The sequence below is a fragment of the Olsenella profusa DSM 13989 genome (assembly GCF_030811115.1).
Taxonomy (GTDB): Bacteria; Actinomycetota; Coriobacteriia; order Coriobacteriales; family Atopobiaceae; genus Olsenella_F; species Olsenella_F profusa.
Genome location: NZ_JAUSQK010000001.1, coordinates 1,202,804 through 1,260,278 on the forward strand (window position 1 = coordinate 1,202,804; position 57,475 = coordinate 1,260,278).

Consider the following 57,475-nt stretch of genomic DNA (forward strand, 5'->3'; position numbering starts at 1 on the left):
GATGGACGGGTCGTTGAGGACCGCCTGCGCGATACCGAGCCGCTGCCTCATTCCCCCAGAGAACGTGCGGATCCTCGCGTCGCGCACCGTACCGAGCCCGACCAGGTCGAGGAGGGACGCGCTCCTGTCCCGTGCCGCCCTCTTGTCGACGCCCTTGAGCGCCGCGAGGTAGCGCATGAAGTCCATCGCGGTGAACTCGGGGTAGTACCCGAAGTCCTGGGGCAGGTATCCCAGCATCGAGCGGTACGTTGTCCCGAGCTCCCGGACGTCCTTCCCGTCGAGCAGCAGCCTTCCCGAGGTGGGGCGCAGGATGTCGCACACCATCCGCATGAGCGTCGTCTTGCCCGCCCCGTTCACCCCGAGCAGCCCATACACCCCCGGCATCAGGCGCGCGCACACGCCGTCCACTGCCACCTTGTCCCCGAAGGACTTGGTGAGCCTGTCAATCGTCAGCTCCATCGTCTGCTCCTTGTCATCGAGTCTGGGGGATCGTCCGTCAGAGGGCGGGGGTGCCGGTCCGGTTGGGCAGGGGTGCCATGCCGTACGCGCATGCCCGCACCCAGGAGATGGCCTCCGCGAGGGACCACGCCGCGCCGATCCCGGACGCGACGCCCCAGACCCACATGGACGCCGCGTCGTAGGCCGCCGGAACGGCGGCGTACACGGCGCACGATGCCGCAGCCACGAGGGTGACCCAGGCGACGCCCGCCAGCGCCGCGTCGGTCCGACTGGATCTCATGCCGAGGGCGAGGGCGCCCGCGCACGAGAGGAGGTAGGGTGCCGCCGCCCGCACGGCAGTGATGACCGGGTCGGTCCCCGCCAGGGCGGGCGCGACCACCAGGATGCCCGTCAGGGAGAGGGCGCTTGCCATGCCGAGGACGAGCAGGCGGGCCAGCGCGACGCTCCCCGCGCCGAAGGGGCAGGAGCGTTCGAGCTCCGCCATGCCCTGCGCCCTGCTGGCGAGGAGCCAGGGCAGGCCGATGGCGGCACTCGTGGCAGCGAGCAGGCTCGTGGCCGCGGCCACGGTTCTGCCTCCCGCCCCGGAGGTGCAGACGGCGGCCATGAGGACCACCACCACGGTTTGGGCCGCCCAGGCCCGCCACCCTACGAACCGTACCTGCGCCCCCACGAAGGAGGCGAGCGCGTCGAGGCGGTCGGCCCTCCTGCAGCTGCGAGCCTCGCGCATCATCGCGCCCACGACCGCCTCGCGCCCCTCGTTGCCTGCTGGCAGACGCTCGGAGTGGTACGCCCGTCTGACCAGGCTCTCCAGGTCCCTCGTGTGCCTCATGTCCGCATCGTCTCCTCGTTCGTGGGAACGGTGGCTGCCGCGTCGTCCCCGTAGCCAGGTCCCAGGGCCTCCCCGAGTTGGGCGAGCGCCGCGTTGATCCTCCTGCGCGCGGCGAATCGCGAGATCCCGAGGACCCGTGCGACGTCCTTCACCATCAGGTCCTGCCCGTAGCGCAGCTCGACGGCTTCGCGGAGGTCCTCGGGCAGCTTCCCGAGTGCGGTGCGCACATCGAGGTGCACATCCGCCGCGGCGAAACGCCCCTCGGCGCCCCCATCCTCGATGATGGCGCCATCCAGCTCGCCGGGCTGGAACCTCCCGGACCTCGCTCGGTCGGCGCAGAGGTTCCGCGCGACGGTCAGGAGGAAGGCTATCGGCTTTCCCTCGTCCGCGTACCTCGAGCGGCTGCGCACGAGCCGGAGGAACGTCTCCTGGGCAACGTCCTGCGCATCCTGCGGCGAGTCCGTGTGGCGGCGGCAGTATGCGAGCACGCCGTCGTAGCACTCGTCGACGATGCGGCGGATGCCCGCCTCGTCGAGGGTATGGTCCTTGGCCAAGATTCGCACCTCCTACCTACTACAACGTATGGGGGCCTGGGTATGTGCGCCCGGCCACCATTTTCTTCCTGTTCTTGCCGGGCGGGAGGTTACGGTAGGGGCGTGTGGGTCATGTAAGTCAGTTGCCGAGCACCTTTTTGGGCCGATACTCGGGGGGTGCCGCCCAAAGTGCACACGCAATGCCTTTCGTGCCGCGTTTGCTCAGTTGACGGTTTTGAAAATGCGTTGCGTGCGCACTTTGAAGGGCACCCTCCGAGCACAAGGATGCCAACGCCGCACATGGCAGCACGATGGGACAGAGCCCCCCTCGAGGCATATAGGAACGTCACCCCTGGCAGAGCCCCCCTGATGGCCTCCAGGTTACGAATCCCGATGCCCTTCCTGTCATAGGTGACGAGCTCATCGGCTCACATCCTGCCCAGCTTGCGCGAGAGTGATGGCCTGTGGATGCCCAGCCGCTCCGTCAACTCCTTCTTCGTGACATCGAGCCGCATCGCCAAGATGGCCCGGAAGTATAGGTTGGGTGACGACGTGCTCATGGCTGGTGGTGGCGTCAAGAATGGTACGCTGTGGGAGGTCCTGGAGGACGAGCTGATGTGCGACATCCATGAGGCCAATCTCTCCCCAGTTCAACGGGGCCATGGGAGCGGCGCTCACCGAGAGGTCACGCACGGAGAGGGAGCAGCGGAAGGAGCGCCGGCGGTCGGGCGGAGGGCGACCGGAAGCCCAGACCCCTCAGTGTCCGCGATGCCTTCGCTTGCGCTTCTCGGCGCGCTTCTCGAAGCGCTCCTGCCTCTCGGCCTCGCGCCTTTCCCTGGCGGACGCCCTGCGCGCGGCCTTCGAGGTCTCCATCTGCTCCGAGAGCGCCTGCTGGGCCTTCGTGGATGGCCCCCTGCCCTTAAGGGCACGGGATGCCTCGCGCTGGCGGCGCTTGGGACTGCCAGGCTTCCTGGGCGCCTCGGCTTCGATGCCGTCGGTGAAGGCGAGGCGGCCCCAGCCGTCCGTGACGAGCCGGAGCACCTCCTCGTTGGACGGCTCCGCCCCGAACACCACGCGGCATGCGGATAGCCTCCCGCCCTCCACGCGCTCGAACATTCCCACCCAGAACTGGCCATCGTGGAAGACGGTCAGGGTCATGGACGCACCGACCTGTGCCATACGCTCCTCCTTTTTCCATGTGCGGGCCAAAAGGAGAAGGGACGACCTAGGAGGAAGGCTACTGGGTCCGCATGGCGGCGGATCGCTCCACGAGTACCCGACGGGAGCTCTGTTTTCATCTCCTGCCCCGTCCGACAGCGGGCTGGCTATCGGGCGGACATGCTGCGGCCCAGTCTATCCCATGCGGAGGGCGGTGTCATCCCTGAGGGATATGGCCTGTCCCTCCCCAGACGACGGCCGGTCGGGCCATTCGCGCCTGCGTGTGCCTCGAGATGAAGGCCATGCGCATGATGGACGAGACGTAGGGCGTATGTTTGAATCCATTGCACCCTTCGCGCAGGAGGTGCCACCGAGCGCCCGGCTAACGTGGTTCGGCATTGCGATGCCGCGGGAGTGGGGCGCCCTCACTCAAAGGTGGCGGCACGCCTTCCCATGACCCTCTCGGCGAGGCGCATTCCCAGGATGGCTACCGGAATGGCCAGGAGCACCATGACGCACAGCATCGGAACGTTCCGGATGACCTGTTCCACCAAGACCGCGTAGTCAGCGGACATCTCCTCGGTCGCGTCCTGCAGCGTGGCCGCCGTCGCCGTCCACCAATGCGCCGCATAGCCGTAGTAGGACAGCGCCAGCGGGATGAAGCTCAGCCTGACGCCCCGAAGCGAGCCGTAGCCCCTGACACCTCGTATGATCTCTGACAGGATGGTCAGCACAATCAGGATGATGATGAATGCCGCGTTGCCCTCGTCCATGACAAGGGCGCAGACAAGCGTGAGACCATTCAGGATCGTGGCCGCACCAAACGTGCGGATCTCCGATGCCACGACAAGGTAGGGAAAAGCGAACAGAATCGGCGCTATAGTGCCAAAGTACGCATAGCATGCGGGATGAAGCAAGCTGCTCGTGGCTCCGATCACAAAGACCATGATGTAGGCAACGACTGCCACTCCGATGTGTAGTATCCGCTTTCCCATGGTTGACCTCCCGTCTCTTGCGTCCCAAGGACACTTGACGATATGCCGTGATGGCCCGCGGTTGGGCGTGCGTCAGATTCCCAGCACCCTTTGCCTTCCTAGGAACGGCTTGCACCGTTCCATGAAGGCCATCATGCCCTTCGTCTCAGCCTGTGCCACATCGTCGGCGAAGTGCTCGTACCGGGTTCCGCCGCTATCCTGCAGGATCAGGCGGAATGCCGCGGCATGCTCGAAGACGAAGTGGATGAGCTCCCCGACCGAGTCGAGCGATTGCTGTAGGGAACGCATGATGCCCCCGCGGGACGCGATGTCCATGTACCGCTCGGCCATGCTGCCATAGAGCTCGTCAAAGCCGCTCACGCATGGCTTGACAAGTTGGTCGAACAGCTCCTCCTTGCTCCTGAAGTGCGCGTGGAACGCTCCGTTGGTCACGCCGGCCTCCCTGCAGATCCCGCGGATGGAGGTGCCTCGGAAGCCCATCCTCCCAAACTGGTCGAGCGCGGACTCCACGATGCGCTTGTGTGTCTTGTCAAAGTCGCGGGCCATGTGCGTGACTGCGCCTCCCCATGAAGCGGAACACCGTAATATTACTAAATAGTTCACTTAAGTCAACTTTTTGATGGGCATAATTGCCTCGTGGAATCTGTGGGACAGAGCCGTGGAGAGGTATTGCATGATGCTTTCCTAGGGGACGAGCGCAAGATGCACGATGGGGATGGGGCTACAGGATCTTCCGCCCTGCCCAGTCGAGGCAGGAGTTCCAGGCCGCCATTCCTTCGGGACGCGCCGGGTCGCGATCGAAGTCGTGCCCTCCCTCGTCGACGAAGAAGGTCTCGGCCGTGGGGGCCTGCGCCGCCAGCGCCGTGGCATTCTGGAAGGGCACATCCTCGTCGTCCCTGCTTGCGGCGATGAAGAGGGGAGGGAGATCCTGCTGGGCCTCGGCATCGAGGGAGAAGGCATCGAGGTTGGATGGGGTGACCGCAAGGAGCGATCCCCAGTTGCCGGTCTGACGCGCGTAGACGTAGAGGCCAAGGCGACGTTCGAGCGGAGCGGAGCTGAGCGGTTCCGTGCCCGCGAGCCTTCGGGCGGTTCGTGGTGCTACGAGGGCATAGGTGCGGCGGTAGTGGAGGGAGGGCTGGAAGAGGGCGGCGCGCATCTTTGCCAGGTTGCAGTAGCCGTAGAAGTCGATCACGCCTGCGGGGGCCTCGCCCGACTGGCCCAACTGGTGAGCGAGCATGAGGGCAAGGTAGGCGCCGGCAGAGCGGCCGCAGAGAAAGGTTCGCCCTGCCGGGAGGAGGTCGCTTGAGCTGCGAAAGACCTCCTCGACGGCATTGAGTATCGCGCCGATCTGAGCCTGGGGAGCCAGGGGATAGTCTGCCGTCACCAGGGTGAGGCCCCGCCCCAGGATGATATCGACATAGCGGCGGGGCAGGTCGTCTCGGCCGCCATAGAGAAGTCCCCCTCCGTGGAGGTAGAAGAGGGCAGCATGTCGGTCGCAGCCCGGCTGCGGCCGCTCGATCGTGATGCCGACGGGGAGTGTGGCGCCTTTCGGAAGGGTGACGTGGGTCGTCCTCGCGCTTGCACTCATTGCGGGATGTCCTCTCCCATAAGGGTCAGGAGTCGTCGGGCAATCACGAGCTGTGCCAGGGTATCCGAGTCATGGATGTCGATCCCATAGGATTCGCGGGCGCGGTTCACACGATAGCTCACGGTCTTGTGGTGCACATAGAGCTGGTCTGCCGTCTGCTGGAAGTTGAGGTTGTTGTCCGTCAGGGCCATGAGGGTGCCGAAGACGAGTGGGTTCTCGCTGCGGAGCCTCCGCAGATGGGGGTCCATGAACTGCACGAGCTTGTCATGGTCCTCGATGTTCAGTAAGATGCGGTAGATGCCCAGATCCTCGTAGCACAGGAGATGGTTGTGCCCGCGGTCGGGATCGAAGAGGCGATAGACGCCCATGACCTGGTCGTTGGCACGCTGGATGTCGTAGCGGCCGACGATGCCGGAAAGCGTTGCCAGGTAGGTGAAGTCGGGCAGGTCGGGGTTCGCGCACATGTCCTTGAGGATGCCCCTGACGGTCGACATCTTGAGTCCCTGCGCCTCGGAGGTGAGATTGCGCAGGAAGATGATGCGGTTGTTGCTCTCGTAGTAGACGACGCTGTAGTGCTGATGCTTGAGGCGCTGCCGGAGGGCATGGGGGAGCTCCGTCATCCGGGCGCCCTCCTTCGCATCGAGAATCTGGAAGCGCACAAGCAGCACCTGGTAGTAGGGCTTGCTCTCGATCGAGAGTTCCTTCAGGGACTCGTCGGTGGCGGCCTTCGTCGTGCAGCGACCCAGGAGCAGGTCATGCACGAGCGTGTTGTTGCGGCGGAAGAGCCGCTCCTCGATGGCGGACTCCTTGAGGAGCTCCATCTGCAGGAGGCTCGTGAAGCTCTCGATGGTCATCACGTCGAGCTGCGAGAGGGTCCTGCCACCCGTATGGATCAGGAAATAGGCAGGCATGCCCTCGGTCGTCGGAATCATGACGGCCAGAGCCTCCCGTCCCTGTTCCGTTGCCGTGTCAAAGGAGGCATGGTAGTAATGAAAGGTCTGGTAGTGGCCGCGGTGGAGTTCCTTGAGGCTCAGGTTCTCGAGGCTGACCGCCCGGGGCGAGGTCGAGATGCAGGTGCCTGAGGAACGTCCGTAGTAGGAGCAGTCCATGCCGATCGACTTCTTGGCCTGGTCCAGGATCACATGGATGCTCGGCTGCTCAAGCGCCAGCTTCATGGTCCGCTGGTGGATGCTGAAGAAGCGGTTCAGGAGCATCAGGTTGGTGTCGAGGGCAGAGCCCATCACATCGGCAAGGATGCTCTCGTATTTCGTCTCCGTGGCAAGCTGGATGAGGGGGATGTCTGCCCGGTCGCAGCAGGCCACCACGTCCCCAGGTGCCTCGGCGTAGAGGCGTCCTGGCTTGAAGGCGATGCCTGCGGGCTCCACGGCCACAAGCCTCTGGAGAAAGCGCGTGCGCTCCTCGAGGGAGAGTGGCTCCAGGGCGAAGAAGCTGGTCACGAGAAAGATGCCCCTGCGGCCCCAGCGCTCGATGTCGGCCGCCTCCATTACCATCGCATTGCTGATGGTGCGGCCAAGCCCCCCTTCACCGGCAATGACCTCAGCACCTTCGAAGCTCGCCAGGTCGAGCACAGAGCGAGCGGTGAGCGTCTCTTCCTTGATCTGTATGCGGGGCCTTGTCATCGTTATCTCCTTGGAAGACAAAGATATCGCATGCAGAGCCGGAGATGTTTATCTCTGATAGATAAGTCTGGTAAGAGGTGCTATCTATCCAGCGGTATAGATCATCGCCAGGGGGGGAGCCACGCTAGATTGGCAGCCTATAATGGGTTCGTAGTCTCGGACCTTGGGAGGGTTGGCATGCGTGTCGCACTGCTGGAGCCGCTTGGCGTATCTGAGGAGACGGTCTCAAAGCTCAGTGCCCCCATCCGTGGGCGGGGCCATGAGTTTGTGTATTTCGACCAGAGGACGACCGATGTGGGGGAACTCGCGAAGAGGAGCGCAGGCGCCGATGTCGTGATGATTGCGAACAACCCCTACCCCGCTTCCGTCGTAGGGGGTGCCGACGCCCTCAAGATGATTGCCGTGGCCTTCACGGGCATCGACCACGTCGGTCTCGACGCCTGCAGGCAGCGGGGTGTGGTGGTTTGCAACTGCGCGGGCTACTCCGATGTGAGCGTGGCCGAGTTGACCTTGGGTCTCACGATCGACGTCCTGCGTCTCGTGGCTGAGGGAGACGCGGCCGTACGCTCTGGGAAGACCTCGTCGGGACTCACGGGTCGCGAGATTGCCGGCAAGGTCGTCGGCATCGTCGGCACCGGCCATATCGGCACCCAGGCGGGCCGACTCTTTGCCGCCTTCGGTGCCCATGTCCTAGGCTATGCGCGCCACGAGAATCCGGAAGCGACGAGGGCGGGCATCGAGTATGTGAGCGATCTTGACGAGCTGCTCGCGGCAAGTGACATCGTGAGCCTGCATCTGCCGAGCAATGCCTCGACGCACAGGATGTTTACGACAGGGAAGTTCGCCCTGATGCCGGAAGGCTCGGTCTTCATAAACTGTGCCCGTGGCGCCATCGTGGACAACGACGCCCTGGCCGCTGCCCTGAACAGGGGGCATCTGGCTGGTGCAGGCGTGGACGTCTTCGATATGGAGCCGCCCCTGCCGGAGGACTATGCGCTCCTCCATGCCAAGCATGCGGTGCTGACCCCGCATGTGGCCTTCCTCACCGAGGAGGCGATGGAGCGCCGCGCTCGGATCGAGTTCGACAACGTGATCGCCTGGCTCGATGGAAAGCCGGAGAATGTCTGCGAACTCTAGAGGCTGAAGGACTGCAGGCACGAGGAGGCGCGCCTTGCTGCAAGAAGCGGGAGCGGCGTGCTACGGCTACCAGACTTCCCTGTGGATGCGGCCACGGGGAAGCTCATCTAGGGCGTGGGACGCGGGCTCCTTGGCGGAATGGCCGAGGACCAGCAGCGCCTCGAGCTCCATCTGGTTGGGGAAGCCGAGGCGTTCCCTGAGGAATGCCATGGTCGAGACACCCTCCTTCTCGGAAGGGCGCAGGCGCACCTGCAGCCAGCAGCTGCCAAGGCCCAAGCTAAAGGCCATGAGATGCATGTTCTCGAGGGCGACCGAACTGTCCTCGATGCAGGTATCTGACTTCGTGGTGTCGCCGAGGACGGCGATTGCGGCGGTCGCGGTCTCTAGCATCGCAGGTCCACCCCTGCGACAGCCGATCAGGCCATGGATATGGTCAGGGTCTTGGATTGTGATGAAGTGCCAGGGGCGGATGCCCTTGCCGGTGGGAGCCAACATGCCGGCCTCCACAATCTGTCTGATCTCATCGTCACTCACAGGCTCGCCGGTGAACTGGCGGACGCTTCTGCGTGCCAGGAAGGTGTCCATGAGGCTCATGGTGGATCCTTTCCGTTGGGGGGTGGCTCGATGTTGTGTTCTGTATAGCGCAATCTGTTGGGCGGCGCACTGTCTGGCAGGATAGATTCTGGTAAAAGCTGAAGGGTCTGTCACTGCAGGCGCCGCGCTCCTGATGCCGTTCGGGCCCTGCGGGTTGAGCATGTTCCCGCGGACGGTCGGCCCTTCGACGCTCGCCGGCGGGAAGCTGCCGCTCAGCGGGTTGGCTCCCTGCGAGGCTGTGTGCAGGACCGTGATCTTACTAAGTCTACCTGCACATCTACAGCACAGGAAAGCGAAGAGCCCTTTTTTGTCCCCCGAGGATAAGCTGGTGGTGTGACCTCCGAATGATACTTGCCGCGTCAAGGGGAATCGGTAAGGCACGCCTCCGCTCCCTATTGAGATGTTCCAAATCCAGATACGTCTCGTATCGCTGTCCAGTCTCGTATCGCTGTCCAAGGGAGTGCACTGATGAGCGTTTCCGTACAGGATGTCTCCAAGACTATCGATTGGCTCGCACAGTATGGCTACCAGGGCGAGGATCAGGGTATGGTGCGTCTGCTTTACACGCCCGAGTGGCGTGCCGCGCAGAGTGCGCTCAAGGAGAGGTTCGAGCAGGCGGGCATGGCCGTAAGGTTCGATGCGGTGGGCAATCTCAAGGGCACCTTCGCCGGGTCCGATTCGGACGCCGGCATCGTTGCTTCGGGCTCCCATGTGGATACGGTCGTGAACGGGGGCAAGCTCGATGGTGCCCTCGGTATCGAGGCCGCCCTCCTTGCGACGATGGACCTCGTCGCGACCCATGGCCAGCCGAAGAAGGGGCTTGCCGTCATCAGCATGGCGGAAGAGGAGGGGAGCCGCTTTCCCTATGTCTTCTGGGGTAGTAAGAACCTCTTCGACCTCGAGGACAATGCCCAGATGACAGACATTATGGATAAGGATGGTGTGAGGTTCGTCGATGCGATGCATGAGTGTGGATTCGACTTCAACCGTGGACATGACCCCTTGATGGACGGAGTTACGAACTGGCTCGAGCTCCATATCGAACAGGGCAACACCCTCGAGATGGAAGGAAGGCAGGTAGGCATCGTCCACGGCATCGTGGGCCAACGCCGCTATGACATCCATCTCAAAGGCGAGGCGAACCATGCCGGCACGACGATGATGCGCTATCGCCATGATGTGGTGCAGGCCTATGCGAAGGTCGTCTCCCAGTCTATCGAGAAGGCAAGGGCCGCAGGGGATCCACTCGTCCTCACCTTCGGCAAGGTCGAGGTCAGGCCCAATGTCGTGAATGTCGTGCCGGGCGAGATGACCTTCACGATGGACTGTCGCCATACGGACAAGGACTTCCTGGTGAGCTTCTCGGATGGTATCGTCTCCGACATGCGCGCCATCTGTGCCGACATGGGAATCGAGATCGAGGTCGACAACTGGATGGACGAAGACCCGGTGCCTATGGATGATGGGATGATCTCTGTCATCCAGAGAGTCTGTCAGGAGCGGGGTCTCAATGCCCTCGACATGCATTCCGGCGCCGGTCATGATTCTCAGATTATCGCGAGGTACATTCCGTCCGGAATGATCTTCGTTCCCTCCATCAGGGGTGTCAGCCACAATCCGGCAGAAGCCACGAAGATGGAGGACATCAAGGAGGGCATCGATGCCCTCGAGGCCACTCTCTACGCGCTTGCGTACTGATGGCCTTTGGCTGGCGGCAAGGAGGCGAGGCTGCTATGACATTCGAGGATCAGATCATCACGGCAGCTGTGGTGCAGAAGCTCGAGGGGCGGGGCTACAACGACGATATCCTGCCCAAGCAGACATCGGAGCGCACGATGGGTGCCAGGAACTTCTTCACGCTGTGGATGGGGTCGGTGCATAACGTTCCAAACTACAATGCGGTGGCCGGCTTCCTCTTCCCCGTGGCGGGTGGCCTCGTGCTCGGCCTGCCTCCGATGGGCGTGATGCTCGCAGTCGCCTTGGCCGGCGCCATAGTCACGGCATTCATGGTGTCCAATGGCGTGGCAGGGTCGAAGTATGGCATCCCCTTCGCGATTTGTCTGCGTTCGACCTATGGCAACCTGGGTGCCAAGCTGCCCGGGTTCCTGCGCGGCTGCGTTGCCGCCATCGGCTGGTTTGCCGTACAGACCTATCTGGGCTCCAAGGCGCTCTACATCATCCTCGTGAGGCTCTTCCCCGCCTTTGCCGATATTGCACCCGGTGTCGATATTCTGGGCATCAGTGTACCAGGGCTCGTTGCGTTCATGGTGTTCTGGCTTGCGAACGTCGCAATTGGCATCGGTGGGGGTAGCGTTCTCAATAAGTTCACCGCCATCTTGAGTCCCCTCATCTATGTACTCGTGATTGGCATGACCGTCTGGGCTGTCGGAGCCGCCGGTGGTATGGAAGGCATCCTTTCCTATCAGGTCGTGACCACAGGTGCCGTGAACCCCGTCTTTGCCTACTTCGTTATATTCAGCTCGGTATTGGCTGTCTGGGCAGCACCTGGAGCGAGTGTCTCGGACTTCACTCGTGATGCGACATCGACCAGGGCGCAGGCGAAGGGACAGGCGTTTGGCCTTGTCGTAGGCTATGTGGTCTTTGCCATCTGCTCTGTCATCATCATGGTTGGCGGTTCCATCCATGATGGCGTCCAGTATCTCGACATTCTTGAGCTCATCGGCAACTGGAGCTCGAGCCCGGCTGTCATCTTTGCAATGCTGTGCTTTCTGCTCTCCACCATCTCGACCAACGCAACGGGCAACGTCATTCCGGCTGCCTTGCAGCTCTCGGCCCTCCTTCCTGACAGGATTGACTACCGCAGGGGCATCCTCATCGCCAGTCTCGTGAGCGTCGCGATTCTGCCTTGGAAGCTCATGGAGGGCGGCGGCATTGCGACCTTCCTCAATACGATTGGTGCCGTGCTCGGCCCTGTGGCGGGCTGTATGATGGCAAACTTCTATCTTGTGAGAAGGCAGCGGCTCGATCTCAACCAACTCTATATGAATCCAGCTGCCGACAACACAGGCAACCCATACTTCGGCCTCAAGAAATCGGCCTATGCCGCGACGCTCATGGCTCTCATCCTCTGCCTTCTCGGTCATTTCATACCGGCGCTCTCGTCTCTCTCGAACATTTCCTGGTTCGTCGGCTTCCTCTCGGCAGCCATCCTCTATGTCCTGCTTGAGCGGCTGGAAAGAAAGGTTTGAGTCCTGTCTCGCTTCTACCTGTCTTGGGTGCGATCCGGACGCATCCAGGCTGAACCGACTTGCGGCGCCATGGCTCCGTCTGCAAGCGTTCGTGTACGTGCCGAATAACCCCTCTGATTGAAAGGACTCCTCATGACTAATGATTGTGTTATCAGGCATGGTACGGTCATCCTCGAGGGCGGTGAGGTCATCTGCGACGTCGCCGTGAAGGATGGGAAGATCTCCCAGATTGGCCAAGACCTTGCGGGTGCCGAGACCATCGACGCCAGTGGGCTGGTCGTCTCGCCGGGCATGGTCGACGGGCACGCCCATATCACGAGCATGGGTGGTGGCTACCGCGATGAGTGGGAGGGCTATGAGACGGGCACGGCGGCCTGTGCCAAGGGAGGCATCACCACAATCGTCGAGATGCCGCTAAACCAGATCCCCTCCACGACCGACGGGTCATCGCTTCAGGCCAAGTATGACTCCGGCAAGAATCAACTCCGCGTGGACGACGCTTCGCTCGGAGGCTTGGTTCCCTTCAACCTCGGCGGTGGCATCCAAGAGCTTGATGAGGGCGGCGTCTGCGGATACAAGTGCTTCCTTGCCACCTGTGGCGACCGTAGCATCGAGGGTGACTTCCAGAATGTCGACGACTACTCCCTCTACGAGGGCATGCGGCAGATTGCGAAGACTGGCAAGGTGCTGAGCATACACTGCGAGAATGCTGCGGTCACCGATACCCTGGGGGAGAGGGCAGTCGCAGCAGGCGCCCACACGCTCAAGGAGTTCGTGGAATCCCGTCCAGTCCTCACTGAGGTGGAGGCGGTGCGCCGTGCCATCTTCTTTGCCAAGGTGACGGGATGCCGCATCAACATCTGCCACTGCACCTGCTTCGAGGCGGTCGAGGAGGTTATTCGTGCCCGCGAAGAGGGGGTCGATGTGACCTGCGAAACCTGCCCGCACTATCTCTACTTCACGACTGACGAGCTCGATGCGATCGGTGCCACGACCAAATGTACGCCACCGATTCGTGACAAGGCCGAGCAGGAGGGGCTTTGGAGGCACTTGTTCGATGGTGGACTCTCGATGGTCGTCTCCGACCACTCGCCTTGCACGCCTGACCTTAAGGACAAGGCGAACCCCTTCGATGCCTGGGGTGGTGTCTCGAGCATCCAGACCTGCATGGACGTCATGTTCGACGAGGGCGTCCAGAAGCGTGGCATGAGCCTCGAACGCTTTGCTCAAGTCATGGCGGCGGACGCGGCCGACCGCTTCGGGCTCACGCAAAAGGGGCGCATCACGGTGGGCAAGGATGCCGACCTTTGCCTCATCAAGCCGAACTCTCCCCATACCCTGAAGGCCGAGGACCTGGAGTATCGCAACAAGATCAGCCCTTGGATCGGTCGTACGATCGGCTGCCAGGTAGTTCGCACCATTCTACGCGGCACGACCACCTATAGCCTCGAGGGGGGCGTGACCTCCTCCCACGACGGAACATTCATCCTCGTGTAGTCTGACAGACGGTCTGAGAACCTGTTCCACCAAGGCCGGGGCTCTTGGGGCCCCGGCCTTGCAAGGCCAAGGAGAGTTTCGATATGTCATCATCCGCAAAGCCTGCTGCCTCTAGCTGGAAGCGCCTTGTTATCGTCCTGGCGCTGGGTTGGGTCGTCATCTGGATATCCCGGATGATGTTCACGCCAATCTACCCGGTTCTGAGCGACTTCTTCGGCGGTGTCAGCAACACGCAGCTCGGTGCCATTTCGAGCCTCTATTTCTTGGGCTACGTGGTGATGCAGATACCCTCGGGCATCCTGGTCGACCATTTTGGCATGAGACAGGTCATCGTGCCCGGCTTCATCGTCTTCATGGCGGGCGTTGCCGTCATGGCGACAGCGACCACGCTCCCTGTGCTCTATGTAGGGTCCATCATCTCGGGTGCAGGTTGTGGCACCTTCTACGGCATTGCCTATACGATCACGAACGTCTTCGTCCCGAAGGACAAGAAGAGCCTTGCCACCGCAATCGTGAACAGTGGCACCGCTATCGGCTCAGGCGTAGGACTTGTCTCGGCGAGCCTCCTTGTGGGGACGCACATCGTCTCCTGGCAGGCGCTAGTCGCCTTCACGGGGTTCCTTGCCCTCATCATGGCCCTCGTCTTTGCACGGGCTCTGCCGGGGCGCATCTGCGAGATCGATGCGGAAGAGGAGGAACTCGCCGAAGGGGAGGAGACAGGACGCGTCGGGGGCCTGAGGAGACTCTTCCGTCCCCAGATGGTCGCCGCCTACATCGTCTACTTCTCGGCGCTCTATGCGTACTATCTGATCAGCACCTGGCTCCCGAACTTCCTCGAGACCGAGCGAGGCTTTGCCAACTCCTTCACGGGCATCGTGAGCTCGCTCGTCTTCTTTGCGAGCATACCGGGAGCACTCGTCCTCAGCCGGCTTGCCGATAGGATACCACAGAGTAAGGTCGCGCTCATCGTCCTTCTCCAGGCCGCTGCCGCCATCACCCTCTTCCTGATGGTGCAGCCCTTCCCGAGGCCCCTGATAGTCGCCTCCATCGTGCTCTATGGGCTTCTGGGTAAGCTCACGGTCGAGCCTATCATCATCAGCTGGCTCGGGGACTTCGCCCCGAAGGGTAGCGTCACGACGACCTTTGGCGTCTTCAATTTCTCCGGCATGAGCGCTTCGGTCTTTGCGCCGGCAGTGACCGGATCTCTGACCGACTCCTTCGGCTCGAGCGTCTATGGCTACTACCTCGCTATCGTTATCGTGGTCGTCTTCACGGCTTCCTTCCTGGCGATCGGCCGTCACGGTACGGGAGCGGTCTCTACGATCCGCCGATGATGTGTCCCCAGCCGAGGGCACGACAGGAGTAGGGGTCTCGCGAATCCCCTCTGCAGCGACAGAGTGCCTGCGGCAGCTCCGGCGTGCCTGTCAGACAAGGATAGCTTGGGGCGGAAAAGAATCCATAATCTTATCCATAGGAGATAAGTCACCCAGCTAGGTAGACACGTACTATGGACTTGCCACGAAGGATAGGGGACATTCATTCTGCGAAACGCCTGGATAGGGTATCCAGGCATCCGAGCCGAGGAGAATCTCATGAGCTACATCAATAACGTTACTGGCTACCGCAAGGATATTCTCGAGACCCGTTCCGAGGTGCACAAGGGCGCCTGGGCCCTCATCGAGCCTGACGGCATCGTCAAGAACGTGATCCCGGGCTTTGTGGACTGTGACACCACCATCCTCGGGTCCCCCCGTCTCGGGGCGTCGTTCGTCGACTACGTCGTGACCGTCCACGCCGGCGGTGGCTGTGAGGCCGGCTTTGGCACCGAGGGCGTCGAGGTGTTCCTCTATGTCTTCAACGGACATATGGAGATTGGCAACGAAGAGAGGCGAGAGACCGTCACCGATGGCGGTTACATCTTCTGCCCCGCCGGCACCAGGCTCACCTTCAAGAACGTTGGCGACGAGGACGCCTTCTGCTTTCTCTACAAGCGCGTCTACGAGCCGCTTGAGGGCCATGAGGCCCACACGGTCCTCGCGAACATCAACGATGTGGACTGGGCCGATTACGAGGGCATGACGGACGTCCGCTGCAAGGACTTCCTGCCCTCCGCAAATGACCTCGGCTTCGACATGAACATGCACATCCTCTCCTTCAAGCCGGGTGCCTGCCATGGCTACATCGAGACTCACTACCAGGAGCACGGCGCCTACGTCTACTCCGGCGAGGGCATGTACGTCCTAGGCGACAAGTGGGTGCCCATCAAGAAGGGCGACTACCTCTACATGGATTCCTATGTGCCCCAGGCCTGCTACGCCATGGGCCGTGGAGAGGAGTTCGCCTACATCTACTCCAAGGACTGCAACCGCGACCCTGAGCTCTGAGGTCGCTCCGATTGAGTGGGGATTGCCCATGCTGAGTACCGTCATCAAGAGGAACAGCTACCAGGACTCCATCAACCTGATGCTGCTCACCAATGCGCTCAATGCGCTGCCCGGTGTCACGAAGAGTCAGATCATGATGGGCACCGATGCCAACAAGGACATCCTCGAGGGTGCGGGCCTCCTGACCGACGAGGCGGCGGCAGCCTCACCCTCCGACATGGTCATCGTCGTCGACTCCGAGCGCGAGGAGACGGTGGGTGAGGTCCTGGCCGAGACCGAGCGCTTCCTCTCTGACCTTTCCGTGAGGGGGGATGCCTCCCAGCTCGCCGAGGTGGAGAGCTGGGACGAGGCCCTTGGGGCCATGCCCGACGCAAACCTCGCCCTCTTCTCCACGCCGGGCGAGTACACCGCGCCCGAGATCGGGCATGCCCTCGACCTCGGTCTCAACGTCTTCTCGTTCACGGACAACATCAGCCTCGCCGACGAGGCGAGCCTGAAGCGGAAGGCACATGAGAAGGGCCTCATGCTCATGGGTCCCGATTGCGGCACCGGCATCATCAGCTCGACTCCCATCGCCTTCACGAACGTGGTCAGGCCCGGCCGCATCGGCATCGTGGGCGCCTCCGGCACGGGCATCCAGGAGGTCACCTGCATCATCGACCGCCTGGGCGAAGGCGTGACCCATGCCATCGGCACGGGCGGGCGCGACCTTTCCGGCGCCGTGGGCGCCATCACCGTCATGGATGGCATCTCTGCCCTCGAGCATGATAGGGAGGTCAAGGTCATCTGCGTCATCTCCAAGCCACCCGCGCGGGAGGTCCGTGACAGGGTGGTTGACCTCCTTGAGCGCTGCACCAAGCCAGTCGTGGCCATATTTCTGGGTGAGAGGCCGGAGCACCATCTCGGCAGGGTCTATCTGGCCCACACCCTCGAGGAGACAGCCAGGATCGCGGTCGACCTCGCAGAGGGAAGGCCGGTCAAGAGGAACTACCTCGAGCCGCTCGGCTTTACGTGCAAGGACCCACTCCCCGAGGGCAGGACCGTGGTCGGCCTCTATTCGGGCGGCACCCTGGCGAATGAGGCAGGCATGCTCGTCTCCGAGGCGCTGGACCTCGGTGGCGTCGTGAAGGAGGACGGCTACATCCTCCATGCGAGTGGCTACGACGTGATCGACCTCGGCGACGACGTCTATACCCAGGGTCGTCCGCACCCCATGATCGACCCCGATGTCCGCATCGACCACATCCGGAAGTACGCCCGCAGTCCGCGTGCCGGCGTCATCCTCTTCGACGTGATGCTTGGCTATGGCTGCCATCCTGACATGGCGGGGGCCCTGGCTCCCGTGATTCGCGAAGAGCTCTCCGTCGCCCGCAAGGAAGGCCGCGAACTTCACTTCGTGGGCTCGGTCACCGGTACCGAGGCAGATCCGCAGGACTACCAGAAATCCTTTGCGGAACTCCGTGCCGTGGGTGTCCATATGGAGACCTCCAACGCCCGTGCCGTCCGCTATGCCCTGGAGCTCAAGGGCGTCCACCTCATCGAGGCGGACCGCACTTCCGTCCCCTATGAGCCGAGCTGCAAGGATCCAGTTCCCGAGCCCTCCGAGTCCGTACGCGAGCTTCTCGATGCCAAGCCTCGCATCATCAATGTGGGTGTCGAGTCCTTCAATGACTCCCTGCGTGCCTGCGGTGCGAGGTCCGTCCAGTACAGCTGGAAGCCTATGGCTGGCGGCGACAGGCACCTGATCCATCTCCTTCAGGGGCTCAGCGAACACGAGGAGGAGATCGACGAGGCAAACGACGTCGTGATTGGCCGCTTGCGTGACTCGCAGCCCTTCCTCGTGGATGTGGTGCCTGCCAAGGGCGAGATTCCCGAGCTTGCGGGCAGGGTCATCCTTCATGCGGGTCCCCCGATCGAGTACACCCACATGTCCGACCCCATGCAGGGTTCCTGCGTTGGCGCCGTCCTCTTCGAGGGCTGGGCAGACAGCGAGGAAGATGCCCGAAGGCTCCTCGAATCCGGGGAGGTTGCCTTCAAGCCCTGCCACTCCGCGCACGCCGTCGGTCCCATGGGTGGCATCACGACGGGTGGCATGGCGGTGCTCAAGGTCGTGAACAAGGTCGACGGCACCGTGGGCTTCTGCACCATGAACGAGGGAATCGGCAAGGTCCTGCGCTTTGGTGCCTACGACCAGGAGGTCATCGACCGTCTGCACTGGATGGCGGACGTCCTTGCCCCCGTGCTCTCGGCGGCGATCTGCTCGGTTCCAGGCGGCCTCAACATCAATCCTATGATCGCCAAGGCCATCACGATGGGAGACGAGTTTCACCAGCGCAACATCGCCGCGTCCCTTGTCTTCCTCAAGACTGTCGCACCGCTCATCACCGTGCTTGATTGGGACCAGGGAGAGAAGCAGGACGTCATCCAGTTCCTTGCCGACACCGACCAGTTCTTCCTGAACATCATGATGGCGGCGGGCAAGTCGATGGTGGACTACGCCCGCAAGTACGAGCATGGCTGCGTCGTCACGACGATGGCGAGAAACGGCGAGAGCTTTGGCATCAGGATTGCCGGCATGGGGGACGAGTGGTTCTGTGCGCCCGTCAACACGCCCCAGGGCCTCTACTTCACCGGCTACTCTGCCGAAGATGCGAATCCCGACATCGGCGACTCCGCCATCACTGAGACCGTCGGTGTGGGTGCGATGGCGATGATCGCCGCCCCGGGCGTCACCCGCTTCGTCGGTGCCGGTGGCTTCGAGGACGCCATCCGCTATTCCAAGGAGGGCGAGAGGATCTGCATCGCCCACAATCCCAATTGGACGATTCCTACCTGGGACTTCAAGGGCACGAACCTCGGCATCGACATCCGCAAGGTCGTGGCGACCGGCATCACGCCGACCATCAATACCGGCATTGCGAACAAGAGGGCCGGCCTTGGCCAGATCGGTGCCGGTACGGTCCTTGCCCCCATGGGCTGCTTCACCAAGGCGCTCGAGGCCTATGCGGCAAAGCATGGCATCGAGTAGGCAGGGGACAGCCATGGGGACACAGGCGCGAATCTCCTCCTCCCTTGTCCCCCTAGGGGGGGATTCGCTTGCCGGCGTGGTCGTGCAGGCCTTTGCCCATGGAATGGACGTCCAGCCCGATCAGGGTCGGCTCTTCTACGTCGGCGGGCATGACAGGCCCCTCTCCTGCATTGGCCTCCAGCTCCCCCAAGGACAGACCGGCCTGCTTCTTGACCGGGCCCGTATCGGTGATGAGGTGCGCATAACCTCGCGGGGACTCTTCCTGACACGTGGCAGCCGTCCGCTCCTGCGCCTTGTCTGGACGGAGCTGGAGACGGTCCGCCTCTCCCTCACGTCCCAACTCTCCCCGGAGGGGCGCAGGCGCGTGGCTTCGGCCGTCGCGCACGCTGATCCCCCACTTTCCCCAGGGCTCGCCATCGACACAAGCCTGCTTGCTGCCCTGCGGGGTCTGGCAGTGGGGGAGGCCGCCAGGGAGGATGCCATCTTCTGGCTTCTTGGCCGGGGGCTGGGCCTCACCCCCTCGGGAGATGACATCCTCTCCGGTTTTGGCCTGGGCCTTCGTGCCCGGGGGGACGAAGGGGACCTTGCCGCCTTTGCAGGTGCGCTCCAGCGCATGCTCCTCATCCGGCACACCACGCCCGTAAGCGAGGCCTACCTGGCGGCGATGCTCGAAGGTACCTGCAACGAGGGATTTCTCGAGCTTCTTGAGGCGGCACAGGAAGGGAGGCCGCTCGAGGGTGCCCTTGCGGGGGCCAGGTCCTACGGCCATACCTCGGGGGACGATATGCTTCTTGGTCTCTATGCCGCATTCGCACGTCGGGCCCCCTCCCCCTCCTTGTGGGGATGGGGCAACAGCCTCTGGCGTCACACCGTCATCGGCAAGAACGGAGGAGCCCATGCCTACGACGCACCCCGAGCGCATCGTGATCGCCCTCGGCGGCAATGCCATCCTGACGGATGACCCCTCGGCAGAGGCGCAGATCAGGGCGCTTCAGAGGACCTGCGCCCACATCGTCCCCCTGGTTCGGGAGGGCAAGGAGATAGTCATCACACACGGCAATGGCCCCCAGGTGGGAAACCTGCTCCTGCAGCAGGAGACGGGCTCCTCTGCCAGGAGCCCCGCCATGCCGCTCGACACCTGTGTCGCAATGACGCAGGGATCGATCGGCTACTGGACCGTGCTGGCACTCAAGACCGAGCTCAAGCGGGCGGGCCTCGACCACAGGGTCGACGTGCTCATGACAACGACGTCGGTTGCGGCGGACGATCCGGCCTTCAGGCACCCGACCAAGCCGATAGGTCCCTTCCTCACCGAGGAGGACGCAAAGGCACAGGCGGCGATTGATGGCTGCACCTACATAGAGGACGCAGGCCGTGGCTGGCGTAAGGTCGTGCCCTCGCCCCAACCGCTCGACGTGCCCGGCTCCGCCTGCGTCCCGGCGCTTGTCAAGCGTGGCGACATCGTGGTCTGCGTCGGAGGCGGCGGCATCCCGGTCGTCGAGACCGAAGACGGCTTCCGCGGCGTCGAGGGTGTCATCGACAAGGATCTCACGGCAGAGAAGCTCGCTGAGATCGTGGATGCAGACAATCTCGTGATCTGCACGGGCGTGGACAATGTCTGCATCGACTTCAACAGGCCGACCCAGCGTGCCTTGGGCGAGGTCTCCGTTCCGGAGCTTGAGCGCTACATCGATGAGGGCCAGTTCCCACAGGGGAGCATGCTTCCCAAGGTCGAGGCCTGCATCCGCTTCGTCGAGTCCGGTGCGGGTCGCGCGGCCACGATCACCTCGCTCGGTCGCCTGCGTGACCTGAGTCAGGGCGCCGGCACCCGTATCGTACGATAGTCACCATCTTGAGAGAAAGGACCTGACATGCTCGTTGCACGTGAGGAGCTCAAGCGGCTCATGAAGGGGAAGTTCATGGTGGCAGGCCTCCATGAGGGGCATGCTGACGAGATGGCAGAGGTGCTCACCTGGTCGAGCGAACGGGGTCTTCACAGCCACGGAGAGGTGCGTGTCGAGTACTACGCCGAGCGCATCTCCAAGGGTGGTATCACGATAGACCCAAGATGGGACTGGGAGCAGACGGGTCCCTGCTCGGGCATCCTCGATGCGGACAATGGCTGCGGCTATCCCTTTGCGATCCTAGGCCTCAAGAAGGCCATGGAGCTCGCACGGGAGCATGGCCTCGGCGTCGTGGGCGTGAAGAACATCTCCCACTCGGGAGCCTTGGGATACTACACCGAGATGGCAGCGAAGAGCGACCTCTGCTGTCTCACGATGTGTCAGTCCGACCCGATGGTCATTCCGTATGGTGGCGCGGAACCCTTCTATGGCACGAATCCGATCGCCTTCGGCGCTCCGACGGCAGACGAGCGCTTCGTGAACTTCGACATGGCGACGACGGTGCAGGCATGGGGGAAGATCCTCGATGCCAAGAGCGCCGGTCGCCCCATCCCCGATGACTGGGCCGTCGATGCGGATGGCAAGCCGACGACCGACCCCCACAAGGTCAATGCCCTGCGTGCCATTGCGGGTCCCAAGGGCTACGGCCTGATGATGGTCGTCGACATCCTCTCCGGCATCCTTCTGGGCATGCCCTCCGGCAAGAACGTCTCCTCGATGTACCACGACCTGTCTGAGGGCAGGAACCTGGGCCATCTCCACATCGTGATCGACCCGTCCCGCTTCTGCGGCCTGGACGAGTTCAAGCGCCATATGTCCCAGACTCTGGATGAGCTGGCTGCCGTGAGGCCGGGCCCGGGCTTCGACAAGGTCTACTATCCTGGCGAGCGGGCGCTCATCCGCAAGGCCAAGTGCGATGCAGTGGGTGGCATCGAGGTCGTGGACGACATCTATGACTACCTCATCTCCGACAAGCTCTACATCCACAGCTGGGACCACAGGAACCGTTTCGCCGAGTAGGGCACAGGCAGGCAGGAGGATTCCGAGACGTGTGCCACGGGCACCGGCACTCACGGGAATGCCTGTTTTCAGGTGGTCATGGGTGCCAAGGTGTCCAGGGTGTTCGAGGCGCTGATGCCCCTGCTCGACCCCTCCTGACGCACGGCACGGAGAAGGACGGCTCCGGTGCCCCCACGGTACGGGACTACCGCGGCTGGGGCGACAGGATCCTCTCGACCGTCGCCAGGATGTTCACGCCCCTCATGCCCGCCATCGCGGCGGCTGGCCTCGTCAAGGGCGTCCTCACGGCCGTCTCGCTGATCTTCAAGCAGCGGGGCATCGACATCACCACCAACGACACCTATGTGCTGCTGTATGCCGCCGGCCAGGTCATCTTCTACTTCCTGCCCATCTTCCTGGGCTATACGGCGGCCAAGGCGCTCAGGTGCAACGAGATCATCGCCATGGTCCTCGGGGCCTTCCTCCGCTATCCGCAGGTCGACAAGCCCATCCAGGATGTGGGAACGGCGACGACGATCTATGGCATCCCCGGCGTCAAGGCGACGTGGACGATCGGCGAGTCCACCAAGGTCTTCAGCTACACCGAATCCGTCATTCCCATCCTGCTCGCCTTTGCGGGCGCCGCCAACTTCGCGCAGGGCGGTGCAGCCCCCGGTGTGTGGCTCAAGACCAAGAGCGAGGAGATGAGGGGCGTCTCCCTGTCCGTCATGATCTCCGCCGTGCTCGTGGGCATCACCGAGCCTGCCATCTACGGCTGCAACCTGCGCTTCAAGTGGCCCATGGCCTGCGCCATCATAGCTGGTGCCGTGGGTGGGGCCATCATGGGCTTCGGCAACGTCTTTGGCGACGCCTTCGCCACCAACGGTGTGCTGACCATCTTCACGTACGCCTCCTTTGGTATCGCACAGTTCGTGTTCTACCTGGTCGGATGCGCCGTTGCGTTCTTTGGCGCCGCAGCCCTCACGGCCGTCGTGGGCTTTGAGGAGCTCACCGACGAGGGGATGGAGGTCTAGGCATGGACGGTATGGGCGCGAGCTTTCCCCAAGGCTCCCTGTGGGGCGCATCGTCCTCTGCCTTTCAGGTGGAGGGGGTATGGGACGAGGATGGCAAGGGCATGACCGTCGCCGACGTCGACTCCTTCAAGCGCTCCGACCGGCAGGCCGACACCAGGATCGCCAGCGACCCCTATCATCGTTGGCGCGAGGACATCGAGCTCATGACGCAGCTGGGGCTCAAGGCGTACCGCTTCTCCATCGCGTGGGCGCGCATCGTGCCCACGGGTGACGGAGCGGTGAACCCCGCGGGCCTTGCCGTCTATGACCAGGTCATAGACTGCCTCCTTGGGCATGGGATACAGCCGTTCATGACGCTGTACCACTTCGATTTGCCCTACGCCCTGGTCGAGAAGTACGACGGCTGGGCCGACCGCCGCTGCGCCCTTGCCTTCGAGCGGTATGCGCGCATCTGCTTCGAGCACTTTGGCGACCGGGTGAGGTATTGGCAGACCATCAACGAGCAGAATCTCATGGTGCGCGTCGACGCGCGGATGAACATCGACAGCCCCGATCCCCTTGAGGCGGCTCGCCTGCGTGCCCAGATGGACTATCACATGTTCCTGGCGCACACCCTGGTGTACCGTGCCTGCCATGAGCTGGTTCCGGGGGGCCAGGTGGGCCCTGCCATCTCGTCCACATGCACGTATCCCCTGACCAACCGCCCCGAGGACGTATGGGCGGCGCGCATGAACGATCATCTCAAGAGCGTCTATGCGCCCAACATGTACCAGTCTGGCCACTACGATGGCCTCTACCTGCGCTATTTGAGGGAACGTGGCATTGTGCCGCGCACCTTCAGGGGGACGGCCAGACGCTTGCCGAGGGTGGCATGGACTATCTGGCCGTCAACTACTACCGCACGCTGTGCGCGAGCCACCTTCCTGCTGATGGTGACCATCCGGCCGGCTCCAGGGCCTTCCGCGGCAACGAGATAGACTTCGACCAGTATGGCTGGTGTCGTGACGAGAGGAACGAGAGCCTCGCGGCAAGCGAGTATGGGGCACAGATCGACCCGATGGGCCTACGCATCGTGCCCAACGACTACCATGCTCGCTACCACGTGCCCATGATCGTCACCGAGGACGGCCTGGGCATGGCGGACGAGGTCGCGCCCGATGGCTCCGTGCACGATCCCTATCACATCGACTACCTGCGGCGGCATATCGAGGCCTGCGCGCTGGCCCTGGGCGACGGTGTGGAACTCATGGGCTACTCGCCCTGGTCGTTCACTGACCTGCTGAGCTCGCACCAGGGCTTTCGCAAGCGCTATGGCTTCGTCTACGTCGATCGGGACAATGGGGGAGAGGGCAGCCTTGCGAGGACGCTCAAGGACAGCTTCTACTGGTATCAGAGGGTCATTGCGTCCCAGGGGAGGGACGTGCTCCCATAGCGCCCCGGTGGTTCCCGTGGCAGGGGGGAGTCGTATGCAATCTTGAGCCAGCGTTTGGGGAGTCGTTCGCAAACTCGGATGACCCCTCTTCGTAAAGTTGCAGGTAAAGGAGCTGCAGCTACTTTTTGGAGCGGAAAAGTCAGCCCAAAATCGCGAACGACTCCCGAGAGGATTGCGAACGACTCCCGGGAGGGTTGCCTACCTCAGGCGGCGCTCCTATCTCGTTGACTCGAGCCAGTTGACCGCACAGGGCAGGATGCGCTGTTGCGGAGCCTGCTCTCCGGCGATCAGCTGCGCGAGCATCGTGCAGGCCAGTTTCCCTTCCTCCTCGACGGGCTCGACCAATGTGGATATGGAGGGGGATGCGAGGCGGGTCCACTCGGCATTGTTGAGCCCCAGGAGGCCGACCCGCTCCGGAATGAGCTGGCGCATGGAGAGGAGTGCCTCATAGGTACGGGCGAGGGCCCATTGGTGCATGCAGAAGACGAGGGTTCTTCTGGACGGGTTGAGGGTGTATTCGAACTGATGCCGCAGCTCGGTGAGGGATGGCGCCTGATGGGAGATGGCGATATGCCGGAAGGGGCGTCCGTGTTCCTCCAGCGCGTCAGACAGCCCCCGCAGGCGCTCGGAACGGGTGCGCATCTCCTCGACATTCGCTGCCAGCACCACGAACTCCTCGTATCCCTTGGCGATGCATGAGCTGGTGACGTCATAGACGCCACCGTAGAGGTCCGTCTTCACCCAGGTGCTCGTCAGGTCGATGAGGTTGAAGTCATAGAAGACCACGGGCTTTCGCGCCCGCTTGATGCGCTCGTTGATGGCGCGGTAGCGCTTCGTCGGCTGTATGGCAAACCCGTCAACCCCGAGCGAGAGCATCTTCTCGACATAGTCATGCTCCACCTGAGGATCAAAGTGCGTGTCACAGACGACGGTCTGAAAGCCGCGTCCATATGCCTCGGTCTCAAAGCCCGAGACGAATCGTCCGGCCCATGCATTGGTGTTGTCCTCGAGGAGCACGGCGATGACCCCCGACTTGACGTTCCCGAGCATGCGCGCCTGTGCATTCGGCACATAGCCGAGCTCTTGGATGGCCTGCTCGACGGTCCTGCGCGTGCCTTGGCTCATGCGGTCGAACTTCCCATTGAGATAATGGGAGACGGTTGCGGTGGAGGTATGCGCCGCGCGCGCCACGTCTCGTATGGTCACGCGCTGGCCATCCATGGCAATCCCTCCAATGTGCTGGCATGGGAGCAATGATAGCGGCAGGAACGTAGGGCTCCCCTGTGGTTATGCCCAGTCACCGATGCTCCCATCTTTCTGTTGACATTCATATCACTTTGTGATTCACGAGCGTGCAGAATATGTCAATCGTTTAACTAAAATACAAAATTCTGGATAACAAAGACATATACAGAATAAATATTGATAGACGTCTCCATCCAATTCAAGATAGGCATCGAACGACCAAGCGTTTGGCAATGGCTGCCACTCGATCCGGACGCGCGTCAGTGTGTGATCGCACTGCTCGTAGGGGAGGGGAACATGAGACTTGTTGCCGTATGCGCGTGCACCGTTGGCATCGCACATACCTATCTGGCAAAGAAGGCCATCGAGAAGGAGTGCGCACGGCGCGGGATAGACTGCAAGGTGGAGGCCCAGGGCGGCCTGGGCATCGAGAACGAGCTCACGCAGGACGAGGTCGATGGGGCGGACGTCGTCCTGCATGCCATTGACGTTGGCATAGAGGGAGACGACCGCTTCGAGGGCATGCGGGGGAGGGGCCGCTTCCTCAAGGTGGGCACCGCGGAGGTCATCTCTGACGCCTCGGTCGCCGTCGACCAGGCGGTTGCCTTGGCCGAGGCGGCCGCCGAGGTCGAGACGTCCGATGGGGTACGGCAGGGCATCTTCGCCAACATGGGGCGCGACCTCCTGAACGCGTTCAACACCGGTGTGTCGTACTTCATCCCGGTCGTCGTCATCGGTGGCGTGTTCCTGGCGTTCTCGCTGGCATCGGGCCAGGCGGGCAGCTCTGGCATGGAGGTCACCAACCCCTTCATGCAGAACCTCAACCTCATCGGCATGGCGGGCATCAGCATGATGATCCCCGTGCTGGCCGCCTACATCGCCTACTCGATTGCCGGCAAGCCTGCCCTCGCCCCGGGCTTCGTCCTGGGCTACCTGGTCAACAACCCCGTGCCCGTGGGTGAGACCAACGTCTCCACGGGCTTTCTGGGCGCCATGATCATGGCCGTCGTGACGGGCTACTTCGTCCGCTGGATGAAGACGTGGAGGACGAACGACACCGTCCGCACCATCATGCCCATCCTGATCATCCCCATCCTCACCTCGCTGGTCCTTGGCCTGCTGTACATCTACGTGCTTGCGGGTCCTCTGAGCGTCGTCATGGTGTGGCTCACGGACGTGCTCGGCAGCCTGCAGGGCGGTTCGGCGGTGGCGCTCGGCCTGGTCATTGGCCTCATGACCGCGTTCGACATGGGCGGTCCCGTCAACAAGACCGCCTCCACCTTCACGATGGCACTCATGACGACGGGCGTGTACGCTCCTAACGGCATGTTCCGTGTCGCCGTCGCGGTGCCTCCCATCGCCTGTGGCATCGCCTCGCTCGTCGCGCGCACCAAGTTTGATGACGCGGATCGTCAGATGGGCGTCTCCGCCATCTTCATGGGCTGCATCGGCATCACCGAGGGCGCCATTCCCTTTGCCGTCAAGGATCTCGGGCGCACGCTTCCCGGCATCATGATTGGCTCCGCCGTCGGTGCAGGGCTGGCGGCGCTGCAGGGCATCGAATGCTACGTGCCCCACGGTGGCTTCATCGTCGCCCTCGCCACCAGCAACATCCCTCTGTTCTGCCTGGACATCGTGATTGGCGCGCTGATCGGTGCGGCAGTTCTGGTTGCCATGAAGCCAAGGCTGCAGGAACGGTGAGGGCGAGTGATTCCAGCCTGACGGTTCCGTTCATCCCGTGTTCGTCCAACAGCAATCCGTCGCCCAAGGCGATGGGGAAGGGGGCTGCCATGCCTGGCAGGCTTTCAATCAAGCAAGCGGTGCGGGGAATGCTCAAGCTTCAGGATTCGGGTGACCATGCCACGATGATCGGCATCGGCCCCATGTCGCCCAACCTGCTGCAGGCGGCGTTCGAGCTCGCCCGCGACGAGGACTTCCCCCTGATGTTCATTGCCTCGCGCAACCAGGTGGACATGGACGAGCTGGGTGCGGGCTACGTCAACCACTGGGACCAGAGGCGCTTTGCGGCAGACATCAGGAAGGCCGCTGACGAGGTGGGCTACGATGGCCCGTACTACCTGTGTCGTGACCACGGCGGTCCGTGGCAGCGTGACGAGGAGCGCAACGCGCACCTGTCCGAGGACGCGGCCATGGAGATCGCCCGCAGGTCCTTCGTTGCCGACATGGAGGCGGGCTTCGACCTCCTGATGGTGGACCCCACCAAGGATCCCTACCAGACCGGCAAGGTCATCCCCCTAAAGGTCGTGCTGCGGCGCACCGTCGACCTCATCGACTACCTCGAGAGGTACCGTTACGAGCACAACCTGCCCGAGGTTGCCTATGAGGTGGGCACTGAGGAGACCAACGGTGGCCTGACCACGACGGACACGTACGAGGAGTTCATCTCCCAGCTCAAGCCCGAGCTCGAGAGGTGTGGCTGCCCCATGCCCACCTTCATCGTGGGACAGACGGGCACCCTCACGCGCCTGACCGAGCAGGTGGGCCACTACAACTACCGGAACGCCCGCGAGCTGGCCGACATGGCCAAGCGCTATGGCGTGGGCCTCAAGGAGCACAACGCCGACTATCTGGATGACGTGACCCTGCTCGAGCACATCCCCGCCCACGTGACCGCCTCCAACGTGGCTCCCCAGTACGGCACCGAGGAGACGCGCGCCTACCTCAAGCTCTGTGACGTGGAACAGCTGCTTGTTGACAACAACCTCTGCGGCGATCCCTCCGACCTGCGCCATGTGCTGCTGGTCAAGGCGATCAAGACGGAGCGCTGGCGCAAGTGGATGTGCGGCGGCGACGTCAACCTGCAGGTGGACGACATTCTCAAGGACGAGGAGCTGTCCCTCCAGATCCTGGACATCTCCGGCCACTATGCCTTCGATGACCCGGAGGTCAAGGAGGAGCTTGCCACGCTCTATCGGAACCTCGCGGCGCAGGGCATCGATGGCCAGCGCTTCGTGATCGAGCACATCAAGCGCCCCCTCAGGCAGCATGTCGTGGGCCTCAACCTCACGGGTGTGACCACGCGCATCAAGGACGTGCTGTAGGTCCCGTCGGTGCCGGTGGGTGGATACCCATGCGAGGCGTAGCACAGGGGGGAAAGACGTCATGGAACGATCCGTCACGGAACGAAACGTGCTGCTGCACCAGCAGACGGCAACCGGGGAGGAGACCCTGCGCATCATCTCGGACTACCCCATCGCCTTGGCTGCCGCCGACGACGCCTACGAGGTGTACGCCGGCTTCCTCGCGCGAGAGGAGGTCGACCAGACGGACATGGTCGAGGGGTTTGCCATTCCCCACCGCAAGACCGATGCCGTGAAGCGGGCGACGGTCATCGTCTTCAAGAACGACCGGAAGCTCGCGTGGCCCTCCCTCGACGACGAGTCCGTCGACATCGCCATGGCGCTCCTGGTCCCTGGCCAAGAGGCAGGCACGAAGCACCTGCGCCTGCTCTCGAAGACGGCGGTGCTGCTGATGGACGATGGGTTCAAGAAGCTGTTGTGCGAGGGGGATGACGCCACGTTTGTCGCTGATGCCATCAACACCGAGTTGGAGCGGTAGCCTCGTCCGTCCATCGCGGGAGTCGTATGCAATCTTGATTCAACGCTTCGGGGGTCGTTCGCAAAAGCGGACGGCTCCTCTCTTATAACGCTACAGGTAGAGGAGGTGCGGGTACTTGTGGAGCAGCGACATCGGCCCGAAAAATGTGAACGACTCCCCTGAGGATTGCGAACGACTCGTCAGACAGATGCGATGCTACCCCATGCCGCCGAGGATCGTGGCGAGCGCGATGACGACACCCACGATGGACTCGCCGCCGAGCACGCCGGATGCCACAACGATGCCATCCCCCTGCGGCACATCGTCGGCCCGCTCGTCACCTGCCTGCGACCTGTGCCGTGCATGCCCATCAAGGACGAGCTTGACCAGGCCTCCCAGGAACGCGGGCACGCTCATGTAGAAGGGCAGATAGACACCGAGGCCCATCATGATGGCGGGAAGCCCCATGCAGTAGAGCACGACGCCGCTCGCCAGTCCCATGGCAAACGCTGGCACGCTGGGCACGCCCGTCACCATTGTCGCCACCACGCTTGCTTGGGTCGAGACAAACTCCTTGCCCAGGCCAAACGCATCGGCTCCATAGGCGGTCCGTATGGCGACCATGGTGGCCACAGAGACGAACACACCAACGGTGGCGCCGAGGGCCTGCGCCTTCCATAGCACGCGTGGGTTGTTGCCCAGCAGCGCCCCGGTCTTGAAGTCGGCCATCACGTCACCGGCAAGTCCGCAGGTCACCGTGATGATGCCTGCCACAAGGAAGAGGCCGACCTGGGACAGGCTGGAGACCGTCGCCACGCAGAGCAGCACGATGAGGCCGAAGACCTCCATGGGGTCCACGCCCGTCTGTCCCACGGACTGTGCGCTCATGGTGGTGGTCACGAACGAGAGCAGCACGATGAGTACGGTCGGCACGGGGCCGAGTCCCAGTCCCACCCCCACGATGAGGGTGGCTGCGGCCACAAGAAGCGCAAGCATCCCGATGTCTCGGTGTCCCTTGATGTCGCCCGTCCAATCGTTCCTACCTTCGGGGTCCGAGCCGCCCATCCTGCGCGATCCGAGTAGTCGTGTGATGACCAGGCGGTACAGCACATCCTTCACGACGACTCCCAGGCCTGCTCCCATCATGAGACCCATGCCCAGGCTGCGTACGATGCCGCCGGCGGCCTCCACGCTCCACAGGCCCAGGCTGCTCGCACCCACGACAAGCCCAAAATTTGCGAACAGTGCCGAGGCAAGCCAGAACGATACGGGCACAAAGCCCACGAGAAAGCCCATGGAGAGCCACATGGGCGAGTTGTTGAGGCCAAACGCCACCCCCGGGATATCGAGGGCGAAGAGGCGTGCCGGCAGGAGGTGCATCCCGTCACGGAGCACCGCCCAGGCACCGGCGATCCCCATGGACGCGAAGAGCCTCCGCCCCGTGGAGCCACCCTCGCGGGCTGCCTTGAGAGTCTCGGCAGCGGCGGTGCCTATGGGATACTCAAGGTCCGAGTTGTCCACGAAGCGCCTGCGGATCAGCATGGTGCATACCAGGCCCAACAGGGTGCCTGCGACTGCCACCATGAGCATCTGCATCCAGCCTATGCCATCCGAGAGCCCCAGCATCCATGCCCCCGGTATGGTGAAGGCGAGGCCGCCCGCCACCATGGAGCCGGCAGACATCACGATTTGGGTGACATTGGCCTCGGTCACGCTGTGGCGCCCGCAGGCGCGCAGCACCAGCAGCGCCGTGATGGAGGTGAAGATGGTGGGCCAGGGGAGAGACCCCAGCTTGAGGGCCGTGTAGGCCGATGCAGCCGTGAGGATGACACACCCCACGATGCCGATGACGAACCCAGGCATGCTGAGCTCGTCGCGCAGACGCGCGCCACGCGGTTCGTCCATAGCTGCTCCTTCGTATATCCGCTCCCCCTGATGCCAGCGCCCGTGCGTGGCGAGGAGTCGGGTTACCGGACGTCCGCAGGACGGGACGAGTCCAGCGAACGGCTACAGTGTAGAGGATGCGAGCGCCATCCACCAGGCGAGGGGGACGAACATGGCAGGGGCACAGAACGTGACCACAGGTGTCGTGCTGGCGGTTGACGTGGGCAACACCACGACGTCGCTGGGGCTGTTCGAGGGCGGCGGACATGCCTCCGACGAGCCCACGTGCACCTGGGAGCTCTCGACTCCCCAGCGCCTGACGGTGGACGAGGTGGCGCTTCGCATGAGGCAGGTCATGGGGGAACCACCCACCGGAGAGGTCATGGGCGCGATTCTCTCCTGCGTGGTGCCAGCACTGTCCGATGTGTGGGAGCGTGCCCTGGGGCTTCTCGGGCGATGTCGCCCGTATGTGGTGGGTCCAGGTCTCAGGACCGGGCTTCCGATGCGCTATCGCGATCCCTCGGAGATCGGCCCCGATCGCATTGCCGACGCCGTGGCGGCGCGTGAGCGCCATGGGACGCCCGTGATCGCCGTCGACCTGGGGACCACGCTCAACCTGGAGGTGGTGGGACGGGACGGCTCCTTCCTGGGTGGCCTCATCGCGCCGGGGCTGGCGGCGGGGGCACAGTCGCTCAGCCAGCGCGCGGCGCGGCTGCCCATGATCGAGCTGGCGGTGCCCGAGGCGGCCATCGGCCGCTCCACGCGCGAGGCCATGCTCTCGGGCGTGGTGCTTGGAGAGGTCGCGCGCATCGATGGCCTGCTCGACCGCGTGTTTGCCGAGCTGGGGGAGGATGCGCCCATCGTGCTGACGGGGGAGGGGGCCACGCGCGTGGCCAAGCTCGTCTCGCATGACGTGATCGTGGACGCAACGCTCGCCCTCCGGGGGCTGCACCAGCTCTATCTGCTCAACGCGCGGAGGTAGGGGCGGCTAACGAGCATCGTCATCCACTTCGCCCTGCCGCGATGCCTGTATGCGGCGCATGGGGTAGGTCCCGGTCCAGATGATGGCGAAGAGCGGCGCGGCCAGGGCGAGGGCGCTCTTGTCTACGGTTGCCGCCCTAGCTTGGCTCACATCTCGTGCGTCTCGAACAGCGGGTCGTCACTCCAGAGCACCACCTCACTTGCCGCGAGGCTGGCGGGCACGTCGATGATGCGCTGGTTGGAGGAGCCCTTGAAGCGCAGCGCGATGTCATGCAGCTCCTGCACGAAGGGGCCATCCACCAGCACGTCGAGCGTCCGCAGGATGCGCCGCATGTCCTCGCTGGCATGGCTTCCGGAACCCGTGAGCTCCTCCCAGGTACGGCCGGAGTAGAGCCAGATGCCCTTCTGGGGATGGGCCGCGCGCACGCGCTCGAGGAAGGGGGCCAGCGCCTGGGCGTTCTCGGGCTCGGTCGGCTCGCCGCCCAGCACGGTGAGGCCGTCCACGTAGGCCGGAGCGAGCGACTCGACGACGCGATCCTCCACCTCGGTCGTGAAGGGCTCCCCCGCGAGGAACGACCAGGCGCCGTTGTTGAAGCACCCCTTGCAGTGCAGGCGACAGCCCGAGACGAAGAGCGACGTGCGCACGCCCGCGCCGTTCGCGATGTCGCAGTACTTGATGCTGGCGTAGTTCACGACTGTCTCCCATACATGGAACGCCCGCATATGTGGGCGTTCCATAGTTGTTCCCGTCAGGGAATGCCAGGGGGTACGGAGGAGGTTGGCCCACGTCTCCCGAAGGTATAAGGGACGGCCCCCGCCCGCACGAGTTCTCGCCACGCGAGCTGTCTGAGTGCGGAAGGGGGCCGTCCGGGCAGGCCTACAGGTGCAGCACGCGATCCTTGATCTCCTCGGTGCGTCCCTGGTTCCAGTACTGGGTCCCGATGTAGCCGCAGGTCCTGCGGGCGACGTTCATCTTGGACTGGTCGCGGTTGTGGCAGTGCGGGCACTCCCACACGAGCTTGCCATCATCCTCGGCGATCTGGATCTCGCCGTCGTAGCCGCACACCTGGCAGTAGTCGCTCTTGGTGTTGAGCTCGGCATACATGATGTTGTCGTAGATGTACTGCATGACGCGGATGACGGCCTCGAGGTTGTCCTGCATGTTGGGCACCTCGACGTAGGAGATGGCCCCGCCGGGGGAGAGGCGCTGGAACTCGGACTCGAACTTGAGCTTGGTGAAGGCGTCGATGTCCTCGCGAACGTTCACGTGGTAGCTGTTGGTGATGTAGCCGTGGTCCGTGATGCCCTTGACCACACCGAAGCGCTTCTGCAGGCAGCGCGCGAACTTGTAGGTGGTGGACTCCAGCGGCGTGCCATAGAGGGAGTAGTCGATGTTCTCGGCCGCCTTCCACTCGGCGCACCTGTCGTTCATGTGCTGCATGACGGAGAGGGCGAAGGGCGTCGCCTCCTTATCGGTGTGGCTGTGGCCCGTCATGTACTTGACGCACTCGTACAGGCCGGCATAGCCCAGGCTGATGGTGGAGTAGCCACCATAGAGGAGCCTGTCGATGATCTCGCCCTTCTTCAGGCGAGCCAGCGCACCGTACTGCCACAGGATGGGCGCGGCGTCGGATGTGGTGCCCACCAGGCGGTCATGACGGCAGCGCAGGGCCCTGTGGCAGAGCTCGAGGCGCTCGTCGAACACACGCCAGAACTCGTCCCTGTCGCCCTCGGAGGAGAGGGCCACGTCAGGCAGGTTGATGGTGACGACACCCTGGTTGAAGCGTCCGTAGTACTTGGGCTTGCCCGGCTCCCAGTTGCCGGCGTTGGCCACGTTGTCATAGCCGTTGCCGGAGCGGTCGGGCGTGAGGAAGGAGCGGCAGCCCATGCAGGTGTACACGTCGCCCTCGCCTTCGGTCTCTCCACGGGAGAGCTTGTACTCGCGCATCTTCTTCTCGGAGATGTAGTCGGGGACCATGCGCTTTGCGGTGCACTTTGCCGCGAGCTTGGTGAGGTAGAAGTACCGGTCGCCCTCGTGGGTGTTGTCCTCCTCGAGCACGTAGATGAGCTTGGGAAACGCGGGTGTGATCCAGACTCCCGCCTCGTTCTTGACGCCCTGGTAGCGCTGGCGGAGCATCTCCTCGATGCAGAGGGCGAGGTCGGCCTTCTCCTGCTCGCTCCTGGCCTCGTTGAGGTACATGAACACGGTGATGAAGGGAGCTTGGCCGTTGGTGGTCATGAGGGTGACCACCTGGTACTGGATGGTCTGGACGCCGCGGGCCACCTCGTCGCGCAGGCGCCTCTCGACGATCCGGTCGATCTTTTCGACGGCGGGTGTGGCGCCAATGGCCTCGAGCTCGGCGTACACCTGGCGGCGGATCTTCTTGCGGCTCACGTCCACGAAGGGGGCGAGGTGCGCCAGGCTGATGGACTGGCCGCCGTACTGGCAGGAGGCCACCTGTGCGATGATCTGCGTGGCGATGTTACAGGCGGTGGAGAAGCTGTGCGGCTTCTCGATCATGGTGCCGGAGATGACGGTGCCGTTCTGCAGCATGTCCTCGAGGTTCACGAGGTCGCAGTTGTGCATGTGCTGGGCATAGTAGTCCGCATCGTGGAAGTGGATGATGCCGGCGTCGTGGGCCTCCACCACGTCCTGCGGCAGCAGCTGGCGGCAGGCGAGGTCCTTGGAGACCTCACCGGCCATGTAGTCGCGCTGCACGGAGACCACGGTGGGGTTCTTGTTGGAGTTCTCCTGCTTGACCTCCTCGTTGTTGGACTCGATCAGCGAGAGGATCTTGTCATCCGTGGTGTTCTTCCGGCGCTTCTGGTTCTGCAGGTAGCGATAGATGATGTACTTGCGGGCCACCACGAAGCGGTCGAGGGCCATGAGCTGATCCTCGACGAGGTCCTGGACCTCCTCCACGGTGACGGTGTGGCCGGCGGAGGCGCACTCGTCCTCCACGTTGAGCGAGGCGAACCTGATCTCGCGATTGGTGAGACGATCACCCTCGGGCACCTCGGCGTTGGCGGCCTTGATGGCGTTGACGATCTTCTCGGTGTCAAACGTGACCTCTGAACCATTGCGCTTGATGATCTTCATTGGTGCCCCCATGGTGGTAGGTTTTGTTGTCGTGGGTGATGCTTTCCTGAAGACATACTTGACGGTGGTATCCACTATGACACAATTTCTAGTGTTTTGCACGAGAATCTTCCACTAGATAATGTGTTTTCTCTTCGACAATTGCCACCTCCCCCTGCCCTACGTCGCTGTTTGCAAACGGCGTGTGGCAAGAGCACAGGAAACGAGAATTTCCGGCGAGCGGTCGTCGAATGGCTACATTATGATGAGTCTATCGATATCGGGGACGCCATGCGTGTGCGGGCGTGACGTTCCCTCACAGACAAAGGAGCACCATGTCCATCTGGAACACCCCGCGCCCCATCCGGGCGATCTTCTTTGACGTTGACGGAACCCTTCTCTCCTTCAAGGACCACCGCGTTCCGGAGACGACGCTCATGGCCCTTGCAGAGCTCAAGCGCAAGGGCGTGATGTGCTTCCTGGCAACGGGGCGTCCCCCCTATCAGCTGGAGGAGATATCCATCGACAACTTCGAGGCCTTCATCCTGTTCAACGGCCAGCTCTGCCTTACGCGCGACGAGGTCTTCTTTGACGAGTTCATGGACAAGGGAGACATCGCGGTCGTGGTGGACCAGGTTGACCAGGGTCTCTACGAATGTCTCTTCATGGAGAAGGGGCGCTGCTATGTGAGCGGCCACAACGATGACGTGTGCGCCATCGAGGAGGCCACCGGCCAGCACTTCCAGGAGGGCGACATCCACCAGGCGCTGCATAATGACATCTACCAGCTCAACGTCTTCCTGCATCCGGGTGAGACGGGCGTGGTGACCGATGCCACGGAGCATCTCAAGCTCACGCGCTGGTCGCCGCACTTTGTGGACGCCTTTCCACGCCATGGGGGCAAGCATGCGGCGGTGCGTCGCATGCTGAGGCGCTACGGGCTTGACGCCGACGAGGCGGCCGCCTTTGGTGACGGCGGCAACGACCTCGCGATGTTTGGCGTGGTGGGTACCTCCGTGGCCATGGGCAACGGCAACCCCGAGGTCAAGGAGCAGGCTGACTTCGTAACGAGCGACGTCGACCACGATGGCATCTACAGCGCCTGTGTGAAGCTGGGCCTGCTGTAGGCTGAGATGGGTGGATGATGACGGAGGGAGCACCCATGGCCATGGCATATGACGAGTTCTTGGAGCTGGCACGTGCCTCGCGCAGCTATCGCCGCTTTGACCCAGGTCGCCCCATCCCATGGGACGACCTGCTGGCGCTTGTGGCGGCCGCCCGTCTCGCCCCATCGGGCAACAACATGCAGCAGCTGCGCTTTCGCCTGGTGACGGATGCCGATGCCGTGGCCTACTGCTGCGCGCACCATGGGTGGGCGGCACGCTACCGGGAGTGGGCGGGCCCGAAGGAGGGCGAGCGTCCCTGCGCCTACATCGCCGTGTGCGTGCCCAGGCAGATGGTCACCACCCCCATACGCCTCGTGGACGTGGGCATCGCCGCCCAGACCCTCATGCTGGCGGCGACGGCGCGCGGCATGGGTGGCTGCATGATCAGGAGCTTCGATGCGACGATTGACGAGCGCCTGGGTCTTGACTGCCAGGGACTGGCCTGTGCGTTGCTGCTGGCGTTGGGCTACCCTGCCGAGACGGTGGAGTTGGATGATGCCCAGGGCGGCGACGTCGCCTATTGGCGCGACGGTGCCGACGTGCACCATGTGCCCAAGCTCTCCGTGAAGGAGCTCCTAGCCTAGGGGTTCGCCAGGCCCCTAGGCAGCGTCCGATGTATGGGCGGTGGGATCGGGCACGGTCTGCCTGAGTGCTCCGGTGAGGTCCAGGTCGACATCCACCTTGGTGCCGATGCCGTCTATCATGCCGCTGCGTGAGTACTGCCATATGCCGAAGGCGATCTGCGAGGTGGGCGCGCTCTCGTACTCCGCATACCAGAACCCATAGGGGGCAAGCCGCGCGAGGTCCATGCGTCCGAGATCGTACTGGTTGCCATAGACGACGGCGTTGTAGCCCCTCTCGCGGATGCGCTCGCAGAACGCCACGGTGACGGCCGTGCGTTGATCGTTCGTGAGATCGCTCACGCGCGAGTCGTTGGTCGACTCCGGTTCCAGGTCGAAGGCGACGGGATAGGTGAGCTGGCGGCCGCCGATGTGGTCGATGACGTAGTCGGCCTCCTCGATGGCCTCGTCCTCGGTGGTTGCCTGGGAGAAGAAGTACACGCCCAGGCTCATGCCCGCGTCGAGCACGCCGTCCATGTTCTGCTCGGCGCGTGAGTCTGCCACGATGTCAGGCGTGGTCGAGCCGCGGTAGCCCACACGCACGTAGGCAAAGTCGACCCCCATGTCATGGACGGTCGGCCAGTCTATGGCCCCCTGGAACTCCGAGACGTCCACGCCCACGCGGGAGGCGACGGTGCCATTCACGCGGTACTCGTGGAAGTAGCCGGGATGCGAGAGCCTGCTCCAGTCATAGGGGTTTGCGAGCACGTCGTCGGGGGAGACGGCCATGGAGATGGGCGCTGGGGCGGGCGTGAGCTCCTCCTCGATGAACGTCGTGACGGGGTCGGTCGTGGCCTTGAACACGGTGAGGCGCAGCGCGAGCGCGGCTATGAGCGTCAGGGCCAGTATGATGAGCGGCCGCTTGCGCAGGCGCGGGCCCCTGCGGTGCGCACGGGCGCGCGCCTGGCGCCGCTGGCCTGTCTGAGGGGGCGCCATTGGGACGCGACGGGCGCCGCGCCTGCCGCTGCGCTTCGTGCCCGTTCGCGCGGTGGGGTGAGCCGCGCGCCGGGCGCGTGCGCCGCCGCCTCTTGCCGTCCTACGGGAGCCCATCTTGGAGCTGCTGCGCCTTGCCGCCACGCTACCTGCCCGTGCGTTCGGTAACGATACGATCCATCATGCCGGCTGCGCCATGGACACATGCTTGGAGCATCTGGCAGCTGACCCGCACCAGGCGGCGGTCGCCGTCGGGCATGTCCCGCAGGCGGGACGTTGGGCCATGTCCGTGGCTGTCATGCAGGGGGGCGTCTGCCACCTAGACCATCTCCTCGGGCTTGAACGCCTCGTCAAATTGCTCCCCCGTAAGATACCCTAGGGAGGTGCAGGCCGTGCGGAGGCTCGTGCCCTCGCAGTGGGCCTTCTGTGCCACCTCGGCCGTGCGCTCGTAGCCGATATGGGGGCTGAGGGCCGTCACGTTCATGAGCGAGCGATGCAGGTTGTCGTGCATGCGCTCGCGATTGGCCTGGATGCCCTGGACGCAGTTGACGTCGAAGCTGCGGATGGCGTCCGCCAGGAGGCGGCAGCTCTGCAGGAAGTCGTAGGCGATGACGGGCATGAACACGTTGAGCTCGAAGTTGCCTTGGCTGGCGGCGAAGCCGATGGCGGCATCGTTGCCCATCACCTGCACGGCCACCATGGTGAGGGCCTCGCACTGGGTGGGGTTCACCTTGCCGGGCATGATGGAGCTGCCCGGCTCGTTGGCGGGGATGGTGATCTCGCCCAAGCCGTTGCGCGGGCCACAGGCCAGCCAGCGCACGTCATTGGCGACCTTCATCAGGTTGGCGGCAAGCGCCTTCACCGCGCCATGGGCGAAGACGAGGGCATCCTTGCTGGTGAGGGCATGGAACTTGTTGGGGTCGGTGCGGAAGGGCAGATCCGTGAGGTCGGCGATCCTGCGTGCCACGAGCTTGTCGAAGCCTGCGGGGGCGTTGAGCCCCGTGCCCACGGCCGTGCCGCCAAGCGCCAGGCGGTAGAGGAAGGGCAGGACGTGGACCATCTGATCGAGGGGCGTGGCCACCAGGCCGCGCCAGCCATGGATCTCCTGGCTGAAGGCGATGGGCACGGCGTCCTGCAGGTGCGTGCGCCCGCTCTTGACGACGCCCTCGTTCTCCACCTCGAGGCGCTTGAGAGTGTCCATGAGGTGTTGCGCGGGTGGGACGAGCTCGTGGGCGAGGGAGAGAGCCGCTGCCATGTTGAGGGCCGTGGGGAAGGTGTCGTTGGAGCTCTGGCTGCAGTTGACGTGGTCGTTGGGATGCACGGGGCGGGGCAGCTCGATGCCCCGCTTGCGGGCGAGGCTGTTCGCCAGGTGGGCGAGGACCTCGTTCATGTTCATGTTGGACTGCGTGCCCGACCCCGTCTGCCATACCCTGAGGGGGAAGGCGTCGGGGCACTGTCCGACAAGCACCAGGTCCGCTGCCTGCTCGATGAGGGCGCCATAGGGTTCCTCGAGTGCGCCCAGCTCGACGTTTGCCTGGGCGGCGGCCTTCTTGACGAGGGCGAGGGCATGGATGATGCCGCGGGGCATGGCCTCGGTGCCGATGTGGAAGTTCTCGAGCGAGCGCTGGGTCTGCGCACCCCAGAGGGCATCGGTGGGGACCCTCACCTCGCCCAGGGAGTCATGCTCGATGCGCCAGGCCTCATCTGCCCGTTGTTGATCCATGCGCCCTCCTCAGTTGTCTGCGCGGCAACATTCTAGTGGAGTGACGAACGCGACGCAGACGGCGGGTTGAGCGGTTCCCTGAGCTATCTCGGGCCGCCCTGTCACGCCATGGCCGCCTCGTGCGAGCCGTCCCACCCCCGTGGGTGCCCTTTGCTGGCTGTGGGTGCCTCTCTTCCGGATGAGGCTCACAAAACGGCAGGTCGCAAGCCATCAACGCAGGAGAGGCGCACCCACATGCAGCGATTGGCACCAACATACGAGGGGCACCGCACCCACGGGCTATGTTCTGTCTGCCGTGGCCCTGACGCATCCAGCCTGCCCCGCTATGCGAACGCCCTGCGTCAGTCCTCGTCCGTCCCATGCGCGAGCATGTTGTGCGTGACCTTTTTCAGGATCCTGCGCAGGTCGTCCGCCTCCTCGTGCGTGAGGCCAAAGCACTGTCCCATGGCACGGGGCACGGAGCGTGCCTGCTCGCGCAGCTCCATGCCCCGGTCGGTGGCACGCACATACACCTTGCGTGCGTCCTGGCAGGAGCGCTCGCGCGAGATAATGCCTCGCCCCTCCAGCTTGCGCAGGAGGGGGGTGAGGGTTCCGGAATCCAAGAGGAGGCGCTTCCCGAGGTCATGCATCGTGATGGCCCCCTGCTCCCAGACGACCATGAGTGCGATGTACTGCGTGTAGGTGAGCCCGAGCGGCTCGAGCAGGGGAGCATAGCGGCGCACGACCTCCTTGGAGCATGCGTAGAGCGGAAAGCAGAGCTGCCTGTCCAGCAGGAGTAGGTCGTCGTCCGTGGTCGATCGTGCGGCCTTGTGTGCCATGGGTGGGTACCTCCCCCCAGCTGGTGCCTGTGGCCTAGAGGGCCGCCTCGATGGCGCTGCGCACGTCCGCCATGTCCGTCGTGGGCTCGAAGCGCGCGATGAGCCGGCCGTCGCGACCGATGAGGAACTTGGTGAAGTTCCACATGATGTAGGCCTTGTCACCGAACCTCTTGTTGTTGGCAGCGGCAAACTTCTTGAGGCCCGCGGCCTTGAGGCCCTTGCCGAAGCCCTCGAAGGGCCTCTCGGTGGCAAGTGCCGCAAACAGGGGGTCGGCGGTCTCGCCATTGACGTCGATCTTCTTGAACTGTGGGAACTCGGTGCCGAACTTCATGGTGCAGAACTGGTGGATCTCGTCGTCGGACTCGGGCGCCTGGCCGGCAAACTGGTTGCAGGGGAAGTCGAGGATCTCGAAGCCGCGGTCCCTGAAGTCGGCGTAGATCCTCTCGAGGTCCTCGTACTGTGGGGTGAAGCCGCAGCCCGTGGCGGTGTTGACGATGAGCAGCACCTTGCCCTGGTATTTGGTGAGGCTGGTGGTGGAGCCGTCGCGCTCGGTCACGGTGTAGTCAAAGTAGCTCATGGGAGTCCCTTCCGTAAGGTCATGCGAACGATGCCAGTATGCCCCGCCTCCGTGCGCGAGGCAGTAAGAAAATTGCGCGCAATTAATTGTACACAATTGAGAAAGCTATCGACCCCGTATGGGACGACCGTGGCCCTCCCTCGTATGGGCGCCCTTCACCACTCCCATGGGTGTCAATCGATCCATGTGGGCGTCCCTCTCCCAGATGGGCCACCGGCGATCTGCCGCCGTATGGGCCGCCCGCGGGAGAAGGGCGCCCATACGCCGCAATTGGCGGCACACACATGCGGCGCGGCCGCACCCACACGGATGGGGCCCATGGCAGTGAAATAGCATCTTGCCGAGATAATCCCGCGCCATCCGTGGTATGATTAGCAAAGTTGTGTTCGCATCGAAAGGGGAGTCATGAACGAAACGTGGAAGACCAATGTGGGCATGTCCATCCTGGGCGCGGTCGTGGGCATAGTCGTCAATCAGCTGCTCACCAACATGGGAATGGCCGGTAGCGTCATCAACGCCATCCTGATGGTGCTCTTCATCGTGTATGCCCTGGTCTGGTATCCATCCTACTTCACAGACGGTCCCAAGCTCACGAACGCAGGGACCATCTCGTTCCTCAACCTGTTTGCGGGTGGCATCATCTTCGGCTGCCTGTGGAACTACAACCTGACGAGGCACACCAAGGGCGTCTCCAACGTCGTCTTCGTCGTGTTCGCCGTCATCTCCATCCTGGCGTTCTTCTTCGTGCTGCCATACGTCACCCTCACGTTAGGCTAGGTCAAGGGCCCACAGACTGAGGTGCCTGGGCGGCCGGCTTCGTGCCGGCCGCCCTCTTCTCTGGCTGCCGTCACCATCCCCATGCCCGCGCGCGTACGTCTGCAGGCGCCTGCATGCGTCTTGCCCAATTCTGTCCCGTGGGGCAGGGCGTGCGCCCTACCATGCCAGTGAGCATCTGCACGCCGCCTTGGGGGAGGCGCATCACGGAGGGGAGCATCCCATGCCCAAGAGTCTCCATGCGAAGCTGTTCGAACCCATCACGGTGCGTAAGACCACGTTCAAGAACCGTATCGCCTTCGCCCCGCTCGGCATGGTGATGATGAGCGACAGCCGTGGCGGCTTCTCGCAGCGTGCCCAGGACTACTACGTCGAGCGTGCCAAGGGCGGCACCGGTCTGGTCATGAGCGGCGTCACCCTGGGAAGCTACGACGAGATGTGCGCGTTTGCCACACCGTGCGCAGCCTACGACCCCGTCTGGTTCGCCAAGACCACCTGGAGCATGAACGAGCGCATCCATGCCTTCAACTCCACGATGTTCCTGCAGGTCTCCGGGGGCTTTGGCCGTGCGATGATGCCGCCGATGGGCACCACGTTCTGGGCGCCGTCCACGATCGAGAACCGCTGGGATCCCTCCATCGAGCATCGCGCGATGACCACGGCAGAGATAGACCGCTGGATCAAGGGCATGATAGCCGCTGCCGCAAGCGCCCGACACGCGCAGTTCGACGGCGTGGAGATCCATGCCGTGCACGAGGGCTACCTGCTCGACCAGTTTGCCACGGCGCTCTACAACCACCGCACGGACGAGTGGGGAGGCTGCCTCGAGAACGGCCTCAAGCCGGCCATCAAGGTGGTGCAGGGCATCAAGGAGATCTGTGGGGATGACTTTCCGGTGAGCCTGCGCTTCTCGCTCAAGGGCTTCGTGAAGGCCATCCGCCAGGGAGCGCTGCCAGGCGAGGAGTTCGAGGAGGCCGCGCGTGACTACGACGAGGGCCTGCGCGCCGCGCATCTGTTGAAGGATGCCGGCTACGACCTGTTCAACGTGGACGCTGGCACCTATGACTCCTGGTACTGGAACCACCCGCCCATGTACTTCAACCAGAAGGGCATCTATCGCACGTTTGGTCATCGGATGAAGGAGGACGGCATCAAGACCCCCATCATCCTGGCAGGGCGCATGGATGATCCCGACATGAGCGTGGGGTCCCTCGGTCCCGACTGTGACATGATCGCCCTCGGGCGCCCGTTGTTGGCTGACGCCGCCTGGCCCAACAAGGTCAAACGCGGCCAGATCGAGGAGATTCGCCCGTGTCTGAGCTGCCATGCCGGTTGCATGGCACGCCTGGAACAGGGTCAGCAGATCTCCTGTGCCGTCAACCCCGCCTGTGGGCGCGAGCGCACGTTCCGCCTCGTCCCCACGACCGAGCCGAAGAAGGTCCTCGTCGTCGGCGGTGGCGTGGGTGGCATGGAGGCTGCGCGCGTGGCGGCCCTCCGTGGTCATGCCGTGACGCTCTGGGAGAGGACCGACCGTCTCGGTGGTGAGCTGCGCCTCTCGGGCGCGCCGGACTTCAAGCAGGATGACCTCAAGTTGTTGGCCTGGTACGAGCGCCAGCTCAGGAGGCTCCCCATCACGGTGGAGCTGAACCACGAGGCCACGGCGGCCGAGGTGGACGCGAGTGACTTCGACGTGGTCGTCGTGGGCACGGGAGCCAAGCCCATCAGCGTCGACCTTGGTGGGCCGGCTGGCAAGACCGTCCTTGCGGACGAGATCATCGCCGGTACGGTGGAGCCTGGGGAGCGTGTCGCCGTCATCGGCGGCGGCCTGGTGGGCTGCGAGACGGCACTCTCGCTCGCACAGCACGGCCATAAGGTGACGGTCGTCGAGATGCTGCCCAAGATCCTGCGGGGCGGGGAGGGCATGTGCTTCGCCAACTACGACATGCTCAAGGACCTGCTGGCCCTCAACAAGGTGGAGGTGCTGGAGTCCACGTCGGCCGACCATGTGGAAGAGGCGGGGCTGGTCGTGAGGAAGAAGGATGGCTCGCTTGCGACCGTCGAGGCGGATACCGTGATGGAGTCGTTGGGCTACCGCGCCGACAGCGCGCTCTATGACGAGCTGCAAGACAGCGACAAGCTGGTGTACAACATTGGTGACTCCAACGGGGTGGGACTCATCATGGATGCCATCTGGGACGCCTATCAGCTCTGCATGGAGATCTAGACGACAGGGACGGGCGGCCCGGCCCCCTGTGGTCCGAGCCATGCCCACCACAGGGAAGGAAGGGTGGTTTGTCATGATCATCGCCATGGCCAACGATCACGCGGGGTACGACCTCAAAGTGCAGATAAGGGAATGGCTCGAGTCCCAGGGCCACGAGGTGCGCGACTTTGGCACGCACGACAGTGGCTCGTGCGACCTCTCCGACTTCATCGTGCCGGCAGCGCAGGTGGTGGCAATGGGTGTGTGCGACCGAGGGATCTTCGTCGATGGCGTGGGCTATGGCTCCGCGATGATCGCCAACAAGTTCCGTGGCATCTTTGCCTGCGTCTGCCAGGATCCGGTCTGTGCGGAACTGGCGCGCCAGCACAACGACGCCAACGTGCTGTGCCTAGGAGGCAAGCTCATCGGGCCGGTGCTGGCCATGGCCACCGTCGAGGCTTGGATGTCCGCCGAGCCGCTCACGGCCGAGAAGTATCAGCGTCGCCGTGACAAGGTGGCCGCCATCGACAGGGAGCGCACCGTCGCGCTGTCGTGACGCCGGGCTGTCAGGCGGGGTGGGTGCTGCCTGCCGCATGTGGGTGCCGATCCCTACCCCTGTGGGTGCTGTCTGTCGCATGTGGGTGCCAATTCCTGCATGTGGGTGCTTTTCTCCTGTTCTGGCTTCTCGCGACCTGCGGCTCTGTCAGCCCCTCTCGGGAGAAAGACACCCACACGAAGCAATCGGCACCCACACGACCGGATGCCGCTGGCGCTGCCGGGCATCCACGGATGCCCGGCCCTCCGGCTCTCCAGGGCCACGCCGCCGTAGCCGCTCATGGACCGCTTGGGGTTTCTCGGTACAATGTCCCCTATGAGCATCGACGCCACATACCATCCCGCGCATGGCCTCACCGCCCCCGAGGTGCGCGCACGCCAGCAAGCTGGCCAGGTCAACGGCAACGCGGACGTCAAGACCAAGTCGGTCGGCCGCATTCTCAAAGAGCATGTCTGCACGCTGTTCAATGCCGTCAACCTGTTCCTTGCCCTGCTCGTTGTCTCTACCGGCCAGTGGCGCAACATGCTCTTCATGCTTGTCGTCCTCTGCAACCTGGCCATCGGGACCCTTCAGGAGGTGCGTGCCAAGCGCATGGTGGATCGGCTGACCATCCTCACGCGGCAGCGCGTGCGCTGTCGGCGCGATGGCCGCACCATCGAGCTTCCGCCGTCCGACCTGGTGCTCGACGACGTCATCCTGCTCGCCCATGGGGACCAGGTCCCGGCGGACGCGCGCGTGCTCTCGGGAGAGGCGCACGTGGACGAGTCGCTCCTGACGGGCGAGTCGAAGCCCCTGCCCAAGGTTGCGGGGGACGAGCTGCTCAGCGGCAGCTTTCTCGAGTCGGGCAGCGTCGTCGCGCGCATCGTGCGCATCGGTCGGGAGGGCTATGCCGCCCGCATCAGCGCCGAGGCCAAGCGTGACAAGCGGGTACGCTCGCAGATGCTCGACGCCATCCACCACATCATTCGCCTGGGGACATTTGCGCTCTTTCCCTTGGGCATCGGCCTCTTTCTGCGCATGTGGCTCTCGGGGCGCTTTGCGCTCGATGACGCCATCCTCTCGACCGTCGCCGCCGTCGTCGGCATGATCCCACAGGGCCTCGTGCTGCTGGTCTCCAGCGTCCTGGCCATCGCCACCACCCGCCTGGCCCTTCGCAGCGTGCTCGTGCAGCAGTCCTATTGCGTGGAGACACTCGCGCGCGTGGACACGCTGTGCCTGGACAAGACCGGCACCATCACGACGGGCGACATGGAGGTCGCGCGCGTCGTGGCGGCGCCCGGACACGACGAGGGGGAGGTGATGCGCGCGCTGGCGGCCGTCGCGCGCGCGACGGCCGAGGATGCCAATGCGACGGGCAAGGCCCTTCTCGCCTATGCCGCCGAACGGGACGTCCCCGAGGGCGCAGCACCGCTGCGCGCGGTGCCGTTCAGCTCGCGTCGCAAGTTCTCCGGCTGTGTGACGCCAACGGGGGAGGCACTGTCCCTGGGTGCGGCGGGGTTCCTGCTCGCCGGCGGCCAGCGCGCCCAGGCGGACGAGCTGCTTGCCGTCGTGTCGCCTGACCCCTGCGAGCGCGTCCTGGTGGTCTGTCGGCACGCGGGCTTCACGGCAGACGGCATGCCCACTGGCGTGGTGGAGCTTCTGGGCATGGTGACCCTGCGCGACCAGCTGCGCCCCACGGCGCCGGCAACCATACGCTACTTTCGCGTGCAGGGCGTCGACCTGCGGGTCATCTCTGGCGACGACCCGCAAACCGCGGCGGCCATCGCCCAGCGCGCCGGCATTCCCCATGCGGAGGACACCATCGATGTCCAGACGCTCTCCACGGAGCGGCAGCTGCGGCAGGCGGCGCGGCGCTGCCACGTGTTCGGTCGCGTCACGCCGGAGCAGAAGCGCCTGCTCGTGCAGGCGCTTCAGGCTGATGGCCATGTGGTTGCCATGACGGGCGACGGCGTCAACGACATCCTTGCCCTCCGCGAGGCGGACTGCTCCATCTCGGTCGCCTCGGGTTCGGCCGCGGCGCGCAACGTATCCGAGATCGTCCTGGCGGATGACGACTTCTCCCATCTGCCCGAGGTGGTGGCGGAGGGAAGGCGCTCCATCAACAATCTGCAGCGCTCCGCCTCGCTCTTCTTGGTGAAGACGGCCTACACGGCCGTGCTGGCCCTCATGTGCATCCTCTGGCCGCCGTACCCCTTCCTGCCCATCCAGATGTCGCTGCTGTCCCTTGCCATCATCGGTGTCCCGTCGTTCGTCCTGGCGCTTGAGCCCAACCACGACCTCGTGCGGGGGGAGTTCCTCCGGCATGTGCTGGCGCGGTCGCTTCCGGCGTCCGTGTCCATCCTGGTGGCGCTGGGCGCAGCGCTCGTGCTGCGGGGCGCATGGGGGCTCTCGTCCGCGGAGATGTCCACCCTCTGTCTGGTGTTGACGGCCGCCGTGGGAACGTGTCTCATCTGGCGCATCTCGCAGCCGCTCACGCCCGTGCGTACGACTCTCCTGGTGGTGGTGGCAGCCATCGTCACGCTGGGCTGCACCGTGTTCGCCCCCGTCTTCCGCGTGGCGCTGCTCGAACCTCATACGGGCTTGTTCGCGCTGCTTGTTGGTCTGGCGACCTGCACGCTGTTCCTGAGGCTGTACGACCTCTCGCTCAGGCGCCTTGATGGTGAGGATGAGGGGACGGAACTGCGGTAGCGTCGTCGGACGAAGGTGCGCGACATGGCGTATACTTACGAACAGGTGTACGCATGTGGTACGGAGGGGCGTGTGACACGGGCCGATGACATACTCCAGCAGATCCTTGCGGATCTTGCGCCGCACGAGCGCGAGCGCGTACGGCAGGGCGGGCTGTATGCCGATGAGCCTCTCCTGCGCACGGGGCGCGACCTGCTGAACGACCGACGCTGGGGGAAGGACGCCCAGCGGGTGCGATCGCCCCATCCAGCTCGGCCCTCGGCTCGCGCACATTCCCCGACGCAGGGTCGCCCCCGGCCGCTGCCGCCGTCTCCACATGAGCCTGAGGTGGAGCGCACCGCCCCGATCGAGGCCATGCGTGCCCTGGCACGGCAGCGGCGGACGGAAGGCCATGGCCCGGCTGGTGGCAAGCTCTTTGTGGAGCAGGCGCACCTTATGGCAGACTACACGGACGACCTGCCGTTTTTGGGCAACTTCTCCAGCTACTACCCCACGTACGAGGACATGCCCGACCGTGTGCTGCGGGGCTACTTCACCTGGCGTACGCACTTTCGCAGGGGCGAGGTGCTCGGCTGTCCGCCCGCCTTCGTGTTCGTGCATGCCTATGAGGTGCTTGCCGACGTGGGCGTCGAACCCGGACAGGGTGGGCTGCGCGAGCTGATCGGCCTCCATGAGGGTTATGGTGCCGATGGGCGAGGCCGTGCCCTCGATCGCTACCTGCCCCTGTGGATACGCGACTATGCGCTCGTCCACGATCTCGACCTCTCGCAACCGGCACTCGCGCCCTATGTGCAGGGTAGGGGGGATGCCGTGGTGCGGGCCGTCAGGGAGCTGCGGACGGCCCAGGATGCGCTGCTGGCGCACGCTGCCGGGGATGGGGGGCGCACATCCGGGACACGGCGGCACCTGCGCTGGGATGCGGATGTCCCGGGCCTGCCGGGACGCGATGTCCTCGTGCGGGCGCTGAACGGGGCGTCCACCTACCACATCCTCGCGTCCAAGGTGATGCGGACGCATGCGGACGATGTCGGGGGCATCCTGCCGCAGGTGTTCGCGCGCCTGGTGGAGCACTGCGAGCGCCGCCGCAAGGCGAGCTTCCTGGACGGGCTCTTTGGCGCGGCATGCACCTATCATCACATGATGTACTCCACGGCCGTGTGCGCAGGGGAGCCGCCTCACGAGGATGTGACCATCGCGCTGCCCAGTGGGGAGGTCGTGTCGTGCCGTGCGGGCGCGTGGTGGCTGACCGAGCCGTGCGAGGTGCGCTCGGCCAGCAGCGAGCTCGGCCTCGTCCTGCATACGGTCGACCGCATCCTGCGCGAGCGGGTGGGGGACGTGCCCCCGCTCAAGGAACGCCACGCACCCAAGTACCTCACGGCGCTCGTGGGGGAGGAGGTCTCCGCCTGGCTGGGGCAGAGGGCTGCGGCGCGTGCCGCAGAGGTGCACATCGACCGCTCCCAGCTGGGACACATCCGCGTGGCGGCGGGTCGTACGCGCGAGGCGCTGCTGGTGGACGAGGAATGCGAGTGGGAGCCGGTGCGGCAGGCTGCAAAGGGGATGCCAGCGGCAGCGGTTGCATCCTCCACACGACCCACGCCTGATCCCGTGGGCGCACCGTCGGGCGCCTCGTCGCTCACCTCCGCGCAACGCGCCATCCTTCAGGCACTGCTTGCAGGGGATGTCGCCGCAGCGAGGGCCGCCGCAGCGGAGGGCGGCTCCCTGCTGTCGCTTGCGGTGGATACCATAAACGAGCTGCTCTTCGACCTGGTGGGCGATACCGTCATCGCGTTCGATGGGGACGAGCCGTACCTGGTGGAGGACTATGCCGAGGACGTGAGGGAGGCCCTTTCGTGACCATGCAGGACGAGACGGCGCAGGTGCGGCGTCCGCGCGTGCCCAAGCGCATCGCGACGGTCATCATCAACTCGCTCAAGGGTGGCGTGGTGCCGCGCATCGGGCTGCCCTACATCACCGTGGGGCGTGAGGCGGAGATCGCCGCCCTCCTGCGCGACCTCGACATCGTGTCCGATGGCGGTGCCTCCTTCCGCTTCGTGGTGGGCCGCTATGGCAGCGGCAAGAGCTTCCTGTTGCAGACCATTCGCACCCATGCCATGGGCAAGGGCTTTGTGGTGGCGGATGCGGACCTCTCGCCCGAGCGGCGTCTTTCGGGTTCGAAGGGACAGGGGCTGGCGACGTACCGCGAGCTCATCGGCAACCTCTCCACCAAGACGCGGCCCGAGGGCGGGGCGCTCACGCTCATCCTCGATCGCTGGATCTCAGGCGTGCAGAGCCAGGTGGTGGCCTTGGGTGTGGCGCCGGACGATTCCGCCTTCGCTGACGAGGTGGAGCGGCGCATCTTTGCCGTCATCAGCGACCTGCAGGAGCTGGTGCATGGGTTCGACTTCGCCAGGATCCTCTCGGCGTACTTTCGCGCGCACCTCGCGGGGGATGATGACGTCAAGGCCAGCGTGGTCAAGTGGTTCCGCGGCGAGTACCGCACCAAGGCGGAGGCCCGCTTTGAGCTGGGCGTGAACGTGATCATCTCGGATGACGACTGGTATGACTACATCAAGCTGTTCGCGCGCTTCCTGCGCGGGGCCGGCTACGAGGGGCTCGTGGTGCTCGTGGACGAGCTCGTGAACCTCTACAAGATCCCCAACGCCATCAGCCGTCAGTACAACTACGAGAAGATCCTGACCATGTACAACGACACCCTGCAGGGCAAGGCATCGTACCTGGGCATCATCATGAGTGGCACGCCCCAGTGCGTGGAGGACCGCCGGCGCGGCCTGTACTCCTACGAGGCGCTGCGCAGCCGCCTCACGCAGGGGCGTCTTGGGCGCGAGGGGCACGTGGACCTGCTGGCGCCGGTCATACGCCTCACGCCGCTCACCCCAGAGGAGCTGCTCGTGCTCGTGGAGAAGCTCGCGGACATCCATGCGGGGCTCTTTGGCTACGGGCGGCGCCTCACGGAGGACGACCTGGCACGCTTCCTGGAGATAGAGCTCGCGCGCGTCGGGGCGGACACCCACGTGACCCCGCGCGAGGTGATCCGCGACTTCATCGAGATGTTGGACATCATGGTGCAGGATCCGCACGCGACGGTGGAGGGGCTTTTGGGGTCCGATGACTTCCGGCATGCGGCAGCCGATGCCGGGGCCGATGGCGGTGACGATGCCGCCTTTGCCGAGTTCACGATCGAGTGACCCGGTGCCTTCCTCGAGCCGTTCGTCGGGTTGCTCGTCGAGTCGTTCGCACTTCTCGCCCGTCCCTGTGGGAGTCGTATGCAATTGCATGCGGGTGCCGTACCGTATCGGGGCAGGTACACCGATTGCTGTGTTTGTGACATCTGGTGCGAGCGGACAGGGAAATGCGAACGACCCCGAGGGACCGGCCGGGAGGTTGCATACGACTCACCTCCCCATGCCTGGGCGTTCGCGTGTGGAGGCTGCAGGGTATTGGGTAAAAGCATAGCCGTCGTGCGGTCTGGCCGTGGGGCGTCCCCTAGGATAGGGGCAGTCGGCGAGGGGGAGGTGCTCTGCGTGTCTTTGGTGGACGATGACTATTATCAGCGCAATCGCAAGCTGATTGCCGACTACCTGCGCAGTGGCTCGAAAGGGCCCAAGGACGGGGCACATGGCATGCTCGGCTTCGAGCTGGAGCACGTGGTCCTGCGTGCGCTGCCCGACGGCAGCTCCGCACCGGCGGAGTACGAAGGGCCGCATGGGGTGGTCGAGCTGCTGCGTCGGTTGCGACCGCACTATGACGCCCCCCTTCTTGAGGGTGACAGGCTCGTGGGACTTGCGTGCCCCGGCGAGACGGTCACCACCGAGCCCTCCCTGCAGACCGAGGTAAGTGCCGGCCCCCATGGTAGCGTCACCGAGCTCGCAGGTGAGTACCGACGCTGGCGCTCATGGGTCGATCCCATCGTGGACGAGCTGGGGCTCTCCCTTCCAGAGCTGGGCTACAATCCCACGGCCCCCACTGCCGAGCTGCCGCTCAGCCCCAAGTTCCGCTACGCCTGCATGGATCGCTATCTGCGGACCATCGGCGGCTATGGCCCGCAGATGATGCGCGGCAGCGCGTCCCTGCAGATCTCCATCGACTTCTCCGACGAGCGCGATGCCGCGCGCAAGCTGCGCATTGCCAATGCCATCGGCCCCGTCATGGCGCTCATGCTGGACAACGCGCCCATCCATGAGGGCAGGCCACGTCGCTACAACCTGGTGCGCACGCGCATCTGGCAGGACGTGGATCCCGCCCGCTGTGGGGTGGTTCCCGGCTCGCTGGGCCAGGGCTTCTCGTTCGAACGCTACGCCGACTGGGTGCTTGGCGTGCCTGCCATCCTGGTGCCGGACGAGTCGTCCCCGGAGGGCTGGCGTTACGTGGGTGCGCAGACCTTTGCCGCGGTGTACCGCGACCGCGAGATGACGCGCGCCGAGGTCGAGCACGCCCTGTCCATGGAGTGGCCGGACGTGCGTGTGAAGACGTACCTCGAGATCCGACAGGCAGACGCCGTGCCCGCACCGTATGCCTTTGCCTATGCGGCGCTCGTCAAGGGGCTCTTCTACGGCGAGGCATCCCTGTCGGTGCTCGAGGGCGAGCTGTCGCAGGCGGGTTCCGAGGGCGGCTTCGTGAGCGCGTGGGACATGACGGCGGCCAAGGATGCGCTCATCCTGGATGAGGAGGGTGGTTATGGTGCGCGCGTGTACGGCCGTCCTGTGGGCGCGTGGGCCGACCTGCTGCTCAGGCTCGCCCACCAGGAGCTGGACACAGACGAGGAGCGGTACCTCGACCCCCTCGATGAGCTGGTGTCCAGTCGCGAGACGCTCGCGCAGCGATGGTTGCGTGTGCACGATCTGTAGCCCTCCCGTGTCATGCTGTCTGCTGGATCGCTCCTCGGGTATATCCCTCCTGCGGGGATATGTGCGATGAGGGAGGCGTCACATGAACGAGGTCATCAAGGCGATCGAGGAGCGTCGCAGCACGCGCAGCTACAAGCCCGACGCCGTGCCCAAGGAGCTCATCGAGCAGGTCATGGAGGCCGGCACGTGGGCGGCCAGCGGCATGGGGCGGCAGTCGCCCATCATCGTCGCCGTCACCGACCGGGCACTGCGTGACCGCCTGTCCGATGCCAACCGCAGGATCATGGGCGGCACGGAGGGCACGGATCCCTTCTATGGCGCGTCCGTCGTGCTCGTGGTGCTTGCCTCCAAGGACGTGCCCACCCATGTGTACGATGGCTCACTCGTGCTGGGGACCATGATGCTGGCGGCGGAGTCGCTGGGCCTGGGCAGCTGCTGGATTCACCGCGCTCGGGAGGAGTTCGAGCAGCCCGAGTTCAGGCAGGTACTTGCCGACCTGGACGTGAGCGGCGCATACGAGGGTATCGGGCATCTCGCCCTGGGATATGTGGACAGGCCGACGCCTGCCAAGCCACGCAACGACGGTCGCATCCTCTGGGCAGAGTAGGGCCTTGTGGGTGCCGTCCCTGAGGAGTCGTACGCATCTTTCGTAGGGGACATTCGGGGTCGTATGCAAACGCACACGACCCCGAATTTGTGAAGATGCAGGTACATGAGTCGTTGACTCTGTCGCGATACCTGCAGTACCCCATTAATTTGCGAACGACTCAACCTGATGTCCTGGCAAATTGCATACGACTCAAACGAGGCGAGGTGGGGGACGGGGATAACTGCTACAGCGTCTGTTCCGTGCGGCCGATGATGTCGTTCTGCGTCGCCCGCGAGAGCGTGTTGAAGAAGGCGGAGTAGCCGGCCACGCGCACGATGAGGTCCTTGTGCGCCTCGGGATGCCGCTGCGCATCGATGAGCGTCGCTCTGTCAACGATGTTGTACTGCACGTGGTAGCCGTGCAGGCGGTTGAAGAACGTGGAGATGAGCAGCTCGAGCTTCTGCCGGTTCTCGCTCGTGGAGAGCATCTGCGGGGTCATCTTCTGGTTGAGCAGCACGCCGCCAGTGATCTTCTCGGTGGGCAGCTTGGCGACCGACTTGAAGACGGCCGTGGGTCCCTGGCGGTCGCAGCCGTGCGCGGGGCTACAGCCCTCGGCCAAGGGCTCGTGCGCGCGGCGACCGTCCGGCGTGGCCATGGTGCCCATGCCCTGGCCCACGTTGACCGAGATGGAGCTCGTACCGCCGTAGCGGATGCCGCCGATGGGCCCGCGGCCGTGGCGCGTGTTGGGATACCTCTCGATCTCGTCGAGGTAGGGCTCGTAGGCATCGACCACCAGCTGGTCCACGAAGTCGTCGTCGTTGCCGTACTTGGGGGCGTCGTCCACGAGCATCCGCTGCACGCGTTGGCCCTCGGGGGAGGAGAAGTCGTCCAGGATGGCGTCCCACAGCTGCCGAGGCGTGAGTCTCCCCTCGTCGAACACGAGCCTCTTGATGGCGGCCAGGCTGTCGGCCATGTTGGCGATGCCCACCTGCAGGCCGCTGATGAAGTCGTAGTGCGCGCCTCCCTCCTTGATCGTCTTGCCGCGGGCGATGCAGTCGTCCACGAGGGCGGAGCAGAGCACGTCGGGCACCTCGCGCTCGGAGGCCTTGTCGATGGCGTTCTCCACGATCACGGAGGAGCGGGCCATCTCACGAATCGTCCCGTCCCAGGCAGAGAACAGCTCGTCGTAGCTGTTCATGTCCACGAAGTGGCCGAAGTCGCCGGCGAAGCGCCGACCGGTCGTGAGGTCCACGCCACCGTTCATCGCCACGAGCAGGATGCGCGGGAAGTTGAGGTAGCTCATGCCGGTGCAGCGGTAGCCCCACTTGCCCGGCACGGCGCACTCCACGCAGCCGATGGCGGAGTAGTCGTAGGCGTCCTCGGGTGCCACGCCCCATGCGACGAACGAGGGGATGATGACCTCGTCGTCGTTGAGGGCGGGCATGCCAAAGCCCAGACGCATGACCTCGATGCACTTGTCGTAGAAGTGCCTATCGAGGTTCCTGTGGTAGCGCACGGTGAGGTTGGGCTGGGTGAGGCGGGTCTGGGCCACGGACTGCAGCACGAGGAAGGAGAGGTCGTTCACGGCGTCGCGGCCGTCCGTGGTCTGGCCGCCGATGGTCACGTTCTGGTACATGGGCATGCCGGCCGAGCCGTTGGTGTGGACCTGGCTGCGCACCTTGTTCACGGTGAGGGTCTTGATCCAGAGGTTGGTGAGGAGCTCCAGCGCCTCCTCGCGCGTGAGCTTGCCGCTGTCGAGGTCGGCCCGGTAGTAGGGGTAGAGGTACTGGTCGAAGCGGCCGAAGGAGAGCGAGTGGCCGTTGGACTCGATCTGCAGGATCACCTGCATGAACCACACGGTCTGGATGGCCTCGCGGAAGGAGGCGGCCGGCTCCCAGGGGGAGCGCTCGCACACCTGGGCCATGAGTTCGAGCTCCCTCGCGCGGGCGGGATCGTCGCACGCTGCGGCCTGCTTGCGGGCGAGCGTGGCGTAGCGCCGGGCGAACGCGCGGACGGCATCGCACACGATGAGCACGGCGCGGTAGAACACGTTCTTATCGATGGCGTTGGGATCGGTGAGGTCGAGGGCGGCCTGGGCCGCGCGGGCACGCTCGGCATAGCCCCTGAGACCCTCGCGCAGGAGCCGCTCGTGGTTGATGGCCAGGTGGGCGTCACCAGCGTTGAGCTTGCCCTCCATGCCGAACACGCCCGTCTCCATGAAGACGGACACCTCGTCGGGCAGGAGCGCCTCGCCCTTCTCGCGCAGGGTGTTGCCCCGCCAGAACGGGGCTATGGAGCGCAACTGCTCCTTTGTCTCGTCCGTGACGTGGAACACGTCGCCGTCACGCAGCTCGAAGGCGTCGAGCTCGTCGATGACGAATCCCATGGTGTACTCGGGGAAGATCGGCGCGTTGCGGTTCTTGGTGGCCTGGTTTCCGGCGATGAGCGTCTGGTCCTCGATGTAGATGGTCATGTCGGCGAGGATCCGCTCGAGCATGCGTGCCCGCTTGAGCACGGGAGGCTGTGCGCTGTTCCCCTGGTAGGCCTGGGTGCAGAGCAGGGCACGCTCGGCGTCGATGTAGGGCCTCTCGTTCAGGACCTCCTCGCGGAACGCGCTCATGCGCGGGGTGAGGCTCCCAAAGTGCGCGACGTTCTCCATGGGACATCCCTTTCAAAAGTAAGTTATAAAGCTTACGAACGTAATAACTGCACTATAGAAGTGGGAAGCCCGCACGTCAAGGGAAAGGGACGCCCCACAGCGATTGTCACGATATCTGCATGGTTGCGAACGAGAGTCGCTATGATTTCCCCTGTGCAGACAGAGGGTCTGTGTGTGAGGAGATCGCATGGGTCGTAGGGATACGCAGATTCTTTCCGCCCTGAGCGAGCGGGGGCGGATGGACGTCGCCACGCTTGCCGAGGAGCTGGGCGTCTCGCAGGTGACGATGCGCAAGGACCTCGATGGCCTGGCCGGGCGCCGCCTCGTGCGGCGCGAGCATGGCTTCGCGGAACTGGGCAGCACGAACGATGTGGCCGGACGCCTTGCCTACCACTACGCGCAGAAGGTCTCCATCGCACGCCGTGCGGCCGAGCTGGTGAGCGATGGCGAGACGGTCATGGTCGAGAGCGGCAGCTGCTGTGCCCTCACGGCGCGTGCGCTCCTCGAGTGCCGCTGCGACGTGACGGTGATCACCAACAGCGCCTTCATCGCCGCCTACGTGCGCGACCTCCCCCATGCCAGCGTGATCCTGCTGGCGGGCAACTACCAGATGGACGCCCAGGTGACGGTGGGACCCCTCGTGCGCGCCTCCGTCGCGTCGCTCTCGGTGGACAAGCTCTTCGTGGGGACGGACGGCTACAGTGCGAGCTCCGGCTTCACCAACGCCGATGCCCTGCGCGCCCAGGCCGTGCACGACATGGCCGAGCGCGCCGCGAACGTCTACGTGGTGACGGAGTCGGAGAAGTTCTCGCAGCGGGGCGTGGTCTCGCTTGACCTGTCCGGCCGTCCCGTGCATGTGATCACGGACATGGGCATCGATGACAGCGTGCGCGCGCAGCTGGCGGCACGGGGCATCGGGCTGCTGTGTGCGGGTGAGGGTGCGTAGGCGAGAGCCTATGTGAACGCCTCGATGCCGTGGTCCGCAAAGGCTGCGATGAGGCCCGCAAGGTCCTCCGGATGCAGGGCTGGCGCATCGGATAGCGCGTAGTCGCGCTCCAGGAGGGCGTACTTGCCCACACCGAGGTTGTGGTAGGGGAGCAGCTGCACGCGCGTGGCCCCCACCTCGTGCAGGCGCCCCGAGAAGCCTTCGGCGCTCGTGGTGGGGTCTGTAGGATCGAAGTTGAAGCCGGGGATGACGGGGATGCGCACAAGGACGTCCGCACCACGCCCAATGGCCCGGGCGATGTTGCGCACGATGGGCGCGAGCGGTGCGCCGACCACCTCCTGGTGGCGTGCGTCGTCCCAGTGCTTGAGGTCGCACAGCAGGAGGTCCATGCGCTTGGTGACGCGCCGGAAGGTGTCCCAGCTGGCATACGAGGTGGTCTCGATGCAGGTGGAGATGCCGCGCCCATGGAGGCGGTCGGCCAGGGCGCAGACGAAGCCGGGCCACAGGAGCGCCTCTCCACCGGAGAAGGTGACGCCGCCACCCGACTCCGCGTAGAAGGGGACGTCCTGCAGACAGACTGCGAGGACGTCCTCGAGCGAGCGCCTCTCGCCCGAGACGGAAAGGGCGCCGGCGGGACACTCGCGCACGGCTTGGGCCGCGAGGGCACTCGTCGCGTCCACGCTTGCCACGTCCACGTGGCGCTTGCCGTCCCGCACCGAGGCCCGGGCACCATGGGGCGCGAGGAGCCCCAGGCAGTGCCCGCAGCCCGTGCAGGCCGTTGCGTTCCACTCCATCTGGGGCTCGCGCGCCTGGCTCTCGGGGTTCGAGCACCAGGGGCACAGGAGGGGACAGCCCTTGAGGAACACGGTGGTGCGAATGCCCGGTCCGTCGTTGACGCTGAACTTCTGGATGTCGAGCACGGTTGCCGTGATGTCGGTGCCGTCGTGTGCCATGGACGCCTCCTCGTTTCCGTTGCCATGATACGACTCGCTTCGCTCTCTGGGGTACAGAACTTACGAATGAAATAAAAAATATTTTCGTACAAAGTAATGGCAAAGCGGTATAGTGCGCATAGACGGAACGATCACAGAGGAAGGGACCTCCCATGGAACTGATTCTTGACACCGCGGATGCGCAGGCCGTGCATGAGCTCTCGGAGATGCTCACGATTTCGGGTGTGACCACCAACCC

General features: G+C 64.2%; 50 protein-coding genes (2 of these 50 cut by a window edge). 29 read left to right on the plus strand and 21 right to left on the minus strand.

The features are described 5' to 3' along the window. The 9 genes from J2S71_RS05580 to J2S71_RS05620 form a co-directional block, all read right to left on the minus strand. Positions 1-459, minus strand: the 5' portion of a protein-coding gene (locus J2S71_RS05580) for an ABC transporter ATP-binding protein (RefSeq protein WP_307389461.1). It extends 453 nt beyond the left edge of the window; only the first 459 of its 912 coding nucleotides appear in the window; it begins with the start codon at positions 457-459; the stop codon falls past the left edge of the window. A 37-nt stretch (positions 460-496) separates the two neighbouring features. Next, positions 497-1,288 (minus strand): hypothetical protein, encoded by a 792-nt coding sequence (locus J2S71_RS05585; RefSeq protein WP_307389464.1) that lies wholly within the window; start codon positions 1,286-1,288, stop codon positions 497-499. Beyond that, the gene (locus J2S71_RS05590; RefSeq protein WP_370873209.1) at positions 1,285-1,851 is read right to left on the minus strand and encodes an RNA polymerase sigma factor; all 567 of its coding nucleotides are present in this window, start codon (positions 1,849-1,851) and stop codon (positions 1,285-1,287) included. Before J2S71_RS05590 ends, J2S71_RS05585 begins: the two co-directional genes overlap by 4 nt. A 398-nt stretch (positions 1,852-2,249) precedes the next feature. After that, the gene (locus tag J2S71_RS05595) at positions 2,250-2,381 is read right to left on the minus strand and encodes a hypothetical protein (protein ID WP_307389471.1); all 132 of its coding nucleotides are present in this window, start codon (positions 2,379-2,381) and stop codon (positions 2,250-2,252) included. A 196-nt stretch (positions 2,382-2,577) separates the two neighbouring features. Next, the gene (locus J2S71_RS05600) at positions 2,578-3,000 is read right to left on the minus strand and encodes a YjdF family protein (RefSeq protein WP_307389473.1); all 423 of its coding nucleotides are present in this window, start codon (positions 2,998-3,000) and stop codon (positions 2,578-2,580) included. Between the two features lie 404 nt (positions 3,001-3,404). After that, positions 3,405-3,974 (minus strand): MptD family putative ECF transporter S component, encoded by a 570-nt coding sequence (locus J2S71_RS05605; RefSeq protein ID WP_021725204.1) that lies wholly within the window; start codon positions 3,972-3,974, stop codon positions 3,405-3,407. Between the two features lie 72 nt (positions 3,975-4,046). Next, positions 4,047-4,520 carry a TetR/AcrR family transcriptional regulator gene (locus tag J2S71_RS05610; protein ID WP_307389476.1) on the minus strand — a complete coding sequence of 158 codons (474 nt, stop codon included), beginning with the start codon at positions 4,518-4,520 and terminating at the stop codon, positions 4,047-4,049. A gap of 175 nt (positions 4,521-4,695) precedes the next feature. Next, complete coding sequence (locus tag J2S71_RS05615; protein ID WP_307389479.1) at positions 4,696-5,562, minus strand: alpha/beta hydrolase; 867 nt, start codon at positions 5,560-5,562, stop codon at positions 4,696-4,698. Beyond that, on the minus strand, positions 5,559-7,202 hold the full coding sequence (locus tag J2S71_RS05620; protein ID WP_307389481.1) for a PucR family transcriptional regulator: 1,644 nt from the start codon (positions 7,200-7,202) through the stop codon (positions 5,559-5,561). Before J2S71_RS05620 ends, J2S71_RS05615 begins: the two co-directional genes overlap by 4 nt. A gap of 177 nt (positions 7,203-7,379) precedes the next feature. Between J2S71_RS05620 and J2S71_RS05625 the strand changes: the two genes are divergently transcribed. Further along, positions 7,380-8,339 carry a 2-hydroxyacid dehydrogenase gene (locus J2S71_RS05625; protein ID WP_307389485.1) on the plus strand — a complete coding sequence of 320 codons (960 nt, stop codon included), beginning with the start codon at positions 7,380-7,382 and terminating at the stop codon, positions 8,337-8,339. A gap of 66 nt (positions 8,340-8,405) precedes the next feature. Here J2S71_RS05625 and J2S71_RS05630 read toward each other — a convergent pair whose 3' ends face one another. Then, positions 8,406-8,933 carry a nitroreductase family protein gene (locus J2S71_RS05630; RefSeq protein WP_307389488.1) on the minus strand — a complete coding sequence of 176 codons (528 nt, stop codon included), beginning with the start codon at positions 8,931-8,933 and terminating at the stop codon, positions 8,406-8,408. Positions 8,934-9,401: 468 nt separating this feature from the next. On the opposite strand from J2S71_RS05630, the gene allC reads away from it, so the two are divergent. The 12 genes from allC (at position 9,402) to J2S71_RS05690 (ending at position 24,420) form a co-directional block, all read left to right on the plus strand. Next, positions 9,402-10,631, plus strand: coding sequence for an allantoate deiminase (gene allC / locus J2S71_RS05635; RefSeq protein ID WP_307389491.1), 1,230 nt, complete (start codon positions 9,402-9,404; stop codon positions 10,629-10,631). A gap of 35 nt (positions 10,632-10,666) precedes the next feature. Then, complete coding sequence (gene allW / locus J2S71_RS05640) at positions 10,667-12,142, plus strand: allantoin permease (protein ID WP_307389495.1); 1,476 nt, start codon at positions 10,667-10,669, stop codon at positions 12,140-12,142. A gap of 132 nt (positions 12,143-12,274) precedes the next feature. Further along, positions 12,275-13,639, plus strand: coding sequence for an allantoinase AllB (gene allB / locus J2S71_RS05645; RefSeq protein WP_307389499.1), 1,365 nt, complete (start codon positions 12,275-12,277; stop codon positions 13,637-13,639). 83 nt (positions 13,640-13,722) lie between these two features. Then, positions 13,723-14,973, plus strand: a complete 1,251-nt coding sequence (locus J2S71_RS05650; protein ID WP_307389502.1) for an MFS transporter — start codon at positions 13,723-13,725, stop codon at positions 14,971-14,973. A gap of 258 nt (positions 14,974-15,231) precedes the next feature. Continuing rightward, positions 15,232-16,023, plus strand: a complete 792-nt coding sequence (allE, locus tag J2S71_RS05655) for a (S)-ureidoglycine aminohydrolase (RefSeq protein WP_307389504.1) — start codon at positions 15,232-15,234, stop codon at positions 16,021-16,023. Positions 16,024-16,051: 28 nt separating this feature from the next. Continuing rightward, complete coding sequence (locus tag J2S71_RS05660; RefSeq protein WP_307389506.1) at positions 16,052-19,051, plus strand: bifunctional FdrA/YlbE family protein; 3,000 nt, start codon at positions 16,052-16,054, stop codon at positions 19,049-19,051. Positions 19,052-19,064: 13 nt separating this feature from the next. Next, on the plus strand, positions 19,065-20,012 hold the full coding sequence (locus J2S71_RS05665) for an oxamate carbamoyltransferase subunit AllH family protein (protein ID WP_307389509.1): 948 nt from the start codon (positions 19,065-19,067) through the stop codon (positions 20,010-20,012). Further along, positions 19,948-20,895, plus strand: coding sequence for a carbamate kinase (gene arcC / locus J2S71_RS05670; RefSeq protein ID WP_307389511.1), 948 nt, complete (start codon positions 19,948-19,950; stop codon positions 20,893-20,895). Before J2S71_RS05665 ends, arcC begins: the two co-directional genes overlap by 65 nt. A gap of 27 nt (positions 20,896-20,922) precedes the next feature. Further along, the gene (allD, locus tag J2S71_RS05675; RefSeq protein WP_307389514.1) at positions 20,923-21,975 is read left to right on the plus strand and encodes an ureidoglycolate dehydrogenase; all 1,053 of its coding nucleotides are present in this window, start codon (positions 20,923-20,925) and stop codon (positions 21,973-21,975) included. Between the two features lie 227 nt (positions 21,976-22,202). Beyond that, entirely contained in the window at positions 22,203-22,988 is a 786-nt protein-coding gene (locus J2S71_RS05680; RefSeq protein WP_307389516.1) for a PTS transporter subunit EIIC, read from the plus strand. A gap of 2 nt (positions 22,989-22,990) precedes the next feature. Further along, the gene (locus tag J2S71_RS05685) at positions 22,991-23,965 is read left to right on the plus strand and encodes a glycoside hydrolase family 1 protein (protein WP_307389520.1); all 975 of its coding nucleotides are present in this window, start codon (positions 22,991-22,993) and stop codon (positions 23,963-23,965) included. Further along, positions 23,860-24,420 carry a family 1 glycosylhydrolase gene (locus tag J2S71_RS05690; protein ID WP_307389522.1) on the plus strand — a complete coding sequence of 187 codons (561 nt, stop codon included), beginning with the start codon at positions 23,860-23,862 and terminating at the stop codon, positions 24,418-24,420. Before J2S71_RS05685 ends, J2S71_RS05690 begins: the two co-directional genes overlap by 106 nt. A gap of 216 nt (positions 24,421-24,636) precedes the next feature. Here the strand turns inward: J2S71_RS05690 and J2S71_RS05695 are convergent, their stop codons facing one another. Continuing rightward, positions 24,637-25,641, minus strand: a complete 1,005-nt coding sequence (locus J2S71_RS05695; RefSeq protein ID WP_307389525.1) for a LacI family DNA-binding transcriptional regulator — start codon at positions 25,639-25,641, stop codon at positions 24,637-24,639. A 321-nt stretch (positions 25,642-25,962) separates the two neighbouring features. Between J2S71_RS05695 and J2S71_RS05700 the strand changes: the two genes are divergently transcribed. The 3 genes from J2S71_RS05700 to J2S71_RS05710 all read left to right on the plus strand — a co-directional run bounded on the left by J2S71_RS05700 (position 25,963) and on the right by J2S71_RS05710 (position 29,244). After that, positions 25,963-27,366, plus strand: a complete 1,404-nt coding sequence (locus J2S71_RS05700; RefSeq protein WP_307389528.1) for a PTS fructose transporter subunit IIC — start codon at positions 25,963-25,965, stop codon at positions 27,364-27,366. Between the two features lie 89 nt (positions 27,367-27,455). Next, complete coding sequence (locus J2S71_RS05705; RefSeq protein WP_307389530.1) at positions 27,456-28,727, plus strand: class II D-tagatose-bisphosphate aldolase non-catalytic subunit; 1,272 nt, start codon at positions 27,456-27,458, stop codon at positions 28,725-28,727. A gap of 61 nt (positions 28,728-28,788) precedes the next feature. Next, a complete protein-coding gene (locus tag J2S71_RS05710; protein ID WP_307389533.1) occupies positions 28,789-29,244 on the plus strand; it encodes a PTS sugar transporter subunit IIA in 456 nt (151 codons plus the stop codon). Positions 29,245-29,439: 195 nt separating this feature from the next. On the opposite strand, the gene J2S71_RS05715 is transcribed toward J2S71_RS05710, so the two are convergent. Then, entirely contained in the window at positions 29,440-31,128 is a 1,689-nt protein-coding gene (locus J2S71_RS05715) for an OPT/YSL family transporter (RefSeq protein WP_307389535.1), read from the minus strand. 151 nt (positions 31,129-31,279) lie between these two features. Here J2S71_RS05715 and J2S71_RS05720 point away from each other — a divergent pair, with 151 nt between their 5' ends. After that, positions 31,280-32,089 (plus strand): type III pantothenate kinase, encoded by an 810-nt coding sequence (locus J2S71_RS05720; RefSeq protein ID WP_307389538.1) that lies wholly within the window; start codon positions 31,280-31,282, stop codon positions 32,087-32,089. Between the two features lie 146 nt (positions 32,090-32,235). On the opposite strand, the gene nrdG is transcribed toward J2S71_RS05720, so the two are convergent. Together nrdG and nrdD are read right to left on the minus strand one after the other, a co-directional pair. Further along, positions 32,236-32,781 carry an anaerobic ribonucleoside-triphosphate reductase activating protein gene (gene nrdG / locus J2S71_RS05725; protein ID WP_307389541.1) on the minus strand — a complete coding sequence of 182 codons (546 nt, stop codon included), beginning with the start codon at positions 32,779-32,781 and terminating at the stop codon, positions 32,236-32,238. A gap of 184 nt (positions 32,782-32,965) precedes the next feature. After that, entirely contained in the window at positions 32,966-35,188 is a 2,223-nt protein-coding gene (nrdD, locus tag J2S71_RS05730; protein ID WP_307389544.1) for an anaerobic ribonucleoside-triphosphate reductase, read from the minus strand. Positions 35,189-35,502: 314 nt separating this feature from the next. Here nrdD and J2S71_RS05735 point away from each other — a divergent pair, with 314 nt between their 5' ends. Next, the gene (locus J2S71_RS05735; protein WP_021726527.1) at positions 35,503-36,294 is read left to right on the plus strand and encodes a Cof-type HAD-IIB family hydrolase; all 792 of its coding nucleotides are present in this window, start codon (positions 35,503-35,505) and stop codon (positions 36,292-36,294) included. 35 nt (positions 36,295-36,329) lie between these two features. After that, the gene (locus J2S71_RS05740; RefSeq protein WP_307389547.1) at positions 36,330-36,917 is read left to right on the plus strand and encodes a nitroreductase family protein; all 588 of its coding nucleotides are present in this window, start codon (positions 36,330-36,332) and stop codon (positions 36,915-36,917) included. Positions 36,918-36,932: 15 nt separating this feature from the next. Here J2S71_RS05740 and J2S71_RS05745 read toward each other — a convergent pair whose 3' ends face one another. From J2S71_RS05745 to J2S71_RS05765, 5 genes are all read right to left on the minus strand, one after another. Beyond that, on the minus strand, positions 36,933-38,030 hold the full coding sequence (locus J2S71_RS05745; protein WP_307389550.1) for a glycoside hydrolase family 25 protein: 1,098 nt from the start codon (positions 38,028-38,030) through the stop codon (positions 36,933-36,935). Position 38,031: 1 nt separating this feature from the next. Beyond that, positions 38,032-38,205 carry a hypothetical protein gene (locus J2S71_RS05750; protein WP_156901039.1) on the minus strand — a complete coding sequence of 58 codons (174 nt, stop codon included), beginning with the start codon at positions 38,203-38,205 and terminating at the stop codon, positions 38,032-38,034. Continuing rightward, a complete protein-coding gene (fumC, locus tag J2S71_RS05755) occupies positions 38,206-39,609 on the minus strand; it encodes a class II fumarate hydratase (protein ID WP_307389554.1) in 1,404 nt (467 codons plus the stop codon). A gap of 341 nt (positions 39,610-39,950) precedes the next feature. Further along, on the minus strand, positions 39,951-40,427 hold the full coding sequence (locus J2S71_RS05760; RefSeq protein WP_021726547.1) for a MarR family winged helix-turn-helix transcriptional regulator: 477 nt from the start codon (positions 40,425-40,427) through the stop codon (positions 39,951-39,953). A 34-nt stretch (positions 40,428-40,461) separates the two neighbouring features. Further along, the gene (locus tag J2S71_RS05765; RefSeq protein ID WP_021726551.1) at positions 40,462-41,004 is read right to left on the minus strand and encodes a glutathione peroxidase; all 543 of its coding nucleotides are present in this window, start codon (positions 41,002-41,004) and stop codon (positions 40,462-40,464) included. 405 nt (positions 41,005-41,409) lie between these two features. On the opposite strand from J2S71_RS05765, the gene J2S71_RS05770 reads away from it, so the two are divergent. The 8 genes from J2S71_RS05770 to J2S71_RS05805 all read left to right on the plus strand — a co-directional run bounded on the left by J2S71_RS05770 (position 41,410) and on the right by J2S71_RS05805 (position 52,697). After that, positions 41,410-41,781 carry a hypothetical protein gene (locus J2S71_RS05770; RefSeq protein WP_307389558.1) on the plus strand — a complete coding sequence of 124 codons (372 nt, stop codon included), beginning with the start codon at positions 41,410-41,412 and terminating at the stop codon, positions 41,779-41,781. A gap of 220 nt (positions 41,782-42,001) precedes the next feature. Further along, on the plus strand, positions 42,002-44,002 hold the full coding sequence (locus J2S71_RS05775; RefSeq protein WP_307389560.1) for an FAD-dependent oxidoreductase: 2,001 nt from the start codon (positions 42,002-42,004) through the stop codon (positions 44,000-44,002). Between the two features lie 73 nt (positions 44,003-44,075). Next, positions 44,076-44,537 carry an RpiB/LacA/LacB family sugar-phosphate isomerase gene (locus J2S71_RS05780; RefSeq protein ID WP_021726548.1) on the plus strand — a complete coding sequence of 154 codons (462 nt, stop codon included), beginning with the start codon at positions 44,076-44,078 and terminating at the stop codon, positions 44,535-44,537. Positions 44,538-44,843: 306 nt separating this feature from the next. Continuing rightward, a complete protein-coding gene (locus tag J2S71_RS05785) occupies positions 44,844-47,225 on the plus strand; it encodes an HAD-IC family P-type ATPase (protein WP_307389563.1) in 2,382 nt (793 codons plus the stop codon). Between the two features lie 24 nt (positions 47,226-47,249). After that, positions 47,250-49,079, plus strand: a complete 1,830-nt coding sequence (locus tag J2S71_RS05790) for a TerB N-terminal domain-containing protein (RefSeq protein ID WP_307389565.1) — start codon at positions 47,250-47,252, stop codon at positions 49,077-49,079. A gap of 2 nt (positions 49,080-49,081) precedes the next feature. Continuing rightward, on the plus strand, positions 49,082-50,431 hold the full coding sequence (locus J2S71_RS05795) for an ATP-binding protein (protein WP_307392439.1): 1,350 nt from the start codon (positions 49,082-49,084) through the stop codon (positions 50,429-50,431). Positions 50,432-50,767: 336 nt separating this feature from the next. Next, entirely contained in the window at positions 50,768-52,090 is a 1,323-nt protein-coding gene (locus J2S71_RS05800) for a glutamate-cysteine ligase family protein (protein ID WP_307389567.1), read from the plus strand. An 82-nt stretch (positions 52,091-52,172) separates the two neighbouring features. Continuing rightward, positions 52,173-52,697, plus strand: a complete 525-nt coding sequence (locus tag J2S71_RS05805; protein ID WP_307389570.1) for a nitroreductase family protein — start codon at positions 52,173-52,175, stop codon at positions 52,695-52,697. Positions 52,698-52,923: 226 nt separating this feature from the next. Here J2S71_RS05805 and J2S71_RS05810 read toward each other — a convergent pair whose 3' ends face one another. Further along, positions 52,924-55,338, minus strand: coding sequence for a glycyl radical protein (locus tag J2S71_RS05810; protein ID WP_307389572.1), 2,415 nt, complete (start codon positions 55,336-55,338; stop codon positions 52,924-52,926). A gap of 187 nt (positions 55,339-55,525) precedes the next feature. Between J2S71_RS05810 and J2S71_RS05815 the strand changes: the two genes are divergently transcribed. Further along, entirely contained in the window at positions 55,526-56,284 is a 759-nt protein-coding gene (locus J2S71_RS05815) for a DeoR/GlpR family DNA-binding transcription regulator (protein ID WP_021726550.1), read from the plus strand. A gap of 8 nt (positions 56,285-56,292) precedes the next feature. On the opposite strand, the gene J2S71_RS05820 is transcribed toward J2S71_RS05815, so the two are convergent. Then, positions 56,293-57,237, minus strand: a complete 945-nt coding sequence (locus J2S71_RS05820) for a glycyl-radical enzyme activating protein (RefSeq protein ID WP_307389577.1) — start codon at positions 57,235-57,237, stop codon at positions 56,293-56,295. A gap of 152 nt (positions 57,238-57,389) precedes the next feature. Here J2S71_RS05820 and J2S71_RS05825 point away from each other — a divergent pair, with 152 nt between their 5' ends. After that, positions 57,390-57,475 carry the start of a transaldolase family protein gene (locus J2S71_RS05825; protein ID WP_307389580.1) on the plus strand. It continues 577 nt past the right edge of the window, so 86 of the gene's 663 nt are visible here — the first part of the coding sequence; its start codon is at positions 57,390-57,392; its stop codon lies beyond the right edge, outside the window.

What these genes read in the sequence shown, in the direction of transcription:
- fumC (WP_307389554.1), bottom strand. Translation starts at nt 39,609, where the DNA reads ATGGATCAACAACGGGCAGATGAGGCCTGGCGCATCGAGCATGACTCC.
- J2S71_RS05700 (WP_307389528.1), top strand. Translation starts at nt 25,963, where the DNA reads ATGAGACTTGTTGCCGTATGCGCGTGCACCGTTGGCATCGCACATACC.
- allC (WP_307389491.1), top strand. Translation starts at nt 9,402, where the DNA reads ATGAGCGTTTCCGTACAGGATGTCTCCAAGACTATCGATTGGCTCGCA.
- J2S71_RS05735 (WP_021726527.1), top strand. Translation starts at nt 35,503, where the DNA reads ATGTCCATCTGGAACACCCCGCGCCCCATCCGGGCGATCTTCTTTGAC.
- J2S71_RS05695 (WP_307389525.1), bottom strand. Translation starts at nt 25,641, where the DNA reads ATGGATGGCCAGCGCGTGACCATACGAGACGTGGCGCGCGCGGCGCAT.
- J2S71_RS05805 (WP_307389570.1), top strand. Translation starts at nt 52,173, where the DNA reads ATGAACGAGGTCATCAAGGCGATCGAGGAGCGTCGCAGCACGCGCAGC.
- J2S71_RS05710 (WP_307389533.1), top strand. Translation starts at nt 28,789, where the DNA reads ATGGAACGATCCGTCACGGAACGAAACGTGCTGCTGCACCAGCAGACG.
- J2S71_RS05620 (WP_307389481.1), bottom strand. Translation starts at nt 7,202, where the DNA reads ATGACAAGGCCCCGCATACAGATCAAGGAAGAGACGCTCACCGCTCGC.
- allB (WP_307389499.1), top strand. Translation starts at nt 12,275, where the DNA reads ATGACTAATGATTGTGTTATCAGGCATGGTACGGTCATCCTCGAGGGC.
- J2S71_RS05595 (WP_307389471.1), bottom strand. Translation starts at nt 2,381, where the DNA reads ATGAGCACGTCGTCACCCAACCTATACTTCCGGGCCATCTTGGCGATG.
- allD (WP_307389514.1), top strand. Translation starts at nt 20,923, where the DNA reads ATGCTCGTTGCACGTGAGGAGCTCAAGCGGCTCATGAAGGGGAAGTTC.
- J2S71_RS05810 (WP_307389572.1), bottom strand. Translation starts at nt 55,338, where the DNA reads ATGGAGAACGTCGCGCACTTTGGGAGCCTCACCCCGCGCATGAGCGCG.
- nrdD (WP_307389544.1), bottom strand. Translation starts at nt 35,188, where the DNA reads ATGAAGATCATCAAGCGCAATGGTTCAGAGGTCACGTTTGACACCGAG.
- J2S71_RS05660 (WP_307389506.1), top strand. Translation starts at nt 16,052, where the DNA reads ATGCTGAGTACCGTCATCAAGAGGAACAGCTACCAGGACTCCATCAAC.
- allW (WP_307389495.1), top strand. Translation starts at nt 10,667, where the DNA reads ATGACATTCGAGGATCAGATCATCACGGCAGCTGTGGTGCAGAAGCTC.
- J2S71_RS05665 (WP_307389509.1), top strand. Translation starts at nt 19,065, where the DNA reads ATGGGGACACAGGCGCGAATCTCCTCCTCCCTTGTCCCCCTAGGGGGG.
- J2S71_RS05720 (WP_307389538.1), top strand. Translation starts at nt 31,280, where the DNA reads ATGGCAGGGGCACAGAACGTGACCACAGGTGTCGTGCTGGCGGTTGAC.
- allE (WP_307389504.1), top strand. Translation starts at nt 15,232, where the DNA reads ATGAGCTACATCAATAACGTTACTGGCTACCGCAAGGATATTCTCGAG.
- J2S71_RS05615 (WP_307389479.1), bottom strand. Translation starts at nt 5,562, where the DNA reads ATGAGTGCAAGCGCGAGGACGACCCACGTCACCCTTCCGAAAGGCGCC.
- J2S71_RS05605 (WP_021725204.1), bottom strand. Translation starts at nt 3,974, where the DNA reads ATGGGAAAGCGGATACTACACATCGGAGTGGCAGTCGTTGCCTACATC.
- J2S71_RS05765 (WP_021726551.1), bottom strand. Translation starts at nt 41,004, where the DNA reads ATGAGCTACTTTGACTACACCGTGACCGAGCGCGACGGCTCCACCACC.
- J2S71_RS05770 (WP_307389558.1), top strand. Translation starts at nt 41,410, where the DNA reads ATGAACGAAACGTGGAAGACCAATGTGGGCATGTCCATCCTGGGCGCG.
- J2S71_RS05760 (WP_021726547.1), bottom strand. Translation starts at nt 40,427, where the DNA reads ATGGCACACAAGGCCGCACGATCGACCACGGACGACGACCTACTCCTG.
- J2S71_RS05625 (WP_307389485.1), top strand. Translation starts at nt 7,380, where the DNA reads ATGCGTGTCGCACTGCTGGAGCCGCTTGGCGTATCTGAGGAGACGGTC.
- J2S71_RS05820 (WP_307389577.1), bottom strand. Translation starts at nt 57,237, where the DNA reads ATGGCACACGACGGCACCGACATCACGGCAACCGTGCTCGACATCCAG.
- J2S71_RS05740 (WP_307389547.1), top strand. Translation starts at nt 36,330, where the DNA reads ATGGCCATGGCATATGACGAGTTCTTGGAGCTGGCACGTGCCTCGCGC.
- J2S71_RS05785 (WP_307389563.1), top strand. Translation starts at nt 44,844, where the DNA reads ATGTCCCCTATGAGCATCGACGCCACATACCATCCCGCGCATGGCCTC.
- J2S71_RS05775 (WP_307389560.1), top strand. Translation starts at nt 42,002, where the DNA reads ATGCCCAAGAGTCTCCATGCGAAGCTGTTCGAACCCATCACGGTGCGT.
- J2S71_RS05610 (WP_307389476.1), bottom strand. Translation starts at nt 4,520, where the DNA reads ATGGCCCGCGACTTTGACAAGACACACAAGCGCATCGTGGAGTCCGCG.
- J2S71_RS05705 (WP_307389530.1), top strand. Translation starts at nt 27,456, where the DNA reads ATGCCTGGCAGGCTTTCAATCAAGCAAGCGGTGCGGGGAATGCTCAAG.
- J2S71_RS05650 (WP_307389502.1), top strand. Translation starts at nt 13,723, where the DNA reads ATGTCATCATCCGCAAAGCCTGCTGCCTCTAGCTGGAAGCGCCTTGTT.
- J2S71_RS05795 (WP_307392439.1), top strand. Translation starts at nt 49,082, where the DNA reads ATGCAGGACGAGACGGCGCAGGTGCGGCGTCCGCGCGTGCCCAAGCGC.
- J2S71_RS05585 (WP_307389464.1), bottom strand. Translation starts at nt 1,288, where the DNA reads ATGAGGCACACGAGGGACCTGGAGAGCCTGGTCAGACGGGCGTACCAC.
- J2S71_RS05790 (WP_307389565.1), top strand. Translation starts at nt 47,250, where the DNA reads ATGGCGTATACTTACGAACAGGTGTACGCATGTGGTACGGAGGGGCGT.
- J2S71_RS05780 (WP_021726548.1), top strand. Translation starts at nt 44,076, where the DNA reads ATGATCATCGCCATGGCCAACGATCACGCGGGGTACGACCTCAAAGTG.
- J2S71_RS05600 (WP_307389473.1), bottom strand. Translation starts at nt 3,000, where the DNA reads ATGGCACAGGTCGGTGCGTCCATGACCCTGACCGTCTTCCACGATGGC.
- J2S71_RS05690 (WP_307389522.1), top strand. Translation starts at nt 23,860, where the DNA reads ATGGACTATCTGGCCGTCAACTACTACCGCACGCTGTGCGCGAGCCAC.
- J2S71_RS05680 (WP_307389516.1), top strand. Translation starts at nt 22,203, where the DNA reads ATGTTCACGCCCCTCATGCCCGCCATCGCGGCGGCTGGCCTCGTCAAG.
- arcC (WP_307389511.1), top strand. Translation starts at nt 19,948, where the DNA reads ATGCCTACGACGCACCCCGAGCGCATCGTGATCGCCCTCGGCGGCAAT.
- J2S71_RS05630 (WP_307389488.1), bottom strand. Translation starts at nt 8,933, where the DNA reads ATGAGCCTCATGGACACCTTCCTGGCACGCAGAAGCGTCCGCCAGTTC.
- J2S71_RS05715 (WP_307389535.1), bottom strand. Translation starts at nt 31,128, where the DNA reads ATGGACGAACCGCGTGGCGCGCGTCTGCGCGACGAGCTCAGCATGCCT.
- J2S71_RS05685 (WP_307389520.1), top strand. Translation starts at nt 22,991, where the DNA reads ATGGACGGTATGGGCGCGAGCTTTCCCCAAGGCTCCCTGTGGGGCGCA.
- J2S71_RS05815 (WP_021726550.1), top strand. Translation starts at nt 55,526, where the DNA reads ATGGGTCGTAGGGATACGCAGATTCTTTCCGCCCTGAGCGAGCGGGGG.